Source organism: Rhodovulum iodosum, from assembly GCF_041020385.1.
GTDB lineage: Bacteria > Pseudomonadota > Alphaproteobacteria > Rhodobacterales > Rhodobacteraceae > Rhodovulum > Rhodovulum iodosum.
In genome coordinates, this window is the sequence record NZ_JBEHHI010000005.1 from 1 (window position 1) to 49,508 (window position 49,508).

Sequence of the window (49,508 nt, forward strand, 5' to 3'; positions counted from 1 at the left end):
CGCGTAGCGCCCCGCCAGGCGGCCCGGGTCGCCCAGCATCCGCCAGGCCCATTCCAGCGCGAGGCGCTGCACCCAGACCGGCGCCCGCCGCTGGCTGCCGGCGATGAAGTCGAGCCCGGCCCCGATCGAGACGAACCCGCATCCCGGCAGGCGCGCGGCCCCGCGGGCGGCCAGGCGTTCCTGTTTCGGCGCCCCGAGCGCCAGAAAGCACAGCCGCGCGCCGGCCGCCGCGGCGGTGTCCAGCACCGCACCGGCTTCGGCCCCATCGGGGTCGAATCCGAAGGGCGGCGCGATCCGGGCCACGATGCCGAGCCCCGGATGATCGGCGGCCAGCCGTGCCGCGGCGCTGTCCAGCGTTTCCTGCGTCGCGCCGATCAGGGCCACCGGCACGCCCAGCCGCCCCGCCAGCCCGGCCAGCGGCTGCACCAGTTCGGAGCCGGGCACCAGCTCGACCCGCCGCCCGGCCAGCCGCGACAGCCAGACGATCGGGTTGCCGTCGGCCACCACATGGCTGTGCGCCAGATAGGCGGCGCGAAAGGCGGGGTCGCGGCGCAGCTTGACCGCATGGTCGAGATTGAGCGTGGCGAGCGTAAACCCCCGGCCCGCGCGCAGCCGCGCCTCGAGATCGGTCATCAGGGCGGCGCGGGTGGGGGCGGTGATCCGCACTGTCGCCGCAGAGTCATCCGCCGCCGCTGCGCCGAAGGAGATCGCGTCGGTCAAAGCATCGCTCCGCTCGCTTGTGTCGGCTCTTGGATGGTGCTGTGGCGCTGATGTCGCCCAGGTCCGGGGTGGCCCGGACGGGCCGCCGGGATAGTCGCGCCGCATCCATGGTTTTGTCAACGCCCTGGCGGGAGAGGCCGAAAATCCGTGCGATGCCGGGCAGGGGCGTATAGAAATCACCCAAGGCCCCCGGCCGCTCGCGACCGCCTTTCCACCCCGAGGAATCCCCCCCGTTTCCATGACGCCCGATCCGGCCTTGTTCAGCGTGATCCTGCCCGCCAACAACGAGGCGGGCCATATCCGGGCCTGTCTGTCGGCGCTGCTGGCCCAGGACGCGGCGGCGGGCCCGGTTCAGGCGATCGTGGCCGCCAATGCCTGCACCGACGGAACCGAAGACATCGTGCAGGCCATGGTGCCCGATTTCGCCGCCCGCGGCTGGGACCTGACCTGTCTCTCGATCGCCGCGCCGGGCAAGACCAATGCGCTGAACCGGGCCGAGGCGGCGGCGGCGGGCGCCTTGCGCGCCTATCTCGACGCCGACGTGGTCTGCGATACCGGCCTGTTCGGCCAGCTGCGCGCGGCGCTGGCCGCCGACCGGCCGCTCTATGCCACCGGAACGCTTGCCATCGCGCCGGCCGCCAGCCGCTTTACCCGCGCCTATGCGCGGTTCTGGGCGGGGCTGCCCTTCGTGCAGGGCGGCGCGGTGGGGGCGGGGCTGTTCGCGGTCAACGCCGCGGGCCGGGCGCGCTGGGGCGCCTTTCCCGATATCATTTCCGACGACACGTTCGTGCGGCTCCACTTCGCCCCGGCCGAGCGGATCGAGGTGCCCGCCCGCTATCACTGGCCGATGGTGGAAGGGTTCTCGCGGCTGGTGCGGGTGCGCCGGCGCCAGGATGCCGGGGTGGACGAGCTGCGCGCCCGCATGCCCGGGCTGATGGAAAACGAGGCCAAGGCGCCGCTGACGGCGGGGCGCCTGTTGCGCCTGGCAGGCCGCCACCCGGCCGGGTTCGCCGCCTATATGGCGGTGCATCTGGCGGTGCGCACGCGGCCGCAGGAACCGGGTTGGAGCCGCGGCCGATGACCGGGAAAAAGGCACGAGTCATGCACAAAACCGCCCCCGTGGCCTATCTGACCGGCGAGTATCCCAAGGTCTCGCACACCTTCATCCAGCGCGAGATCGCCGCGCTGCGCGCCACCGGCCAGGAGGTAATCACCTGCACCATTCGCCGGGCCCCCGAAAGGGACGTGGTCGGCGAGGACCAGAAGGCCGAGCAACGCGCCACCTGGTGCGTGCTGGAGGCCGCCAAGAACCCGCTCCGCCTGCTCTGGGCGCATCTGTCGGCGCTGCTGCGTGCGCCGCGGCGCTGGTTCTCGGCGCTGCGCCTGGCGTGGACGAGCTGTCCGCCGGGGGGCAGGGCGGCGCTCTGGCAGGTGTTCTATTTCCTCGAGGCGGCGGTGCTGGCGCAGTATCTGCGCCGCAAGGGCGCGGCCCATCTGCACAACCATTTCGCCAATTCCAGCTGCTCGGTGGCGATGCTGGCCTCGGAGATGTCGGGCATCCCGTTCAGCTTTACCCTGCACGGGCCCGCGATCTTCTTCGAGCCGATGTATTGGCGCATCGACGAGAAGATCGCGCGCGCCGCCTTCGTGTCCTGCATCAGCCATTTCTGCCGCTCGCAGGCGATGTTCTTTTCCGACCGGGCGCATTGGGACCGGCTGCGCATCGTCCATTGCGGGGTCGACCCGGCCCGCTACGGCCAGCGCCCGCGCGCCGGCTTCGGCCAGCGGGTGCTGTTCATCGGCCGGCTGGACGCGGTCAAGGGCGTGCCGCTGCTGCTGGAGGCGTTCGCGCGGCTGCGGCCGGCCCATCCCGGGGCCACGCTGTGCATCATCGGCGACGGGCCGCACCGCGCCGCGCTGGAGCAGCAGGCCCGCGCCCTGGGGCTGGACCCCGCGTCGGTGTTTCTGGGCTACCGCCCGCAGGCCGAGGTCGCGGCGCTTCTGGAAGAGGCCGACATGCTGGTCCTGCCGAGCTTTGCCGAGGGCGTGCCGGTGGTGCTGATGGAGGCGATGGCCAGCCGCATCCCGGTCATCGCCAGCCAGGTCGCCGGGGTCGGCGAACTGGTCGAGGATGGCCGCAGCGGTTTCATAATTCCGCCCGGAGACGTCGATAGCCTGGCCGAACGGCTCGACAGGCTTTTGTCCGACCCCGAGCTGTGCCGGCGCATGGGCGCGGCGGGGCGCGGCCAGGTCGAGGCCGCGTTCGACATCGACCGCGAGGCGGCCTGGCTGGCGCGGCTTTTCGCCGGCCAGCAGGCCGGTGCGCTGCCCGCCGGGCTGCGCCCGGAGGCACAAGGCGGGACCGAAAGCGCCGCCTGAGGCGGCAACGGGACCAGGAAGGGGGACCGCGATGAGCGAAGGCGAGACCGGGAAGCTGGCGCTTCTGACATGCTCCATGGCCCGCGATGTGGAGCTCTTCGCGCTTCTTGCCGACAGCGTCGATGCCTGCGTGGATGCGCAGATCCGCCACCGGGTGGTCGTGCCCGGCGCCGATATCGCCACGTTCCGCCGCTTCGGCTCTGCCCGGCGCGAGATCATTGCCCAGGAAGACGTGCTGCCGATGCGCGTGGTCAAGCTGCCGGCGGCGTTGAAATACCTCGCGCCGCTGGCCGGCACCTTCCGCCGGCCGATCTACCTGGACCGGCGGCTGAAACTGGTCCGCGGCTGGATCCTGCAGCAGCTTCTCAAGATCGAGATGGCGCGCACCGCCCGGGAGGCGGCGCTGCTGCATGTGGACAGCGATGTCTTCTTTTTCCGCCCGCTGCAGGCTGCGGACGCCTTTACACGGGGCCGGCCCCCGTTCTTTCGCATCGACGGCGTGCCGGCCAACCCCGCGCACCAGACCTGGATCGACGCCGCCGCGCGGCTGCTGGGGCTGCCCCCCGGCACCCCCCATGCCCGGCACTACGTGGAAAACTGCGTCCCCTGGAGCAGCGCCGTCGCCCGTGCCCTGACCGACCGCATCGAGGCGGTGCATGGCCAGCCCTGGCACCGCGCCGTGCTGGGCGAACCGGCCCTGTCGGAATATTATCTCTACGGCCTCTTCGTCGACCGGCTGCAGGGCGAGGCCGGGCTCGCGCCCACCGATGTCTCGTTTTGCAGCTCGTTCTGGCCGGGGCAGGAGGATGCGCCGTTTTCGCTCGACGACCAACTCGCCACGCTGCGCGAAGGCCAGGTCGCGCTGGCCGTGCAATCGACCCATCCGCTCAGCCCCGACGACCGCCGGCGCATCTACCGCACCGCCCGGACCCGTTTCGAGGACGGCAACTAGCCCCGCCGCCCGCATCACAGGAAAGACCGTCAGACCGCCCAGATGCCCAACACCTTCGCCTATATCGCCCTGTTCGCCTGGCCGCTGGTCGTGGCCGTGCTGTTCATGCGGCTGCCGCTGCCCAAGGCGCTGGTCTGGTCGCTCCTCGGCGGCTACCTGCTGTTGCCCGAGGACACCGTCGTCAACCTGCCGCTGCTGCCGACCTGGAACAAGGCGCTGGCCGCCAGCCTGCCGGCGGCGATCATGTGCCTGATCGTGACGCGCCGGGAGCGGGCGGTGCAGCGCGCGACGGGCGCGCGCAAGGAGGTGGCGCCGCCGCGGCGCTGGGGGCGGATTTCCGCGACGCTTCTCGTGGTGATGCTGTGCGCGCCGGTGCTGACCATGCTGACCAATACCGAGCCGCTGATCGTCGGGCCGCGCTATCTGCGCGGGCTCACCCTTTACGATGCCGGCGCGATGGTGATGAACACCGCGATCCTGCTGCTGCCGTTCTTCCTGGCGCGGCGGTATCTCGACAGCCGCGAGGCGCAGATCGCGCTGTTGCAGGCGCTGGTGTTCGGCGCGCTTGCCTATTCGCTGCTGATGCTGGTCGAGATCCGGATCAGCCCGCAATTGCACCGCATGCTCTACGGCTTTCACCAGCACCAGTTCATCCAGCATATCCGGGGCGGGGACTATCGCCCGATGGTGTTCTTGCAGCACGGGCTGCGGGTGGGGATCTTCATCGCCATGTGCTGCCTGGCCGCGCTCGCGCTTTTCCGCACGGCGCGCGCGGCTCCCGTTTCCGCCGGTGCGGGGCCGGATCGGCGGGCGCATCCGGGCGGGGCGGTGCGATGGTTGCTCGCCGCGCTCTGGCTTTTCGTCATCCTGCTGATCTCGAAGAATTTCGGCGCGACGCTGATCATGCTGGCGCTGCTGCCGGTCGCGCTGCTGACGGGGCCGCGCAGCCAGGTCGTGGTGGCCGCGCTGCTGGCCGGGACGGTGCTGGTCTACCCGGCGCTGCGCGGCGGCGGCGTGATCCCCGTCCAGGCCGTGGAACAGGCGATCGCCACCGTCGATGCCGAGCGCGCGGGATCGTTCGGGTTCCGCCTGCGGCAAGAGCAAAGCCTGCTGGAACATGCCAACCGAAAACCGGTTTTCGGCTGGGGCATCTGGGGGCGGTCGCGTCTCTACGACCCGCGGAGCGGGACCGATATCAGCACCACCGATGGCTCGTGGATCCTGGTCATGGGGGGGCACGGATGGGTCGGCTACCTGGCGCGCTTCGGGCTTCTGGCGCTGCCGGTGCTGATGCTGGCCCGGCGCCGCGAACAGGCCAGGTTAGACCCTGTTTCGGCCGGGCTGGCCCTGATTCTGGCGGCCAATCTCGTCGATCTCGTCCCCAATTCCTCGATGTCGCCGCTGCTCTGGCTGGTGGCGGGCGCGCTGCTCGGCCGGTGCGAGCGGGTGCGGGCGTCGGACCCGGCCGCGGGCCCTGAGACGGCCCCGCGCGGGCCGCCGGCATATGCCCGCCGCCGCAGCGGGCGGGACCGGCAGGCGGCAGGGTCGAGACAGCGAACATGACGGTCACCGTTTACGCCACCCCCACCCCGAAACCGGCCTGGGCGCCGGTCACGCATCTGGCGCGGCTCATGGCCCGCCTGCTGGACGCGGAGCTGCGCGATCTGCCGCCGATGCGGCGGGGCTGGCGCAAGCAGCTGCGCCTGGCGCTGCGGCCGATGCCGCGCGGCGGCGAGGACATCGCCATCGTGCTGGCGCGCGGCGCCCTGGAGCTGGACCTTCTCGCAGATCTCGGTGCCCTCGGCCGGCCGCACCGGCACCGGGCGGTCTGGATCATCGACAGTTTCGACACCCAGTTCCTGCCCCCCGCCCCGGTGCTGCGCGGCTTCGACACGATCGGGTTTTCCCAGGGCTACGACCGGGCCCATTACGAACGGCTGTTCGGCACCCGCGCGCTGCAGCTGGGCTGGGGGAGCGATGCGCTGGATCTCGGCGCCGCGGCCTGCGGCGCCCCGGCGATGGCCGCGCGGCCCTTCGACGTGCTGCGCGTCGGGCGCCAGCCCCCGGCCTGGGAGGACGACACGCGCAGCGAAGCGGCCTGTGCCGCGGCCGGGCTGCGCTTTCACGGCCGCCCGCCCTTCGCCGAGCGGCCCGAAGCGGCGCTGCCGCACCTGATGGGCTGGTATGCCCGCACGAAATTCGTGATCGCCCATTCCAACCTGGCCGCACCGGCGCCCTACACCCACCCTTCCAAGGAATACATCACCGCCCGCTGGACCGACGCCCTGGCGGCCGGCGCCTCGGTGGCCGGATGCCAGCCGCGCAGCGACCTGGACCTGGTCGACTGGCCCGGCGCCACGCTCGATTTCGACCGGATCGACCTGGCCGAGAATGTCGCGCAGCTGCGCGCGGCGGTGGCAGAGCGGGGCCCGTCGGCGGCGCTGAACAACCATGTTCAGGCCCTGCGCCGGCTGGACTGGCGCTGGCGCATCAAGGCGCTGGCCGACCGCATGGGCCTGCACGCCCCCGCGCTGGAGGCCGACCTGGCGCGGCTGCGCCAGGCGATCGCGGCGGGGCAGGGGGCGCTGCAGGACGGGCCCGGTCAGACCCGGGTGTCATAGCCCCAGCGCGCCAGCCGCCGGCCATAGGCCAGCCGGATCGCCGCCGTCTGCGCGCGCCCCAGCCGCAAGCGCGCGGGATCGTTCCATTGCGCGAAATACTTTGCATTGCTCGACCGGATCTCCCGGTCCAGCAGATCCTCGGGCGGCAGGCCGGCAAAGGCGCAGATCCGCCGCAGCCCGTCTTCGGGGGCGGCGCAGAAATCCTCGTAGCGGATCGTCATGCTCTGTTTCAAATGGCGGGAATCGGCGGCGAAGACCTCGTGGCAGATCAGCCAGTTCGTCACGAACTGGAAGGCCGGCCGGTTGGCCGACCATTTCGAAATCGCCATCGCCTGGGCGAAGGGATGTCGTGTGATCAAGACGAAGGCCGCGTCGGGGAAATAGTATTGCAGCAGGCGCGTGGCCGTGATGTAGGGCGGGGATTTTTCCAGCAGGACGGGTTTTTCCAGGTTCCAGTGCGGCGCCCAGGCCTGCCACAGCTGCCGCGCCGCCTCGGGGGTGGCCAGGGGCGATGCCTCGGTACGGTGAAACCCTTTCCTGAACGCCAGCGCGCCGACGCCGCCGATCCTCGGGATCACGTCTTGCAGGTATTGCCCCTCGTCCATCGGGGCGCCGGTGTCCTGCAGCCCCGAAACCTGGCTGTGCCGCGCCAGCAGTTTCGACAAGAGCGTGGTCCCGCTTCGGTGCAGGCCGACCACGAAGAGCATCCTGCGCCCCTGGGGTCCGGGGCCGGTCTCGGGGCCGGTCATGGCCGCCCCCCACGCGCCTGCAAAAGGGCCGTGACCCGGTCATGGGCGGCGCGCGCCTCGTCGAGCCGGGGAATGTCCGGGGCGTCTTGCGCGGCCGCCTCGCGGCGCAGGATCCGGCCGGACCTGATATTCTCCGACCCGTCGCCGACCCCCCATTTGCCGGTGGTCGAGGTGAGGCGGTACTGTTCGCTCAGCGGCTGGCGGAGGCCCAGAAAGGCGGTTAGCCGCCCGAGATCCTCTTGTGGATGGGCGACGAGGCTGTCGTAGCGCACCGTCAGGCAGGGCAGGCCGGCCGGCAGCGCGCCGATGAACGCGCAGATCTCGCCCAGGCGGTTGATGTAGTAATCCGCGGCATGGGCCAGTTTCGCCTCGTCGGGCGGGGCGCCGTCATAGAACAGCCGGGCCAGAGAGACGATGTTGCCCTCGGGCCGGCGCAGCATGAAGACGAATTTCGGGTCGCACCAGGGCACCACCCGCTCGGGATGCGGCATGTGCGAACGGTGCAGCACCTTGTCGAGCATGTAGATGTCGCGCCGGGGCAGCCGCCCGCCAAAGCGGAAGATCCAGTAGCCGAGTTCGGAAATGCTGCGCGGGTCGGTGTAGTGGACGTGGGATTCGCCATAGCCCGCGATGCCGTCATTGGCGATCAGCACATGGCTCAGCATCGACGACCCCGACCGCATGCAGCCGATGACGAAGATCGTCCGCGGCCGCCGGCCGGCCCCGGGCAGGACGGGCCGCAGCGCCCGAAAGGCGATTTCATGATGTATGCGCACGTCTCTCCTGCCGCCTTGGGGTCAGTTCCGGGGGCCGGCGCCGGGCCGGGTCAATGGGGGCGCAGCCGGTTGCGCAGTTTGCGCAGCCGCGCCGCGAAGGGAAGCCTGTCCTGCCATTTCCGCTCTCCGATATCGGTCCGTGACGACCGCTGCACGATCAGCTGCTCGCGCGCGGCCAGGGTGCGCAGCTCCGGCGCCTGCCGGCGAAACCAGCTATAGGCGCCGTCCACATGCATCGGGCCGCCGTCGGGGTCGCCGGGCGGGCGGGCCAGCATGGCCTCGAGATAGGGCACCAGCCGGGCGATCGCGCTCTGGCGCAGCATCATCGCATGGGTCGTGCCCAGCCCGGTTTCGGCCGGAACAGGGACGAAATCGTCGCCCGGCGCGCCGACCCCGGCGATCGGCTTGCGCGCCTCGTAGCCGAAATAGACGATGTCCCACCCGGCGCGGTCTATCGCCTCTGCCCGGTCCGCGCCCATCGCCACGAAGGCGTCGGTGAAATCGGCGTCGTCCTCGAGGATGACGATCCGCGCCAGCCCGCGCTGCAGCGCGTCGCGCAAAATGCCCAGGTGGCTGAGAAAACAGCCCCGCGCGCCGATCGAGGGAAAGCCGTCCGGGGCCTCGGGCCGCACCGCGGGAAACAGCACCACGGGGGGGGCGTCGAGCGACAGGCCCACCCGCGCCAGCTCGGCCGCCATCTCGTCCCGGCGATCCCCGCGCTCGGGCAGGTTGATCACATAGACGGCGTCGGTCCGCGACAGCAGGGCGTGGTGGGGCATGGGAGGGGCTGAAATCCGTGGCGTCGGGGGCACCTTAGCACAGCGCCGCGGTGCCGCAATCGGGCAGGCGCGGGGCGCGCGGCGGGGGCGCTCCGGCTGCCGGAATATCGTCCCAGAATGGACTGCCGAAGGCCCAACAGCTGTGCTAAGCCCGACCCAACAGATTGCCTCGGTCAACCGGATTCATGGACAAAGCTGCAGGGCTGCCAGCGGCCGAAATTTCGGTCATCATCGTCAATTGCGGCACCGCCGCCCCGTTCCGGGCCCATGCGGCGCGGCCGGCCGCACCGGCCGAAGTGGGCGAAGCGGCCGAAGCGGGCGACCGCCGGACGGAGGTGCCGTGACCGAGTCATCCCGAAATACGCTCGACCTGGTTGTGTCGATCATCAATTACCGCACCGCGCGGCTGACGCTGGACTGCGTGGCCTCGGTGCTGGCCGACATCGCCCGCACCCCGGGGCTTGCGGCCCATGTGGTCGTGGTCGACAACGCCTCGGGCGACGGGTCGGATGCGGTCATCGCCGATTGGATCGCGGGGCAGGGGCCCGATCTGCCGGTCACGCTGGTGCGCTCGCCCACCAATTCGGGGTTTTCGGGCGGGCACAACCAGGGCATCGCGGCGCGGGCGGCGCGCTTCTACCTGGTGCTGAATTCCGACGCGGTGCTGCGCCCGGGCTTCTTCGCCGCGATCCTGGCCGCGGCGGACGCGGCACCCGCGGCCGGGCTTTTCGCGCCCCGGCTGGAAGACGAGGACGGCACCGGGCAGATCAGCTGCTTCCGCTTTCCCTGCCCGATGAGCGAGTTGATCCGCGGCGCCTGCACCGGCCCGGTGACCAGGCTGCTGGCGCGCTACGACGTGCCGCTCGACATGCCCCCCGCCGCCGACCGGATCGGCTGGGCCAGCTTTGCCTGCATCCTGTTGCGCGCCGAGATGGTGGCCGCGATCGGCCCGATGGACGAGGGGTACTTCCTTTATTTCGAGGATGCCGAATACTGCCTGCGGGCGCGGCGCGCGGGCTGGTCGATCCGCTATGTGCCCGAGGCGCGCGCGGTGCATTTCCGCGGCGGCAGCGCCCCGGTCAAGAGCCTGGCCAAGGCGCGCCGGCGCCTGCCGCCCTATTTCTACGCTTCGCGCAGCCGCTTCCTGCGCCAGGCCCACGGGCCGGCGGGGCCGGTCGCGGCCAACCTTGCCTGGCACTTCGGCCGCGCCCTGGCGCAGCTGCGGGTGCTGGCCGGCAAGCCGCGGCCGCGCGCCGTGGAGGCCGAGGCGCGCGACATCTGGATCAACGTCCGCCACCCGCTGGGCGACCGGCGCGCACCGGAAGGGAGCTGAGGCGATGGCGTTGCCCGATTACCTGATCATCGGCGCGATGAAATGCGGCACCAGCACGCTGGCGGCCCAGCTGGAGGCGCAGCCGGGGATGTTCATGACCACCCCGAAAGAGCCGAATTTCTTTTCCGACGACGCGGTCTTTGCCCGCGGCCCGGGCTGGTACGAGGCGCTGTTCGACGCCGCCGCGCCCGGCGACCTGAAAGGCGAGGCCAGCACCCATTACACCAAGCTGCCCACCCATCCCGACACGCTGGCGCGGCTCGCCGCCATGCTCGAGGCGCCAAAGCTGATCTACCTGATCCGCGACCCGGTGGCGCGTGCCGTGTCGCATTACATCCACGGCTGGAGCATGGGCGAGATCGCCGACGAGATCGGCCCGGCGCTGACGCACCATCCCGAGCTGGTTTCCTATGGCTGCTACGGCATGCAGATCGCGCCCTGGATCGCACGGTTCGGGCGTGACAGGGTCTTTGTCGGCACGCTGAACGAGATGCAGCGTAACCCCCAGCGCTTCCTGGATCGGGTCGGCGCCTTCCTGGACCGCCCCGGGCTGGTCTGGCAGGCCGATCTGGGCCGCGTGAACGCCTCGGCCGAGCGCATCCGGCGCTTGCCGCTGCACGGGCTTCTCGTCGACAATCCGCTAGCCACCGCGCTGCGCCGGACAATGGTGCCCCAGGCCCTGCGCGACCGGGTCAAGGCGGCCCGGCAGATGCAGACCCGCCCCGAGATCCCGGCCCGGGATCTGGCCCGGGCGAAGGCCGTCTTCGCCGAGGACCGCGACCGGCTGATGGCGCTGTTTCCCGGCCGGCCCGACCTGGCCGACTGCTACACGTGCCTCCAGCCATGAGCGCGCGGCCCGCCATCGCAGCCGTCGTGATCGGCCGCAACGAAGGCGCCCGGCTGCTGCGCGGCCTGGAGGCGCTCTGCGGGCAGGTGGGGCGCATCGTCTATGTCGATTCCGGCTCCACCGACGGCTCGGTCGCCGCGGCGCGGGCGGCCGGCGCCGAGGTGGTCGAGCTCGACCTGGCCGCCCCCTTTACCGCGGCGCGGGCGCGCAATGCGGGGCTGGCACGCCTGGGCGCCGGCGACCCGCCCGATTTCGTGCAGTTCATCGACGGCGATTGCGAGCTGCAGCCGGGCTGGATCGACACCGCGCTTTCCTTTCTGCAGGCCCATCCGCAGGCGGCCGTGGCCTGCGGGCGGCGGCGCGAACGCTTTCCCGACGCGTCGGTCTACAACCGCCTGTGCGACCGGGAATGGGACACGCCCGTGGGCCAGACCAAGGCCTGCGGCGGCGATGCGCTGATGCGCCGGACGGCGCTCGACGCGGTCGGGGGGTTCGATCCGCGGCTGATCGCCGGCGAAGAGCCGGAGCTGTGCGTGCGGCTGCGCGCGCAGGGCTGGCAGATCTGGCGGCTGGACGCGGAAATGACCCTGCACGACGCGGCGATGACCCGGCTGGGGCAGTTCTGGAACCGCGCCCGCCGCGCCGGCCACGCCTGGGCCGAGGGCGCGGCGCTGCACGGGCGGCCGCCCGAACGCCACGGCGTGGCCGGGATGCGCCGGGCGCTGGCCTGGGGGGCGGCGCTGCCGGCCGGTATCCTGGCGCTGGCGTTGCTGGCCGGCCCCGGGGCGCTGGCGCTGCTGGCGCTCTATCCCGCCCAGGTCGTCCGGCTGGCGCTGCGCGCGGGCGGCCGCCGCGCCGACTGGCAATGGGCCGCGCTGGTCACGCTGTCTAAATTTGCAGAGGCCCAGGGGATCGCCGAGTATCACTGGCGCCGCGGGCTCGGGCGCCCCGCCCGCCTGATCGAATACAAATGAGGCTGCCGCAGATGTTTGCAAAATACCGGATCGCGGGCCTGATGCCGGGCCGGAACTCGCTGGGCCGGCGGGTGTTCCGGGCCGGCGGCTGGAGCATGGTGCAGATCCTCTCGACCCATACCTTCCGCCTGGTCAGCAACCTGATCATGACCCGGCTGCTGCTGCCCGAGGCCTTCGGCCTGATGGCCATGGTCGGCACGGTGCTGACCGCCTTCAGCCTGTTTTCGGAAATCGGCATCGACCGGTCGATCATGCGCGAACGCGACGGCGACGATCCGCATTTCCTGCGCGTGGCCTGGGTGGTCAAGATGGGGCGCTTCGCGGTGATCGCCATCGCCGTGCTGCTGGCGGCCGGGGCGCTGGCGCTGCTGGCCCCCGGCCTGGCGCCGCCCGGCACCGTCTATGCCGACCCGCGGCTGCCCGGTCTGATCGCGCTGTCGGCGCTGTCGGCGCTGTCGCCGCTGATGCTGGGCGGGGTCTCGACCTGCCGCGACCTGACGCTGCGGCGGCTGGAAAACCGGCGCTACGCGCTGGTGATGATCGCCTCGCAGGCCCTGTCGCTGTTGTGCATGCTCGGCTTTGCCCAGCTCAGCCCGACGGTCTGGGCGCTGATGGCCGGGATGCTGTCGAAAAGCCTGTTCGTGCTCATCGCCTCGCACATCTTCTATCCCGGCCCCCGGATGCGCTTTGAATGGGACGCCGAGATCGCCCGGCGGCTGTGGACCTTCGGCAAGTTCCTGATGGGATCGTCGGTCTTTTCCTTCCTGTCGAACCACGCCGACAAGCTGATCCTGGGCAGCCTTCTGGGGGCGGGGACCTTCGGGCTTTATGTCATCGCCCAGATCTGGGTCATGGCGGGGCGCCAGCTGATCAACCGGCTCAGCAACCATGTCGGCTTTCCCGCCGTCAGCGAGATCATGCGCGACCGCCCGCAGGACCTGCCGCGTCTTTACCGCAAGTTCCAGACCGTGATCGACCTCTTCTGCCTCGGCGCTTTCCTGGCCTTCTTCTTCCTCGGGCGGCAGATGATGAACTTTCTCTATACCGAGCAATACGCGGTCGCCGGGCAGTATGTGCAGCTGATGTCCATCGCCTTTCTGGTGATGCGCTTCCAGACCCTGAACGGTCTGGTGATGAATACCGGCAATACCCGGGCGATCATGCTGATCGCGATGGTCCGCGGGGTCGCGATCTGCCTGACGGTGCCCCTGGGCTTTCATCTGCTGGGGATCGAGGGCGCGATCCTGGCGGCCAGCCTCAACCAGCTGCTGACCGCGCCCTACACGCTGGCCCTGCTGCGCCCCGTCCTGGGCGCGCGCCAGATCCTGTTCGATACCGCCTGGTTCGTCGCGGCGGTGGCCGCCGCGGCGCTTGTTTACCTGGCGGTCTGATCCGGCGCGGAGGTTCCCCTGCGCGATCTTGCAGCGCAGCCCCGGGCGGCGCGAAATCAGGCCCTATCCCGGCCGGATCACCCTGTCGCCCGGCGGGCGGGGCGCCGCTCAGGACAGGCCGGTGATGCCCGTCGCCGTGGTCCCGGTGGCCAGCACCCGCACCACCCGGATCGGAAAGGGAATGCCGGCGGCGACATGGATGTCGCCGGTCTGGCCGGTCACGGTCACCACCCGCACGCTGCCCGCGCCGGCCACGTTCAGCGCCCGCGTCACCCGGGCCAGATCGGCGGTGTCGCTGGGGGTGATCGGCTCGAGATGCAGGGCGGGGCTCTGCAGGCCGGGCTGGAAGTCGAGGAAGGCGTCGTGGGGCATCGGGCTGTCTCCGCAGGATGGGCCGGGCCGCGCGCGGGGCCCGGGCATGCGCACAAGGCTAGGCACCGGCCGGTGAACGGGGCGCAAAGCCACCGCACGCCCCCGCCCGGCACGCTTGGCTTGGGGTGGGGCGTTGAGTAGAGAAGGGGCGCGCGGGTGCCGCCCGCGGCCGGAAAACGGGCGAGGACAGGTGAATGAGCAGGATTGAGCGCGCCTTGCGCCGCGCGGTGCGCCGGATGCGATACGACCCGGCGATGAAGTTCCAGGTCGTGGGCGAACGCTGCTCGGGCACCAATTTCGCGCATCACCTGATCCGCGCCAATGTCACCAACAACCCCTGCCAGGCCTATGGCTGGAAGCATGGCTTTCCGCTGTTCATCGCCGCCCCGCGCGACGTGGTTTTCGTGGTGATGTTCCGCGAGGCGCTGCCCTGGCTGAAAAGCATGTACCAAAAACCCTGGCACAGTACCGAGGCGCTGCGCGCGCTGGCGTTTTCCGACTTCATCCGGGCCGAATGGGACGCGACCATCGACAAGCCCGGCTGGTTCGCGCTGGAAGAGGACGACAAGCGCGCCGGGCTGCCCCTGCAATACGACCGCAACCCGCTGGACGGGTCGCGCTTTGCCAACATCCTGGAAATGAGGGGCATGAAGATGCGCGCCATGCTGGGGCTGAAGACGCGCGGCGCCAAGGTCGTCTTTCGCACCCATGCCGAGCTGACCCAGAACCCCGAGGCGCTGATCGAAGAGCTGGCCGGCACGTTCGGGCTGAGCAGGAAACCCGGCTTCACCGTGCCCGAGGGTCATTTCGGCTGGGTCTGGAACGAGCGCAAGGCATGGCTGGGCCCCGGCCCGATCGAGATTTCCGACGCGGACATGGCCTTTATCGACAGCCAGATCGACCCCGCGCTGGAACGCGCAGCCGGGCTGGACTGGCCGCCGCAGGCGGGCTGAGCGCGCCGGTCAACTGTCGGGAAAACAGACCGGGACGAGCCCCGGCAGATCGGCCAGGACCTGCGCCTCGAGCGCGTCGAGAAAGGCGTAGCGGCGGCGGTAGAGCGAGCGTTTCTTGGCCTTCAGCGTGTCCATGTCGCGCCGCTCGGGGGTGGCCGAGAGGCGGTAGAACTCCGGCCCGTCGGGCACCCCGCCCCGGTCCTGCCAGATCGCGTCGTAATCCTGCGGAAACTGGGTCTTGCCGAAATAGGGATGGCGGTGGTGGCGCATCGCCTCGCTGACGCCCAGCAGGGTATCGGCCTGCATGTAGCGGCACAGGATGCGCACCAGCTCCAGCGTGAAGTCGCGCGGCCGCAGCCCGTGGGCGGCCTTGGTCAGGTCGCGGTAGAGGTCGGTCACGCCCTCGCGGTTGCGCCCCTGCACGCCGCCGATCAGCACCCGCCGCCGCCCGTCCGCGGCGCGCTCGGGCGCGAAGGCGATCGAGAAGGCGCGGAAACTGCCGACGAACAGGTTGACCGACAGCACCCCCTCGCGCATCAGCCAGCGCGGCTGGTCCAGAACGATCCGCAGGCCGGGATAGAGCGCGTCCAGGTCGGCCAGGACCAGGCGCTGGTCGATCGAAAAGGGAAACGGCAGGCCCAGCTGGTCGATCTCGGCGTAATGGGCGGTCATGCGGTCCAGCCGCTCGGCCACGCCCCAGCCGGCGCAGAGATAGGGCCAGATCAGCACGCCCAGCGTTTCGGGCCGTTCGGCCAGCACCCGGCCCAGGGCCCCGTCGGGCGGGGCCTCGAGCATCCGGACGACCCGGCCGCGATGGGCCAGCCCGGCCGCGACCAGCCGCGCCCGGTTGCGGGCATCGCCCGGCCGCCGGCGCGGCAGGGACCGGTCCGCCGTGCGCCACAGGATGCGCGTGGTCGTGATCAGATCCATGTCGGCCCCGCTCGATCTGTGCCCGGCGCGGCGGGCCGCCCCGCGCGGCCGGTAAAAGGTTTTCGTCACCCCGGCCCCCGGGATCGCCGTTCAGTAATAACCGTAATCGCTGCCGTAGGAGTCGCCCGCGAAATTGCACTTGTTCAGCACCACGCCGAGAACGGCCGTGATATCGGCGACCTGGCGCTCGATCGCGTCGAGCTGGCTGATCGGCGTCCGCTCGGCCTCGGCCACGATCAGCGCGCAATCGACCTGGCGCAGAAAGCCGATCGCGTCGTCGGAGCCCAGAAGCGGCGGCATGTCGAACAGCAGGGTATCGGGCGCATAGGCCTGCTCCAGTTCCGCCAGCAGGTCGGCCGTGCGCCTGCTCTGCAACAGCTCGGAGGACTTGCGCGCAGCCTCGTGGTTCAGGCCGAAGATCAGGTTGTCCCCATGGCACAGCCCGTGATCGGCGAAGGGCACCCGCCCCTCGATCACCGCCGCCATGTTGTGGCGGGGCATATGGCCGAGCGTCTTGGCCAGGGTCGGTCGGCGCAGGTCGAAATCGAGCGCGATGGTATGCGTATCGCTCTGCCGGCCGAGCGCGAAGGCGAGATTGGCCACCATCGTCGTCTTGCCCGCGCCGGGGCTGGGCGAGACCACCGCGATGCGCCGCCAGCCCGGCTCGCGGATCTGCTGCAGCACCCGGGTGCGCAACAGGTCGAACGGGGCTGCCGCGCTGTCGCCGCCGAAGGGCACGACACGGTTGCGCGCCAGCAGCGCCTGGTGGATTTCCAGCGGCTCCATCGCGATCCAGTTGCCTCGCGGCCCCCGGCCGGAACGGGACATCGGGGCGGTCTCGCCGCCGGGCGTCCCCGAAGACGTCGCCGCGCGGCGGCTGGCGCGGGCCTTTTCCAACGCGATCTGGAGCCGTTCCATTTGTCTTTCCTCCTTGTGCGACGGGGGGTCAGCCCCGCACCCCCAGCTTGTTCATCACCCGCTCGGCGATCAGGTCGAGCGGCAGGTAATAGGTATGCACCGCGTAGATCGCGGCCGGAATCGCGGCCAGGATGGCCAGCACCGTGACGACCATCAGCGCCCGGCGGCGGCCGCGCTGGCCGCGGGTGCGCATGTAGGGGATCGTCGCCAGCGGCGTGATGCCCAGCCGGTTGACCAGATCGGCCGGCCGCCGCGCGGTGCTGTTCAAAAGTTCCATGAGCACGATCAGCGCGATACCCGCCCCCAGGCCCAGCCCGACGCCCATGCCCGCCAGCTTGACGCGGTTGGGCCGCGTCGGCTCGGACGGTACGGCGGGCTGTTCGATCACCGTCACCCGCTGACCGCGGGACAGGTTTTCGATCCGCTCGCCGGTCGAGGCGGTGGCCAGCCGGCCCACGGCGGTGTTGTACTGGTCGCGGATATTGGCGTAGTCGCGCTCCAGCGCCTCCAGGGTGATGGCGTTGGCCGGGGTCCGCGCGATCGACTCCGCCAGCTCGGCCAGCTCGGCCTCGAGGTCGGTCTTGCGCGCCTGCAGCGTTTCGATCCGGGCGTCGATCTCGGCCATCTGGAGATCGAACATCGAGCGGGCCGGGTCGGTGCCGGTTTCCGGCGCGGCCCCGGACTGTGCCTCGAGCAGCCGCCGCCGCGCCTGTTCCATCCGGCCGCGCAACAGCTTGATGCGCGGGTTTTCCTCGGAATAGACCAGCAGCGCGTCGGCCAGCTCGCGCTCCAGCCTGGCCAGTTCCTGTTCCTCGGGGCTGAGCTGGCCGGTGCCGTCCAGCCCCTCGATGCGCCCGGTCGCCTCGAAGATCTGGCGCAGCCGGCCGCGCTGGTCGCGCAGCGTGGCCACGTCGCGGTCGATCTGCGCCACCTGTTCGCGCAGGGCCACCTGCTGGCTGCGGCGGTATTCCATGCTCTCGGGCAGGGCATCGGCATTCTCGGTCTTGAACCGGAGGATCTGCGCGCTCTGGGCGTCCAGTTCCTCGTTCAGCCGCGCCACCTCCTGCTGGAAGAATTGCTGGGTCTGCGCCGCCCGCCGGGTGCGGAACTCGGCGTTTTCCTGCAGGATCAGGGTCAGGTACTCGTTCAGCACCCCAGCCGCGGTCTGTGCCCGGGGCGCCTCGAAGCTGATCGTCATCAGCGTCGCCGCGTCGCGCCGCGACGAGCGCCGGATGCTGGTGCGCGCCCGCATCGCCGCGACGATCTCGTCGGGGTTCATCTTGTCCTGGTCTTCGAGCACGTCCAGCTGACGCGCGATCCCCAGCAGGTTGGCCCGGGTCAGCAACCGCGTCTCGAAGATCTGCAGCTGTTCCTGGGGCTCCATCTGCACGGTGGATGTCGCCAGCCGGTCGGGGATCTGTGCCGATTCCACCAGAAGGCGCGTCTGGCTGACATAGGCCGGCGGCAAGGTCAGCGCCACCGCGATCGCCACCCCCGAAATCAGCCCCGCAACCACCAGAAACAGCGGCAGGCGGCGCAGGAAAATCGAGAGATAGTACCGGAAATCCGACATCAGACGGCGTCCTCCACATCACTTCCGGTGCCGAAATAGACACCGTCCGAAATAACCCCGCGCACCGTCTCGACGGTGACCGCGGGTGTTTCACCACTCCAGGCATAGAGCATGGAGAAATCGCAAAGCTGGTTGATCAGGCGGGGCACGCCCCCGGTCTGTTCTTGGATCAGTTCGACCGCCTCGGGCGTGAATTCCGCCCCCGACCCGCCTGCGGCGCGCAACCTGTGGGCGATATACTCCTTCACCGTCTCCAGATCCATCGGCCCGATATGAAAGCTCGCCGCCACCCGCTGGGCGAGCTGGCGCATCTCGGGCCGGCGGATGGTGTCGCGCAGCTCGGGCTGGCCGACCAGGACCAGCTGGATCAGCTCGTCCTTGTTGGCGTTGATGTTGGTCAGCATGCGGATCTCTTCGAGCCCCTCGACCGAAAGGTTCTGCGCCTCGTCGATGATCAGCGCCACGCGCCGCCCGGCGGCATATTCGGCGACCAGGAAATCCTGCAGGGTCTGGAACATCCGCACATAGCTCTTCTGGCTGTCGGGGAACTCGATGCCGAAGGCGTTGAGCACCCATTGCAACAGCTCGCCCCGGCCGCCCTGCGCGTTCGAGATCAGCCCCACGGTCAGCTCGTCCTCCATGCGGGCCAGAAGCGCCTGCACCAGCGTCGTCTTGCCCGAGCCGATCTCGCCGGTGACCATCGTGATCGGCGACCGCGACAGGATACCGAACTCCAGCACCGAAAAGGCGCGCAGGTGCTGGCGGGACCAGAACAGGAATTCGGGATCGGGCAAGAGCGTGAAGGGACGCTCCTTCAGCCCGAAGAACTCCGCATACATGGATTCCGTCGCCATAATTCCGCCGTTCTTGTCCTGTCGGTCAGGCCGCGGCGCCTAAACGCGTCCACCTTCGTCCCCTTTCAATACGGGCAGCCCGCAAGCGGATAAAGAGGGCGCCGCCGCCCCGGGCCAAAAACGTCGCGATTCGCTGAACATGTTGAAAATCGGCAGGCCAATCCCTGCGAACCGCCCGGATTATGCATCGCCGCGGGGCGCGGGCGGGGCCGGGATGCGATTCTCTGCCTGCGGCCAGCCGCCGCGCCGTCCGGCGGGCTTCTACAATCTGCACGCTTTCCGGGAGATTGGTATCGATTCGCGGACAAAGCGGCGCGGGCCGTTCGGGCCGCGTTTCGGGCGTCGTTCGGAAAAGTGTCTGGAAACAGTCTGTTAATGGCCAAATTATGGCACTTTAACAAAAGATTTCGTTTACTTTTGGGCAGACAAGGCGCACGAATGAGGCATGTGCCATGAAGATTTCCTTACCCAGTCTTCCTGCGATTTCCGGGAACGTGTCTGCTCCGGGGCATCGGCTTTTTTCAGCCCCACCATCCAACACCAAACCGCATTTGACCCCGAAAGCTGCTGTCATGACCCTTTATCTTCGTGACCTTCCCCTCGCCGAGCCGGCCGAAACGGCCCGCGTCGAGGTCACGGCGCCTGCCGGCGGCGCGATTTACGCCGATCGCCTCAAGCGTGTCTTCGACATCGTTTTCGTGGTCGGCGTCCTGGTGCTGGCCGCGCCGATCCTGGTGCCGCTCTTTCTGCTGATCCTCGGCATCGTCGCGCTCGACGGGCATTCGCCGATCTATCGCCAGCGCCGGGTGGGCCGCGACGGGCGCGTCTACGACATGCTCAAGGTGCGCACCATGGTGCCCGATGCCGACGCCCGCCTGCAGGCGCATCTCGAGGCCGACCCGGCCGCGCGCGCCGAATGGGGCAGCCTGCAAAAGCTGCGCAGCGACCCGCGCATCACCCGCTTCGGCCAGTTCCTGCGCAAATCCTCGCTCGACGAGATGCCGCAGCTGTGGAACGTGATGAAGGGCGAGATGAGCCTCGTCGGCCCGCGCCCGATGATGGAGAACCAGAAGGCGCTCTATCCCGGCCGCGCCTATTACAGGATGCGCCCGGGCATCACCGGGCTCTGGCAGGTCTCCGACCGCAACCATTCCACCTTTGCCGACCGCGCCGTGTTCGATGCCGAATACCATGCGCGGCTCAGCTTCTGGACCGATCTGCGCATCCTCGCCCGCACCGTGAGCGTGGTCCTGCGCGGCACCGGCTGCTGATCGGGAAAAACAGTTTTTCCCGATCCGGACGCTGGCGGGCAACGACAGCACACATGAGAGGGAAGACAGCCCCCGGCGCGGCTGGTATCGTACACCGTGAACCGAGCTGAACCGGGACAAACGCCTTGAAACGTCTGATTTCCGCCGCCTTGCTGTGCCTGGCCGTCGCCGGCTGCGACAGTGCCGAGGAACGTGCCGAAAACCATTATCAAACCGCCGTCGCCCTGCTTGCCGAGGGCGATGTCGACCGCGCCCTGGTCGAGCTGCGCAACGTCTTCCAGTTGAACGGCCAGCACCGCGACGCGCGGCTGCTCTACGCGGAAACGGTGCGCGAGCAGGGCAACCAGCGCGGCGCCTATCGCCAGTACAAGCGCGTGGCCGAACAGTATCCCAACGATCTCGAGGCCAACCGGGCGCTTGCCGACCTGGCGCTGGAGGGCGGCAACCCCGAAGAGGCGCGCCGCTATGCCGACAAGGCGCTCTCCCTGGCCCCCGGCGACCCGCTGCTGGGCGCCATCGACACCGCGCTCGATTTCAACGATGCGGTCGAGGCCGACGATGCGGTCGCGCGCGCCGACGCGGTGGCCCGCGCCCGGGCGCTGCTGGAAACCGACCCGACGCTCTACGCCGCGCGGCGCGTGGCGATCGCCCAGCTTCTGTCCGAATCCGACTGGCCGGCGGCGCTGACGGCCATCGACAAGGGGCTGGAGATCAACCCGCAGGAGCGCGCCCTGCACGGGCTTCGCATCGGTGTACTCGACCAGCTGGGCGACCAGTCGGCGATCGAGGCGCAGCTGGTGCGCATGACCGAGATCTTCCCCGACGACGCGACGATGGGCGCCACGCTGGTGCGCTGGTACGTCTCCGAAGACCGGCTGGACGCGGCCGAGGCCTGGCTGCGCGGACGCATCCGCGAGGGGTCGGACAACCCCGAGCCGCGGTTGACGCTGATCCGCTTCCTGGCCGAGCTGCGCGGCGCCGGGGCGGCGCTGGCCGAGCTGGAAGAGATCCTGGCCGCCGACCCGGCGCCGGCGGACGTGGCCAACAACCGCAACCAGTTCAGCGCCCTGCGCGCGGGCTTTCTGTTCGCCACCGGCGCGCGCGAGCGTGCGATGCGCGAGCTGGAAGAGACCCTCGCCGGCGCCGAACCCTCGGAAGAGACCGACGGCATCAAGGTCTCGCTCGCCCGGATGCGGGCGGCCACGGGCAACCAGGTGGGTGCACGATCGCTGGTCGAAGAGGTGCTGGAACGCGACCCCGGCCATGTGAGCGCGCTCAAGCTCAAGGCCGGCTGGCTGATCGACGACGACAAGACGGGTGACGCCATCGTCGCGCTGCGCGCGGCGCTCGGCGCTGCGCCGCGGGATGCCGATATCATGACGCTCCTGGCGCGCGCCTACGAGCGCGAGGGCAATCGCGAGCTGATGGCCGAGATGCTGTCGCTGGCGGTCGAGGCCTCGAACCGCGCGCCGGAGGAAACGCTGCGCTATGCCAAGTTCCTGATGCAGGACGACAACTGGCGCAGCGCCGAGGACGTGCTGATCGAGTCGCTGCGCCTCGCGCCCACCAATGTGGCGATCCTGACCGCCCTCGGCCAGACCCATCTGGGCATGGAGGACTGGCCGCGGGCCGAGCAGGACATCGCCCGGCTGCGCGAGCTGGACACGGCGCAAAGCCGCGCCGCGGCCGACGAGCTGCAGGCCCAGATCTTCGCCAGCCAGCGCAAGTCGGACGATTTGATGAGCTTCCTCGAGGAACGCGCCGACTCCGACACCGCGGGGCAGGGGGCCGAAGCGGCGGTGATCCGCGCCCATATCCTGAACGGCCAGATCGACGAGGCGCTGGAGCGCGCGACCGCGCTGCTGGAGAACAACCCCGAGGATCTCGCCGCGCGCTTCATCCATGCCTCGGTGCTGTTCCTGGCCGGCCAGGGCGAAGCGGCGGAAACCGAGCTGCGCAGCCTCGTCGACGAGGAACCGCGGCTCGAACCCGCCTGGACCACGCTCTATGCCCTGCTGATGCAGCGCGGCGAGACCGAGGCCGCGGGGGCCGTGCTGGCCGAGGCCGAGGCCGCGCTGCCCGAAAGCCGCAACCTCAAATGGGTGCGCGCCGGCCATCTGGAACGGCAGGGCGATGCCGAAGGCGCGATCGCGATCTACGAGGCGCTTTACGCCGAAAACAGCGATGTCCCGGTGGTCGCCAACAACCTGGCCAGCCTGCTGAGCACGGTGCGCGACGACCCCGAGAGCCTGCAACGCGCCTTTACCGTCGCCCGGCGGCTGCGCGGCAGCGAGGTGCCCGCCTTCCAGGACACCTATGGCTGGATCGCCTTCCGCCAGGGCGAGATCGACGAGGCGCTGACCCATCTCGAACCGGCCGCCGCGGCGCTCGCCGACCCGCTGGTGCAATACCACCTGGGCCGGGTCTATGCCGCCCAGGGCCGCACCGAAGACGCCCGCGCCCAGTACGACAAGGCGCGCGAGCGGCTTGCGGCCAGCAGCCGCGACTATGGCGATCTGCGCGCGCGCATCGCCGCGGCGGTGCAAGAGCTGGAGAGCGGCGACGGCGGCGAGAACTGACCGGATCGCGGGGGATCGGCACGGCCGCGCCCCCGCGACCGCGGCATTCGGGATACTTGTGGATAATTTTATACAAGCATCATTTTTTCAGCCCCTTATTTCGCTTAGGATCATGCGCAATCCGAGGCTTCATGGTGAAGGTACCCCCATGCACAGACGATTGATCGGCCTGATTTTTGCCCTTCTGGCCGCCCTGTCCGCCACAGCCGCCGCCGCCCAGTCGCGCTACGCGATCCGCAGCGGCGATGTTCTCCAGGTCGAGGTTCTGGAGGATTCCAGCCTCAACCGAAGCGTTCTGGTGCTGCCCGACGGCACCATCAGCTTTCCCTTCGTCGGCACGATGCAGGCCGCCGGGCGCAGCGTCGACGAGGTGCGCACGGCGCTGACCTCGGGGCTGGCCTCGAATTTCGCCGCGCCCCCCAATGTCTATGTCTCGGTCGGCCAGCTGTCCCAGCGGCGGTCCAGCAGCCCCGCGGCCGCCGCGGCGATCGACATTTTCACGATGGGCGAGATCGCCAAGCCCGGCCGGTTCGAGTTGCCGCGCGGCACCACGCTGTTGCAGGCGCTGGCCTCGGCCGGCGGCTTTACCAAGTTCGCCGCGTCCAAGCGGGTGGAACTGCACCGCACCGACCCGGCCTCGGGCACCGAGCAGATCTATACGTTCAGCTACCGCGGGGGCGGCATTCCCGGCTCGACCGTGCTGCAGGACGGCGATGTGATCGTGGTGCCCGAACGCCGCCTGTTCGAGTAGACCGCCGATGCAGGGGGCAGGAAGCATGACGCGGGCCGGTGCTCTGGCCGGCATGATCCTCCTGATGGCCGGCACCGCGCCGGCCCAGGAGACGGGCGGGCTGCGCATGGTCTTCGGGGTGGAATCCTCCCTGCGCAGCGACGACAATTTCGAGCTTGACCCGGATGCCGACGGGCACACGACGCTGTGGGACACGCGGCTGAGCTTTGGCCTTGTCTCGGAAACCCGCACCGCGCGGCTGGCGCTCGACCTGGGCACCACCGCAAGGCTGGCCGAGTTTCCCGACAGCTCGGAAAGCGGGTTCGAGGCGCCAAGCGCGCGGCTGTCCTATACGCGCGAGAGCGCGCGCAGCCGGATCTCCGTCGACGCGAACTGGGAAAAGGCCGATATCCGCTTCCTGTCGCCCTTCTCCGACCCGGTGCTGATCCTCGACGAGGAGACCGGAGAGCCGTTCCTCGTCTCCGACCCGGGCAACCGCGAGCGCGCCGATCTGGGCCTGCGCCTCGAGACCGGCCTCGACACGCCGCTGGGGCTGGTGCTGACCGCCCGGCACAACGCGCTGCGCTATTCCGACACGGTCGACCCCGATTACTACGACCGCGAGAGCAACAGCCTCTCGGCCCGGCTGCGGCTGCGGTTCTCGCCGGTGACCACCGGCTATGTCACCGCCAGCCAGCGCCTGTTCTCGGCCGAGGACACTCCCGACACCGACCGCGAAACGCGGCGGCTCGGGATCGGGCTCGATCACGCGATCGACGCCGCGACGGTTTTCGAGGCCGAGATCGACACCGTGCGGATCGAAACCGAGAAAACCACCGGCGGGGTGCGCCGCACCGACGTGGACGAGGGGCTGGACGCCAGCCTGAGCCTGTCGCGCGAGCTGTCCAACGGCCGGGCGCGGCTGTCCTACACGCATGACACCACCACGACCGGCAGCCGCGACACGCTGCGTCTGGGCCGGTCTCTCGAACTGCCGCGCGGCGGGCTGTCGGTCAGCGTCGGCGCCACGGAAGGCGAGGCCGGCGAGACCGCGCTGGTCGGCGAGGTCGGCTATACCCACGAATTGCCCCGCGGCGGGCTGCGGCTTGGCCTGTCGCGCGCGGTCTCGACCAGCGACGACGACGAGGACGTGCTGCGCACCCGGCTGAATGCCGGCTGGGAGCACGAGATCGGCGCGCTGTCCTCGCTGTCGCTCGACATGGGCTATGCCCAAATCGAGGATGGCGGCACCGGCGATACGACCGAACGCGAACGGGCCAATCTGCGGCTGGCCTACAACCGTCTGCTGGCCCAGGACTGGCGGCTGTCGGCGGGCGTCGAGCACCGGCTCGACCGCGAGGAAGGCAACCCCGACGCGCACTCGAACGCGGTCTTCGTCACGATCAGGCGCAACTTCTCGATCCGGCCCTGAGCCGCTCGCGCATATGACCGACCCAGCGCCCCCCCTGCCGCGCCGGCGCCCCGCCGGCGCGATTCTGGCGATCTTCGCGCTTTGCCTGTTGCCCGAGCTGGTGCTTCTGGGGGCCGATGCGGGGCTGTGGGGCACCGCCCACTGGCGCAACATGGTCTATCAATACGGCGCCTTCTGGCCGGGGCTTCTGGGCAACTGGCGGCCGAACTACCCGGGCCAGGCGGCGGCGATGTTTCTCAGCTACGGCTTTCTCCATGCCGGGCTGTGGCATTTCGTGCTGAACATGGCGACGCTGTTTTCGCTGGGCACGCCGCTGGCCGCGCGGCTGGGGCAGGCCCGGTTCCTGGTGCTCTGGGCGCTCTCTACCCTGGGCGGCGCGGCGGGCTATGCGCTGTTGTCCGATACGCCGCAGCCGATGGTGGGCGCCTCGGGGGCGCTGTTCGGGCTGGCGGGCGCCCTGATCGGCAGCGATCTCGCCGACCGGCTGGCCGATGACGGGATCGAGACCGGGCGCGCGCTGGCGGCGCTGGCGCTGACGCTGCTGGGGCTGATCGCGCTCAACGCGGCGATGTACTGGGCGATGGGCGGGCGGCTGGCGTGGCAGACCCATCTGGGCGGGTTCATGGCCGGCTGGGGGGCGATCCTGCTGCTCGACCGCGACCCGCGCATCAGCCCTCGGGGGCCGGATTAGAGCCTTCGATCGCGCTGCCCGACCCGAGCTGCACGTTGAGATCGACAAAGGCCAGCGCCTGCCGGTAGAGCGTCAGCGCCAGCCTGTCATTGGCGTCCGAGACATCGTTCTCGGCATCGATCAGGTCGCTCAGCGTCGCCTCGCCCCGGTCGAAGACCGCGCGGGTCAGCGTCACCGCCTCGCCGTAAAGCCGCGCCGCGCGGGCCGCGGCGCTCAGCGCCTCGGTGCCGGCGCGGTAATCGACCAGCGCCGTCTCGACATCCCTGAGCGCGCCCAGAACCGTCGACGACCACTCCAGATGCGCCTGCCGCGCCCGGGCATGGCCGGCCAGCACCGCCGCGCTGGCCGCCCCGGTGGGCAGCGCCGGAAAGCGCAGCGCGGGGCCCAGCACATAGGCCGCCGCGCCCTGGCCGCCCTCCAGCGCGTTCAGCGTGATCTCGCCGGTCAGCGACAACGAGGGGTAAAGCGCGGCCCGCGCCACGTCGATCTCGGCGACGGCGGCGTAATAGCGCCGCTCGGCGATGCGGATATCGGGGCGGTTGCGCATCAGGTCGGCGGGGATGCCCATCTCGGGCGCGAGGCCGGCCCGCGGCTGGGGCCCGGGGGCGAGGCCGATCTCCAGCGCGCCGGGCCGGCTGCCGGCCAGCACCGCGATCTGGGCCTTGGCCGACGCGATATCGGCCCGCACCTGGGGTATCTCGGCCTGGATCTCGGCCACCCGCGCCTCGGCCCGCGCGATGTCGAGCCGGGTGGCGGAACTGGCCGAGGCAAGGTCGCGGGTCAGCCCCAGCGTGCGCCGGCGGCCGGCCAGCTCGGTCGAGCGCAACGCCAGCAGCCGCTGGCGGTAGCGCAGGTCGAGATAGGCCCGGGCGATGTCCGACAGCACCAGCAGCCGCGCCGCGTCGGTCTCGGCATCGGCCACCTCGATGCGCGCGTCGGCGGCGCGGCGCTCGGCGGCGCGGCCGCCATAGGGGTCGAGCAGCCAGTTCAGGCCCAGGTCCAGCTCGCCCACGCCGTCGGGGCCGCGATCGTCGGTGCCCTCGGCGTTGAGCGCGGCCGAAGAGGTCAGCGTCGCGTTCCCGGGCACCGCGGCGCGGCTGGCGCGGGCCTCTTGCAGCCGGGCGCGGGCCGATTTGATCGACAGGTTGCCGGCCAGCGCGCGCGCCACCAGCGCGTCGAGCACCGGGTCCTCGAGCCGCTGCCACCAGGCGGCGTTGCTGAGCAGCACCGGCCGGGCTTGCGGCGCGTCCTTGTAGGCGGCACGAAAGGGAAAGCGCGGCGCGTCATAGGGGGTGGGGGCCATGCAGCCGCTCAGCACCAGCGCCCCGCCGAGGGCGAGTGCCCCGCGCACGCCGCGCACCGGCGCGGCGCGCCGGCGGATCTGTGGCCGCCCTGTCATGGCCTGCCTTGCCTCATCTCGCGCCCCGCCTTCGCGGCGGTGGCTTTACGCGGCCCCGCGCGGGGCCTGCCTGTGGCGCTCAGCATGCCGGGACCCCCCGCACCGGGCAAGCCCCGCACCGCGAAACCGGGCCGATCCGGGCGTGTTTGTGCCCTGAAGGGCTCAGTCAGTCCTCGCGGAAAGCACGCTCGAACTGGGCGGAGAGCGGCTTGAGCAGATAGCGCAGCACCGTGCGCTCGCCGGTCTCCAGGAAGGCCTCGACCGGCATCCCGGGCACCAGCGCCACCTCGGGGCCGAGGCGCGCCAGCTCTTCGGGGGTCACGTCCAGCACCACCCGGTAAAACGCCTGGCCGGTGGCCGGGTCGGTGACGGTGCCCGGCGAGACGCGCCGCACATGGCCCTTCAGCCGCGGCGTGGCCTTGGGGTCGAGCGCGGCCATCACCAGTTGCGCCGGCTGGCCCGGATGCACCCGGTCGACCGCGCGCGGGTCGAGCCGGACCTCGAAATCCAGACCCTGTTCCAGCGGAATCACCTGCAGGATCGTCTCGCCCGGCGGCACCACGCCGCCCACGGTGCTGACCGCCATCTCATGCACCACGCCGGCGACCGGGGCGCGGATAACGACCTGGTCGAGCCGGGTCTCGGTGATCACGATCTGCGGGATCAGCTCTTCTATCTCGGCGGTCACCTCGCGCAGCTCGGTCACCACCTGTTCCTTGAACTCGCGCTGCCGCTGCAGCGCCTCGATCTCGGCATCGCGGATGGTGTTGACCAGCCGTGCCCGGTCGGCCTCCAGCGCCGAGATCTGGCCCAGAAGCTCGGCCCGGCTGCGCTGCAGCTCCAGCCGCTGGCTGTCGCGCGCCAGCCCCTTTTCGGCCAGCGCGGCGATGTTGCCGAGGTCTTCCTCGATATAGCCGAGCTGGGCGCGTTTCGAATCGAGCTGCCCGGCGATGCCGCCGGTCTGGGCGTTGAGCTGGGCCCGCCGCTCCTGAAGCTGGGCGGCGCGCCCGGCCAGAAGCTCGGCCCTTGCGGCGAAGATCTGGCGCTGCCCCTCTTCCTGCTCGACGGTGCCGGGCGGCGTAAAGGGCAGGGGCGGGTAATCGAAGCGCGGCGCGGCGAGGCCCAGATGCTCGGCCCTGAGGCGCGCCTGGCGGGCCAGCGCCTCGGCCAGCCGCGCCCGGGCGATCTCGAGATTGACCTCCAGGAGGGTGGGATCGAGCCGCAACAGAACCTGCCCGGCCGCCACCCGGTCGCCGGATTTCACCGCGATCGCCTCGACCCGGCCGCCGTCGAGGCTCTGCACCAGCTTGGGCTGGCCGCGCACCACCGCCTGGCCCGGGGCGATCACCGCCCCGGCGATGGGCGTGAAGGCGGCCCAGGCGACCAGGAGTACCAGAAAGACCAGCCCGGCCACCCCGCCGATCAGCGAGAGCGGGCGCAGCCCGGTATGCAGGGCGGGGGCGGCGTGGTCGGTCATGGCCTAGCCCTTGCCCCCCTGGCTGTTGACGGTGCGATAGATCGCGGCCGCCTTGGTCTGATCGGCGGGCTTGGTCGGCTTGGACGGGCTGGAGGGCGGGGTGGGGTTGGGCGGTTTGGACGGGTTGGCCGCCCGCCCGGCCCCCTGGGCCAGCTTGGCCGACACCCCGGCCGGCACCGGCCCGGCGGTGCCGCGCGGGGCCGGGGCGGGGGTGGCGCCGCGCGGGGGCGCAGGCGGCACGGCGCGGGCGGGGGCCGGTGCGGCGGGGCGCTGCGCGGCCGGATGGGTGCCGGGCTGCAGCACCGCCGACAGCACCTCGTCCTTCGGCCCGAACTTCACCACCGTGCCCTGCTGCAGCATCAGCACCTTGTTGACCGCGGCGATGGCCGAGGGGCGATGCGCCATCACGATCACCGTCGAGCCCCGCGCCCTGAGCGTCTTGATCGTGGCGGTCAGCGCGTCGTCGCCGGCCACGTCGAGGTTGGAATTGGGCTCGTCGAGCACGATGATCCGGGGCTCGTGATAGATCGCGCGGGCCAGCCCCAGCCGCTGGACCTGCCCCCCCGAGAGCGGCGAGTCGGGCCCGCCGATGCGGGTGGCATAACCATCGGGCAGGGCCAGGATCATGTCGTGCACGCCGGTCAGCCTGGCCGCGGCGATCACGTCGACATCGCGCGCGTTGGGGTCGAAGCGGGCGATGTTCTCGCGGATCGTGCCGGGCAGCATGTGCACCTGCTGGGGCAGATAGCCGATCTCGCGGCCCAGGGCGGCCGGGGCCCATTGCTGGGGCGTGGCCCCGTCAAAGCGCAGCTCGCCCGCGTCGGGCCGCCAGGCGCCCACCAGCAGCCGCGCCAGCGTCGATTTTCCGGACGCGGAATTGCCGATCACCCCCAGCCCGTCGCCGGGCTCGAGCTCGAAACTGACCTGGGTCAGGATGCGCGGCCGGTCGGTGCCGGGCTGGCCCGGGGCGAATTTGGTCAGCCGGCTGGCGGTGATGCGGCCGGTGGGCGCGGGCAGGTCGATCGTCTCTGGCTCGCCCGGATCGGCGTCGAACGCCTCGATCAGCCGGCGATGGGAATCGGCCGCGCGGCCGATGGCGCGCCATTGCCCGATCACCTGGTCGACCGGCGCCAGCGCCCGGCCGGCGATGATCGAGGAGGCGATGATCATGCCCGCGGTGATCTCCTGGCGCAGCACCAGGAAGGCGCCGAGCGTCAGGATCGCCGATTGCAGCAGCATCCGGAAGGCGCGCGAGCCCGACGAAAAGGCCTGGGCCGGGTCGCTGCCGGCCTGGTGCGCGGCCAGCGTCGTCTTGTGCCGGTCCAGCCAGGTCGCCGTCACCGGGCCTTCCATGCCCATCGCGCGGATCGCCTCGGCGCCGCGGCGGCTTTGATCGGCGAACTCGCGCTCGGCCGCCTCCAGCGCGGCGGCGCGCCCGATCGGCGCGCTGGTGACCGCCCGGTTGATCAGCGCGACCCCGGTGATCACCGCGGCGCCGGCGACGGTCAGCCAGCCGAACCAGGGATGCACGAGAAACAGGATCGCCAGGTAGATCGGCACCCAGGGCGCGTCGAAGAGCCCGGTCACCGCCGGCCCCGACAGGAACGCCCGGACCGTGTCGAGATCGCGCAACAGCCGCCCGCCGGGCCCCTGCGCGGCGCCGGCCGCGATGCCGCGCCCGAAGGCCCGCGGACCCAGGTCGAGCGCAAGCCGCACCGCCACCCGCGCCAGCAGGCGCCCGCGCAGGAACTCGTAGATGCCGAGGAAGGCGTAGCAGACCACGACGATGGCAAAGAGCCCCTGCAGCGTCGGGATCGAGCCCGAGGCCAGCACCCGGTCGTAGACCTGCAGCATGTAGATCGACCCGGTCAGCATCAGCACGTTGACCGCGGCGCTGAACAGCCCCGCCACGCCCAGGGACGGGCGCAGCCGCCGGAGCGCCGCCCGATAGGGATTGGATGAGGGCGCCTCGCCCGCAGCCCCTGTGGTCCTGTGCATCTGCCCGTGCCTCTGGCGCAGCCCGTTCGCGTTATGTCGTCTTATGGGGCGCGCAGGAAATACATACCCCGCAACCTGCACACGGTCCAGCCGCGCCGCGCGGGGCCGGGGGCGGGGGCGGGGGCTGTGTCCTGCACGCCTCGCCCCCGCGCCATAGCATGGCAGATGTTAACGCCGCCTCGCACCGCGGCCGGGCCCGCCGGCGCAGTTGACTTTCATCGGGCATCTGCTAGCGGACGGAAGCTTTTGCCAGAACCGACCGGCGATGATTTCCAGGAAGCACAAGACGATCTTCGTCCACATCCCGAAGGCCGCCGGCCAGAGCGTGGAGCATGTCTTCCTGCAGGAGTGCGGGCTCGACTGGGACAGCCGCGCGCCGCTTTTGCTGCGCCGCAACGACGACCGCAGCCAGGGCCCGACGCGGCTGGCCCATCTCTATGCCCGCGAATACGTCGCCTGCGGGCATGTCACCCAGGCCGAGTTCGACAGCTATTTCAAGTTCGCGATCGTGCGGAACCCCTATGACCGGCTGCTGTCGGAATACCGCTACCGCAACCCCCGGCGCACGCCGCTGTGGTGGTTCCTGCTCAAGCCCTGGCGCGACGACTGGAAAGACCCTGTCCGCCACCGCGTGCCGCAGGTGCGGTTTCTGCATGACGGGCAGGGGCGGCTGCTGGTCGACCGGGTGATCCGATTCGAACGTCTGGCCGAGGAAATGCCCGAGGTGTTCGAGCGCGCACTCGGCCAGCGGCGCGCGCTGCCCGCGCGCAACGTCTCGGACAAGCGGCCGGACCTGGCCCGCAAGGGCCTCTCCCGGCTGCATCGCTGGATCATCCGCTGGCGCTATGCCGAGGATTTCCGGGTGCTGGGCTACGACCCGGGGGCCTGAACCGGCCCCGAGACCCCGCCCCGGCGCAGGTCTGTCCCGCGCATCAAAGGCGCTGTCGCGCGCGCATAGTGGCAGAATTGCTGACAACCGGGACCCTGTGAGACATAATGCCATCAGGCCATGTCTGCCGTTAGGTCAGGCACGGCCGACGCGGGACCGGACCGCGCCTTGCGCGCAGATGTCCCGCGCTCCTGAGGGGGTAAGGGGAAAAATGATTTGAACAGAGGGAATAGGACAATGAAGACCCATATCGCAAAAGGTCTGTGCGCGGGCGCCGTGCTATCGGCCGCGATGATATCGGGGTCCGCCTGGGCCACGACGACAGTAAGCCTCTCCGAGTCGATTCCGGTGGACGCCGAAATGGCCAGCACGGCCACGAACCCCTTCAATATCGTGGTGAATTTCACCGGCGGGCTGAGCGCGACGCAGCAGACGGTTTTCTCCAGCGCCGAAAATTTCTGGGAAAGCATCATCACCGGCAATCGCTACGACCTGGCCCTCCCCGATCTCGTGATCAGCGCGGCGGGCGTGGCCATCGACGGGGTCGGCGGCATCCTTGGCCAGGCCGGGCCGCAAACGTTGGTGCGCACCAACGGCGCCCCGCAGGATTACGCCTATGCCGATACCGGGATCATGCAATTCGATTCCGCCGACCTCGGCGCCCTGGAGGCGGCCGGCACGCTGTTCGACGTGATCGTGCACGAGATGGCGCATGTGATCGGCTTCGGCACGCTCTGGGATGCGCCGTCGCTCTCGCCGGCGCTGGCCGGCACGCAAAGCGTCTATACCGACGAGTCGGGGCAATACACGGGCAGCTACGCGCTGGACACCTACAAGGCCGAGTTCAGCCCGGCGGCAAGCTTCGTGCCCGTCGATATCGTGTCCGGGCCCGGCACGCGGAACGCGCACTGGGACGAGACGCTCTTCGGCGACGGGTCGGGGCTGGACCTGATGACCGGGTTCATCGGCGGCCCCACGCTCCTGGCCGATTCGCCGCTGGTGGCCACCACGCTGTCCGACACCACGATCGCCTCGTTCGCCGATATCGGCTACACGACGATCGTGACCGACCCGATGGCACCGGTTCCGGTGCCGCCGGCCCTGGCGCTCGGTCTGTCCGCCTTTGCCGCGCTCGGCGCCGTGTCGCGCCGACGCCGCCGCGCGCCGGCTTGATCGCCTTTCGGCGGCGCAGCGTCCTGCTCTGGGGCGCTGCGTCCTCCGTGGCCCTGCTAGGAGCGACCGCGCCGATGGCTGCATGTCTCGCGCTTCCACCGCCGGGGGAGGCGCAGAGCGTTCTGTCGTTCGATGTCGCCGATGCGCGGGCGCCGCGGCATCCGCCGCTGCTGGAAATCGACTCGGACGGCGGCATCGCCGTGCGCATGGGCGATGGCATCAAGCGGGGCAGGATGTCCCGCGCGGACCTCTTGCACCTGATCGAAGAGATCGTGACCGAGCAGGGGTTGCCCTCCATCGACGGTGGCGCCATCCGGCGCGCGCTCGAGGCACCGGCCGGCACCGACGGGCCGGCGCAGATCCATGCCGTCGCCGATGCGCCGACCAGCTTTCTGTCACTGTCTCTGCCCGGCTGCGCCCTGTCCGTGGCCGTCGAGGGCAGCGCCTTTGCCAGCGCGGCCCGGCCCGACATCGACGCGCTGCAACGGTTTCGGCGGATAGAGCTGCGCCTGCTGGAAATCGTCACGTCGCTTCAGCAGAGTTGAAACGGGCCGCGCCTCATTAGTCGCATAAGTTATGTTATGTTAATTATTTAGGCAAAATCCAGCAGCACCGCGCCGAGATAGCCATAATTGGCGCCCGGCGCGACGGCGAGATCCAGCACCAGCTTGCCATCGGCCGGCACGGCGATCTGCGCGAACTCGGCCTGGTTGCTGAGAGCGCCGGAGCCGGCGTTGACCTGCACGGTCTCGCCGCCGTTCAGCGTCACGTCGCCGACGCGGGCTGTGGTGTTGCCGAAGGCGTGCTGGGCCGCGACCTTTACCGTCACCAGATCGCCCGGATACAGCCCGGTGAAGGTGAGCGTCAGCACGTCCGTACCTGACACGCCGATCAGCGATTGCATCATGTCGATGTCATGAAACCGGCTGTCCGCGAGGCGGTCGCGGAAATCCGCGTCATCGAGCGTCACGTTGGCCGAGGTCGAGAACGGCCCGGCCTCGACCTCGATGAACGGGTCCAGCAGGCCCGCGGTGTCGAGCGCGCCGACGAACACCGGATCGTTGGCGCCGGTGGAATAGCTCGTCAGCTCGTTATAGGCGGCGCCGGGCAGGTATTCGTAAGGCTGGCCGTTCTTCAGCGAATAGATCAGCGTCCGGCCCGCCCGCGCGCCGTCACTGAGCCCCAGCGCGCGCCCGGCCACGCGCATCAGGATGTAATGCGCCAGGCACTTGCCCAGCCCGTGAATGCCGTCGCCGCCGATGTAGTCATTCCAGCGGTCGGCAAACGCGTAGGGGTTCGCGTAGGGCGCCCCGTCCACCATGAACCCGGGCGCATAGGCGCTGATCGCCGGGTGGATGATGTTCTCGTTGTAGGGCAGCGAGCCGTTGGCCTCGGTGGCGTCGTCACCTTCGACCACGAGGGGCGCCTCGACGTAGAACCGCTTGGTCAGCGGCAGCGGAACCACCTTGTCGCCGTCGGCCACGATGGCATCCATCAGCGCCGTGTAATCGGTCTGGAAAACGGCCTTTCCGCCGGGATAGGGCCGATTATTGCTGACGTTGTTGCCGCCCGAATGGACGATATAGAGGTTGGAACCGGCGCTCGCGGCGAGGTCGGTCTTGGCCGTGGACAGCCGCGCGATCGTGTTGGAAATCTCGTCGCCCGAGGCCGAATAAGTGACGAGAGTGCCGGTAAACCCGATGGCGGCCGCAAAGGGCTGCAAGGCGGCGTTGATCGCGGGCGACCCGAAAGAGCCGTCCATGATCGAGGCGCCGAGAACCACAACGTTCTCGGCCTCGAGCAATCCCGAAAGCGGCGCGATCCCCGCCGGTGCCGCGATATCGCCGCTGCCGGACAGAACCGAAACCGTGTCGAGGCCGAATCCAATCTGCATAGCCGGGCTCCTGTCGCGTCATCGCGCAACAGGCTGAAACAGAAATGGCTGCCAACCGGTAAGCCTAGCGTACGCTGCCCTGCCCCAGCGCGGGGGCGACGGCGGGCCGGCCCGGTCGCAGCCGCAGACCCAGGAACAAAAACCCGCCGTAGCGGGTCTCCTGCAGCGCCTTCTGCGCCAGGATCGGACCGAACAGCCCTGCGCAAAAAACCGGCAAAAGCGCCGCAACAGGGTCGATATCGGGCCAGATCGCCTTGAGCGCGCTAACCGTTCCGGCGGTAAAGAAGACATGGAACAGGTAGATCGCATAGGACTGCCGGCCCAGCCGGGCCAGCAGCGCCTGCCGCGGGCGCAGGAAATACAGCCCCAGGCAGGACATCATCCCGATCCCCAGGGCCAGGCCGCGCCGCAGCTCTCCCCCGGTCTCGACGACGCCGAGCGCCAGCGCCGCGCCCAGCAGCACCGCTGCGGCGACCGCCGCGGCCCCCAGCATGCGCGCCCCTGCCCCGCGCCCGCCGTCACCGCGCGCAAGCAGATGGCCGGCCATGAAAAAGGCCATCAGGAACAGCGCGTTGTTGATCGAAAACCAGTTACCCGGCACCAGCGGCAGGCCCCACCACCAGACCGCGCCGCCACCCAGCAGCACCCAGGCCGCCGCCCGCACCCGGCCGCCACCCAGCCATACCCCCAGGGTGAAAACCGTCATGATCAGAAAGGTGGCCTGCAGAAACCAGAAATGCGCGTAAGGCTGAAAGAAGATCCGCAGGAACGGCCCCTGCTCGATGCCCGCCGCTGCGCGGATCAGCCAGAACAGCGAACCGACGCAAACCATCGGGACCAACAGCCGCCGCGCCTTGGACAGGATGCGTTTGCGCATATCCGCGACCGCCGGCGCGGCCGGCACGAACACGAACCCTGACAGGAAACTGAAAAGCGGCATCCTGACGTTGGAGAAACTGTCGTTGATCGTGTGCAGCCAATGCTCCGCCGGAACCTCCAGCCCCTTCGCGGGCCCGCTGCCGACTACGTGATAAAAGACCAGCGCAATACAGGCGATGGCGCGGATCGTGTCGATATCGTCACGCCGGCGCTCCGTCGGGGGGGGCTTTAACCCGCTCAAGCTGTATTCCTCGCCCTGCTAACACCTTTAAGGCGACACTTTACACCGCTTGCTGCATCGCGGCAACGCAGAGCGATTCAGAGCGCCCAGAAATCTCCGGGTTTGCCGCAATGGGCCAGCAGCGCCTGTGCATCCGGGCGCAGCTCTTCGGCCAGTTCGGCCTCGATCTCGGGCGGCAGCCGCATCTCCGCGGCCGGCCGGCTGAGCAGGCGATCCTTGACCGCCCGGGTCACCCCCTTGGGCAGCACCTGCTTGGCCAGACGCACCGGGCCGGCGCTGTTCAGCCGGGTATAAAGCCCCGCGGGCACGCGTTTGCCCGCGCTCGGATTGACATGCAAACCTGCGTCGACGCTGTACGGTTCCACCCCAAGAAAGGCACAAAGCCGGCCGAAAAACGCGTCGCTATCGCGCGAGAGATCCTCCATGAAGCCGATGAAGATCTGCGCGTCGGGATAAAGCGCGCGGTAGCGCGAGAGGTTTTTCCAGTAAAGGCTCTGGTCGACGAAGCGCGCGGGCATCTCGCGCACCGCCGCCTCCAGCGTGGGTGGCACCGCATCGCCCATGTCCACCCGGTTCTGCACCCAGGCCGACACGATGCGCCGCAGCGGGTGGCGCACCATGAAGATCAGCCTGGCCTCGGGCAAATCGCGCGCCATCCGTTCGGCCGAATGCGGGTACATCGCCCCGGCGGCATAGTCGTTCGAGCCCTCGCCGCAGATCGCCTCGCCCTGCCGCGGCGCGAAAAACCGGGCATACCACTCCGGCCCCTTGGCGTAATTCGCGTCATCGCTGAAATAGTTGGGCTCGCAGCGCGGCGCCATGTAGACCTCCGGATGCTCCTCGAGATACTTGCAAACCGTCGAGGTGGCGCATTTCATCGCGCCGAGCACCACGAAATCGGGCTTCGCGGGATCCGCGCCCGCGCTCATGATCCACCGCCCACCGGCCGCGCCGCGGCCCGGTTCAGGCGGAATAGGGCAGGAAACTGGGCGCAGGGCAACGACGGCCTCCTCCGCGATACAGCCAACGGGTCGCGCCGAACAATCGCGGCGCCCCCGCCGGAATGCAAGACGTCACCGCCCCCGGCCGGTCAGGCGCGCCAGCGCGTTCCGTGCGACCCAGCCGGTTTCGTTGCCCGGATCGCGCAGGAAGGTCGACACGAGATCGAGCCATTCCAGGCCGATATAGAGCCTTTCATGGGCGGCGGCGGACTGTTCCGACAGCGCCCGGTAGAGATCGGGCGACTGCATCAGGTGCGCGACGCGATCGGCGAGCGCATCGGGGGACGCGGCGCGAAACACCAGGCAATCGGCGCCGTCGCGCAGGCGCCCGGCAAAGGCCGGATGATCCGAGATCACCAGCGGCGAGCGCGAGGCCAGCGCCTCGTAGATCGTGTTCGGCAGACCCTCGGCGTAATCGTGGCGCGAGGGCACGACGACCAGGTCGGCCGCCCGCATCCGCGCGCGTACCTCGGCATGGGGCAGCATGCCCAGAAAGCGCACCCGGTCGTCGATGCCCAGCCGCGCGGCCCGGGCCTGCCAGGGGGCCAGGTCGCGCCCCCCCGCCAGGTCGAAACCCAGCCAGAGCCCGCGCGCCTTCAGCAGGGCCACGGCCTCCAGGCAGTCGCCGACGCCCTTGGCATCCGATATCGCCCCGGCGAAGAAGGCCCGCCAGGGCCCGTCGGGCGCGGATTTGGGATCGGGCTCGGTGGGCAGGCGCGACCAGTCCCAGGGCACGATCCGCCCGGCCGGGTAGAGCAGCGCACGCCCCACCGACCGCGAGGCGTTGAGGCTGTGATTGGCCACGCAGACCGTCCCTGCCCCGCCCAGCTGGGCGCGCAGCCGCAGGTTTCGCCAGGCCTGCCGCAGGCCGTCATTGGCAAAGATATCGGCAAAGACCGGCAGCACCGGCAGGCCGCGGCGCCGCGCCCAGCCCAGCACGAACCGGTTCGGCGAGCGGCAGATCAGCACCTCGGGGGCGATCTCGTCGAGCAGCGGCAGGATCTTCGCCGGGTCGTGGCCCGCCCCGGGCGGAATGCCGATCGATGTCAGCCCCGGCGCCAGCTCTTCGCGGTGCGGCCGGTCGCACATCGCCACGACAACCACCGGCATCTCGTGCGACAGGCGGGCGACGAACTCGACCGACCGGCGCTGGTCGCGGTAGGTCTCTTCGCCGCCGTCGCGCAGCCGCCGGAAGGCAGCGCCGTAATCGCCATTCTGGAAAATCAGCAACCTGCGGCCGCGGATCGCCGGCGCCACTGCGGGGGACTGGTCGGTCATGGCCTCATCGCCTTCCCGGTCTGCCGGCTTTGGCGCAATGGCGGCAACGGCCTCCGGTCCTGTCCAGTCCTCCGGGCCGGCCGTCACGCCGCACCGCCGCCCCGCCCGGCCAGCCAGGCCGCAAGATCGGCCCTGAACGCCTCCGTGACGCCCTCTCCGGTCAGGGTGATGCGCCCCGGTGCGGCCTGCATCCGGATACCGCCGGGGCCCTCGACGGGCCTGCCGTCCGCGGACGGGGCCGCCCTGCCCTGCCCCGGCGCCTTGGCCGCCGCCCCCCTGCCCTGCCCCGTCAGCGCCCGCTCCAGAAGCGCCAGCTCGGCGGCGGCATCGGCCGGCGCGCCCTTGCGCAGGCGTTCGCGCAGCCGCGGCGCCAACTCGGCATCCGCCTCGAGCGCGCGCGACAGCGCAAGCCCCAGCCGTTCGGGGATCGCCGCGGCAAAGCGCAGCCGGTCGTCGAGCGCGTCGTGGATTTTCAGAAAGCTGCCGATCTTGGACCGTTTCGCCCGGCTGGCCGCGGCGAAGAGCCCAGAGAGCGCCGCCTGGACATCGGGGTAGACCCCCTGCCCCGCCGCGCGGGCGACGATCCGGGCGCGCTCGTAATAGCTCAGCCCGACCCGGATCTCGTTTTCCTCGACCATGGCACGGTAGGCCTCGGCGGCGGTCTCGGGGCGGCGCAGCAGCGCCTTGACCGTGCCGAAGCGCGCGGCATCCTCCGCGGCCAGGCGGCGCAGCGCCGTCAGCCGCCGCCAGCCCGAGATCAGCCCGAACCGCCCCGCGCCCAGGTCGACCACCTCGATCGGGGTCTGCTGGCCGCGGTCGCGGAGGCTGTCGATCAGCACCTCCAGCTCGGCATCGTCGGCCAGGATCCGGTCGCGCACCAGATAGCCCGCGTCGACCGCCTCGAGCGGCAGCGCCTGCACCATGCGCCCCTCGTCGCGGGCGCGGCGCACATCCTCGGCCAGGTCGCGCAGCGCCGCCTCGCTGGCGCTTTCGCCGGCGACGCGGGCGATGGGCGCAGCGCCCCGCCCGGCCCCCGGCAGGATCGGCCGCGCCGCCGCGTCGGCGGCGGGCTCGGGCGAGGGCGCGGTGGCAAGGTTGCGCGCCGGGGTCAGTCTCTTACGCTTGGCCATGGGCCCCTCCCCCTCCGGTCTTGTCCCGCCCTGTTTCGCACGCGAAACGCGCGGCATTTAAGGCATTGAAAATAAAACTTTTTTTCTCCGCATCTCCGGAAAACGCCGCCGCGACGCTCATGCCGCGCTCTCCGCGGCCCGTTTCGCGGCCTGCTCGTCGCGGCGCCAGATGCCGATCAGCAGTTCCTTGAAGGCGGCATAGGTCTGGTCGAAGGTCGCCCGCCCGCGGGCATAGGTGTCGCGGTTGAAATCGCGGTAATCGGCCTCGTAGATGCCGTTCACGCTTTCGCCGGCCTGGCCGATCAGCGCGGTGAAATCCTGCCGGTGGGGCGACAGCCGCTGGCCCATATAGGCCTGGATCAGCGCGGCCATCTCGGCCTGCTGGGCGCCGTCGTAGCGGGTGATCAGCGCGCGCACCGCGTCCCATTCGAAGACCAGCTCTTCGCGCCCCAGCGCGCGGGCGGCGATGTTCTCGCTCTCCTCGATCGAGGAAAAGGTCGAATGCAGCATGTCGAAAAAGCGCCCGGTGGAATCGAACTCCAGGAAACTGGCGCCCAGCGGCACCAGCAGGATATCGGCCGCCGCCAGCCCGTTGATCGTGAGGTATCCCAGCGCCGGGGGCGTATCGAGAAAGATCAGGTCATAGCCGTCCAGCACCCCGTCGGCCTCCAGCGCGTCGCCGAGCGCGTCCCACAGCTTCCAGCCGCGCGACTGCATGCGCCAGACGGGGATCTGGAACTCGGCCCAGTAGAGGTTCAGCTGCGCCCCGATCAGGTCGATATTGGGCCAGTGGGTGGGGCGGATCACGTCCCCCGCGGCGATCCCCAGCGCCTCGGAGAGGGGCTCGTCGAGGGGCAGGGGGGCCTCGCCCCGGTCGAGCCGGCGCTGGTTCTCGCCCCGCAGGTGGGTGGCGTAGTGGCGCGCGAGCAGTGGGAAAACCGTGGACCATTCATCCTCGATCCTGCCGCCGAAGATCGACGTCATCGAGCCCTGGCTGTCGAGATCGACCATCAGCACCTTGTAGCCGTCGAGCGCGGCCGACATCGCCAGGTGCGCGCAGGTCGAGGTCTTGCCGACGCCGCCCTTGAAATTGGCCACCGCGACGATCTTGGCGGGCAGCCCCTCGGGGCGGTAGGGCAGGTAGTTCTTGGCCTTGGACCCTTCGGCGGCGAAATGCGCGCGCAGGCGCAGCACCTCCTCGAAGGTGAACCATTTCGCGCCGCCCTCGGTCTCGGTGCGGCCCTGGGGCAGGTCGGGGTTCTGCCGCAGCACCCGGCGGAAATGCGCGGGCGCGACCGGGATCAGGTACTTGGTGATCTCCCATGTCGAAAAGAGGCGCAGCTTGCGCGCGCCACCCTCCGACAGCCCCCGCCCGGCGAGGTCGTCGCGCCCCGCGCGGCAGGCCTGGGCGATGGTGGCAAACCCCTCGGTGCCCTCGGGCTCGGAGAGCGCGGCCAGCGCCCTGTCCGGGGAAAGATTGAAATAGGGGGGCGGGCTGTCACTGCTCATGGCGCCTCGCATGTTACATGTTTTCTTCAGGGTACCCCAAAAGGCGTAACATGCAAGATTTTTCGATACATCCCTCAGCTTTTCTCAGCAATTCCGGGGGGTGTCGCCCTTGTCCGGGCGGGGGGTCGAGGCGTTGTTGAAAAAACCTGCCCGTTATTTTTTATGTTATTTGATAGTTACAGAGCGGCCTGATTTTGAAAACCCCTGAAAAATGCGCCTGAAAACAGGATGTTCTGGGCACGTGCCGAAAAGGGGGCGACTCTCATCCCACGATGAGGCGACTCCGATCCCACGTCGGACCGACTCCGATCCCCCGAAGCGGGGGCTGGACCGGGCGCACCGGCTCGCCTAGCGTGGGTGTCAATGAAACGACGAAGCCGGGCGGCAGTCCCGGCCGGGCAGAGACATCCGGCAAAAAGACCGGGACGAGCGGACAGGACAGGCAGATGGCAAAGCCACGGGAGTGTTTCCGGTGAGCGGGGCAGGGGGCGCGCGCCCGGCCGCGATCCGCGATTTCTTCGTCTGCGACATCCTCGCGGCGATGCCCAAGCACGACATCGCCTCGATGGAACACCCGATCTTCTCGCTCTCGACCCGGCCCGACCGGCGGGTGCTGGACTATGCCCATAACGGCGTCGAGGTCACCGTCACCCCCTCGGTCAAGGGCCGGGCGACGATCTTCGACGCCGATATCCTGATCTTCTGCATCTCCCAGCTGGTGGCCGCGCTCAATGCCGGGCGGCCCACCTCGCGCCGGCTGACGCTGACCGCCCACGACCTCTTGACCGCGACCGGGCGCGAGACCTCGGGCGACGGCTACCGCCGGCTGCGCGACGCCTTCGAGCGGCTGGCGGGGACCCGGATCACCACCAACATCGTGACCGGCGATACCGAGACGACCAGCGGCTTCGGCCTGATCGAGGCCTGGGAGATCGTCCGCCGCACCCGCGCGGGGCGCATGGTCAGCGTCTCGGTGACGCTTTCGGACTGGCTCTACCAGGCGGTGCTGTCGCGGTCGGTGCTCACGCTCTCTCGAGACTATTTCAGCCTCAGAAAGCCGCTTGAGCGCCGGCTCTACGAACTGGCGCGCAAGCATTGCGGGCGCCAGCCCGAATGGCGCGTCTCGGTCGAGACCTTGTGCAAGAAATCCGGCTCGGCCAGTCCCCGGCGCGTGTTCCGCGCCATGCTGCGCGAGATCATCCGCGCCGACACCCTGCCCGATTACCGGCTGGAGGAAGAGCCGGGCGACATCATCCGCGTCACCCCCCGCGCCGCGGTGCTGGATGCGCCCGAGGCGCCGCCGCTGGCCCCCGAGACGCTGGACGAGGCCCGCGCGCTGGCCCCGGGCGCCGATATCTACGCGCTCGAGGCCGAATGGCGCGGCTACTGGGCGCGCTCGGGCCGGCCGCACCTGCGCTCGGCCGACCGGGCGTTTCTGGGCTGGCTCAGGGCGCGGGGCCGGGGCAAGGGCAGGGGCCGCGCTCAGACATAGCCCAGGGCGCGCATGTCGAGATCCACCAGCGCGTCGAGCCGCCGGTTCGAGTCCGCGAAGTGATCGCCCACCACCGCCGCGACATGGGCCTTGATGCGGGCCCGCTCGGCGCTGCCCGACCGGCGGACCGGGCCGCTTTGCCCGAGTAGCCGCAAAAGCCGCGTTCGGATGCGGAACGGCAGCGGAAAGTCGGCGTAGTCCGCGGGGCGCGGGCTGGGCGGCGGCAGATAGCGGTTCAGCACGCGTTCCAGACGCATCACCGTGTCGGGGCTGCTGGCATTGACCTTTTGCGCCGGCGCGGCCGCGGGCGGGTCGATGCCCAGGAAGCCGCAGAGCCGGGCGATATAGGCATCGGGATCGCGCTGCAGCAGTTCCATCGGCATCACCAGCAGGTTTTCCCGCGCAAACCGGGTGGCATAGGCCTCGAGCGTGAGATCGTATTCGAAATGGTCCAGCCGCACCCGCGGGCGAAAGGCCGGCCGCGGCGCCTCGGGGGGCAGGAAGGCGTCGATGCCCAGGGTGCCGCCGCGGCGGACATACTGGTAATAAAGCGACACCAGCAGCGCCTTTTGTTCGCGCGTGCCGATCATGATGCGCGCGTCGGGAAAGGTCTCGGCCAGCCGCCCCACGACGCGGTCGAGGTAATAGACCCCGTTGTTCGGGTGGCCCGACAGCGCCTCGTGCGAGATCACCGGCACCCGCGCCCCGCAATCGCCGGCGGCACGGTCGAAGGCCGCGCGCACCGCGGCGCCGGAAAACCGCTGCGGATGGGCCAGCACGAACCATTCCACGGCCTGCCCGGCCTGGCGGCCCCAGGGCAGGCAGTAGCGGTCCGCGTCGGTGAAGACCGCGGCCTGCAGGAAGCTGGTTCCGGTCTTGTGATAGCCGATATGGATGAGGGGCGCCGCCCGGCTGGCCATGTCCATTCCGTCTTTCGATTTGCGAAGGGCCGGTCCTGGCCATGCCGCAACTGTCTCCAGCGCCGTCTTATGCGATTCTCCTGGGCTTTTGCATGGTCTTGTCGCGCCGTCTTTGCGGCGCGGCGCGGTCGGGGGCGGGGTTCGCGGCGGTGCGGGAATGTGCCATAGAGGGGCCGAGATTTGACCACGCTTTACAGGCAGGATCTGCCCGGCCCCGCCCGCTCCGGATCGGGATGCCATTGCAAACACGGCCTTTATGGCCGTGCCGATGGAACGGACGGACCAGGATCGTGGCAGAGGCAGATGAGGGGCCCGGCGCATGGCCGATCGTACGCTTGAGAGGCCGCTTGTCATCCATGTGGGACTGCACAAGACAGGCACGACATGGCTGCAGGGGCAACTGTCCGGGCCAAGGTATCAACGCGATCTCGCGTTCTGCGGCGATATCGGTTTCATCTACCGGCAGTTCCTTGTGCCCGATGAGCAGGAATTCTCGCCCGACCGGACGCGGGCCGCGTTCTGCGACTGGTGGGCGCCGAAGATCGAGGGGCGCCAGGCGATACTGGTGTCCGGCGAAAACCTGGGCGGCCGGCCGTTTCATGCCAGGCACATGCGCGAGGTCACGGCCGCGCGGATCGCCAAGACCTTTCCCGAAGCCCATATTCTGATCACCCTGCGGGAACAGGCGGCGATCATCTATTCCATGTACGGCCAATACCTGCGTTTCGGCTATACGAGCAGCCTTTCGGAGTTCCTGCAGCGCCCGCCGCCCGATTCATCCTTTCAGCCGGTGCTGAACCGGGCGTTTTACGACTATGCGCGGTTGCTGAACTTGTACGAGGAGGTCTTCCCGCGCGAGCGGGTCATGGTGGCGCCATCGGAATGGTTTTTCGCCGATCCCGATGCCTTTACAGAGCGGTTGAACGCCCGATTGGGCACGTCTCTGCCGCCGCTTCGAAAGCAGGCGCGAGACAGCGTCGCCAACCCTGCCTGGTCCGACCTGGCCTACGGGGCCTTGCGCCATCTCAACCGGTTCAACAGCCAGGATTCGCGCTGGCAGCGTCCGGGCGGGCGGTTGGGTGCCAATGCGATGGCCGCGCGCATCGACCGGCTGACCCCGGCTGTCCTGAAACGCCGGATGCGTGCGGCGCGGATGGACATGATCCGCCGAGAGATCGGCGACGAATATGCGGCCTCGAACCGGGAGCTTGCGCAACGAATCGGAGTCGATCTGGGCCGGTTCGGATATGTGGTATGACCGATGCGCAAGATCGGGTCACAGCATGGGTGCAGCCGCCGCGATGGCATTCCCGAAACGGGCTGCCGGCTGCCGGCATCGTGCTGTCGAAGACGCGCGATGATACCCGCCACCGTTTCTGCAGGCCCGGCAATCGGGCCCGGATGCGCGTCAGTGTGCCCGGCGCAGAAACCGCTTTGGCGGAAACGCTTAATTTTAAGTGAGCGGCCTGTTTGGCGCGCCGCGGATCGGCTATTGTGTCGCATGCATAGCCACGCGATCCATCTTTCGTCTGTTGAGTATTTACAAGGTCCGTTTCCCGAATGTCCCTGACCAGCGATACGTCTCCGCGCCGTTTTGCCAGCCAGACCAACCTGATGGGTCCGTTCTGGCTGCTTGTCGCCGTTCTGGCCGCCGCCGTCTTTTTCCAGGAGGGGCTGAACGCCCTGTTCGAGGCCTGGCAGATGCCCGAATACAGCCACGGGCCGCTGATCCCGGTGCTGTCGGCGCTTTTGTTCCTGCGCCAGCTGAAATACGTCCCGGTTCAGCCCGGCCCGGTCTCCGACCGCTGGCCGGGCGTGGCGCTGCTGGTCTTTGCCATGGCCTTCGGCCTTCTGGGCAAGCTGGCCGAGATCGACGACGTGGTGGCCTATGCGCTGATCCTGTGGGTCGGCGCGATCCTGCTGATTTCCTTCGGCTGGAAAACCGGGCGCGCCTTCTGGCCGCCGGTGCTGCACCTGGTCTACATGCTGCCGCTGCCGGGGGTGCTGTATTACAAGCTGTCGACCTTCCTGCAGATGATCTCGTCCGAGCTCGGCGTGTGGTTTCTGTATCTCATCGGCGTTTCGGTCTATCTCGAAGGCAACATCATCGACCTCGGCGTCTACAAGCTGCATGTGGCCGAGGCCTGTTCGGGGCTGCGCTATCTGTTCCCGATCCTGTCGTTTTCCTACATCTTCGCGGTGCTCTATCGCGGGCCGATGTGGCACAAGGCGGTGCTTCTGATCTCGGCGGCGCCGATCACCGTGTTCATGAACGCGGTGCGCATCGCCATCGCCGGCTACATCGTCGACACCTGGGGGATCGAGCATGTCGAGGGGTTCAGCCACTTCTTCGAGGGCTGGGTGATCTTCATGTCCTGCGTGCTGATCCTGTTCTTCCTGGCCTGGCTGATGCTGTTCTTGCATCCCGACCGGCCCGGCCTCGCCGAGGCGCTGGATCTCGACACCCACGGGCTGGCCGCCCAGGCCGCCCGGCTGCGCCTGGTGCGCCCCTCTGCGGCGCTGATCCTGGGCGCGCTGCTGCTGAGCGCGGGCGCGCTGACCTGGCAGGTCCGCCCCGAGATCGCCACCCAGGCCGTCGCGCGCGAGCCCTTCACCCTGTTCCCGCGCCGGATGGGCGAGTGGGTGTCCTCGGCGCCCAAGACCCTCGGCCCCGGCATCGAGAAATCGCTGGCCGCCGACGATTACCACTCGGTTTCCTTCGCCCATCCCGGCCACAAGGCCCCGGTCGAGCTGTTCGTGGCCTGGTACGAGGACCAGACCAAGGGCGGCACCCATTCCCCCGAGATCTGCCTGCCCGGCTCGGGCTGGGAGATCGCCTGGCTGGAACGGGTCGACATCGCCCCCGAGGTCGGCCTCGACGCGCCCTACAACCTCAACCGGGCGGTGATCCAGAAGGGCGAGGTCCGGATGCTGGTCTATTACTGGTTCGAACAGCACGGCCGCCACGTCGCCTGGGACTTCGCCGCCAAGTTCTACCTGCTGGTCGACGGCATCACCATGGGGCGCACCGACGGTGCGCTGGTGCGGCTGATCACCCCCATCGCCGAGGACGAGACCGAGGCCGCCGCCGAAGACCGCCTGAAAGAGGTGTTTCTCGAAACCGTCGAGGTTCTGCCGCGCTTCGTGCCCGACGCCTGACGCGCCTCCTGACGCGCGCCTGATCCGGGTGCGATCATCGCCGTTCTGAAAACGATACCGGATCGGCGACAATCCGCGCCGCCGGGCTGCGCTTGCGGAAAATTCGCGCGGGCAGCCCCGAAAGCGCCTTACTTTTCCCGAAAACCTGCCATCCCGTAAGGAAACAATCCCGATGAGATACGCATCAACCGCGCAGGGGCGGCTCTGGGGAAGGCTTCACTCGGTCATCCTGGGCCATGTCCTGCGCCTAATCACGGGGCTATGCCTGATGAGCACGCTGAGCACTGCGGACGCGGCAACCACCGCGACCGGCCTGAGCAATCCGACCCTGGCCTTCAATCTCGGAACGCCGACGGATTATGGCCCCGGCATGCAGTTTCTCAACCTCATGGACCTCATGCGCCAGTGGCGCGGGCACGAGCCCGGGTCGTTCGGGGATATGAAGCAGAGCGATCTGCGCGAGGGCGGCTATCTCGACGAAAGCGGCTGGGTCACCGAGATCCCCGAGGGGATCGAGAAGGTCGGCACGCTCTGGCAATGGTCCGGCCAGCCGGAATTCGCCGAGGCCCGCAAGGGCGTCTACGTGCTGACCTACGAGGGCGAGGGGCGGCTCGAGCTCAACGGCGACGCCCGCATCCTCAGCGAGGAGCAGGGCCGGATCGTCTTCGAGAGCGAGGAAGGCCGCAGCTTCGCCCTGAACATCTTCGAGACCGACCCCGAGGGCACCGGCGACTACCTCCGCGATATCGCGATCGTCGCCGAGGAAAATCTCGACCTCTACGAGGCCGGCGCGCGATTCAACCCCGACTGGCTGGATCTCATCGAGGACGCGCGCCAGATCCGCTTCATGGACTGGGGCGACACCAACAATTCCCACGCCGTCTCCTGGGAGGATCGCAGCCGGCCCGGCGGGGCCTGGGGCGACCAGGGCGTGCCGGTGGAATACATGGTGCAACTGGCCAACGAGATCGGCACCGATCCGTGGTTTACCATGCCGCACATGGCGGACGATGACTATATCCGCCAGTTCGCCACCTATGTGCGCGACAATCTCGACCCCGAGCTGACGGTGCGCGTCGAATATTCCAACGAGGTCTGGAACTGGGCCTTCGACCAGACGAGCTGGCTGAAGCGCCAGGCGCTGGAAGAGTGGGGCACCCCCGACATCTATGCCTATCACGCGATGAAGGCGACCCAGACCGCACTGATCTGGGAAGAGGTGTTCGGCGATGCGGCCGAGGACCGGCTGGTCAACGTGCTGGGCACCCATACCGGGATTCCGAACATCACCAAGCGCCTGCTCGAGGCCCGGGTCTGGCAGGAAAACGATCCCGACGGCTTCGTCGATCCGACCACCGTTTTCGAGGAGGTGGCCGTCACCACCTATTTCGGAGCGTCGATCGTCAAGAACCAGACGCACCGGGCCGAGTTGCTGGCGGCGATCCAGGACCCGGATGTCGATGCGATGGACTATCTGGCCGAGAAGCTGATGGACCCCGATTACGGCGGCTCGATCCCGGCGCGGCAGCTGAAACTCGAGCGCCATGCCGAATTCGCCGCCGAGCGGGGGCTGAACATCGTCGCCTATGAGGGCGGCCAGCACGTGCATCACTCCTTCGCCATTCGCACGCTCACCGAAGAAGAGACCGAGTTGCTCACCGATTTCATGAGCGACTTCGTCCGCAGCGAGCAAATGGCCGATCTCTACGAGGCCTCCTGGGAGTCCTGGTCGCAGGTGAGCGACGGGCCCTACATGCAGTTCGGCGAGGTCTCCGGCCAGGACAGGTGGGGGTCGTGGGGTCTGTCCCAGTCGCTGGATGACGACAACCCGCGCTTGCAGCGGCTGAACGAGCTGAACGAGACCTCCGAGCCCTGGTGGGACGGGGCCGAGGGCGGCACCCATTACCAGCAGGGCGTGACCGTCCAGGGCAGCGACGAGGCCGAGCTGATGGTCGGCACCCTGCAGGAGGATTACCTGATCGGCGCCGGCGGCGACGACACCTTCGTGGCCGGCGCCGGCGATGACGGCATCAACGGCGGCGACGGGGTCGACACGCTCATCCTGTCGGGCCGCGCCGAAGACTACGCCCTGGCCGAAGAGAAGGGCGGCTATCGCCTCGTCGGCCCCGATGGGTCGGACCGGCTGGTCGATGTCGAGCGTCTGCGCTTCGACGACGATGTGGAATTGAGCCTCGCGGAGATGCTCGACCTCTCTCCCCCGATCCCCGGCGATACGACGGAGGAAGCGGACAGTGGCGGGGAGACCCTGCCCCCGGAGACCGAACAGACCGCCCCGGAACCCGAGGACACCGAGACGCCCGCGGACCCCGTTCCCGGCGGCGCCGACGACGCCGAGGATCAGGACAGGACCGAGGCCGATGAGACCGCTCAGCCCGGCCCGCTCACGCATGTCGCGCTGAGCGGCGATCATCTGGTCTTCGAAACCAGCGCGGTGGTCGAACTCGGGCACCCCGAAGACGCCACGCGCGGCGTGCGCTTCGAGGCGGTCAACCCGTGGAGTCCGCTCGGCGACGCGCTGTCGCTGCGCGACGGCGAGAACGATTGGGCCTATGTCGCGCATGAACGCGGCGTGAGCATCGCGTTCGACGGGGTCGATGTGCGCGGCAATTACTGGTCGATGCAGGACAACCGCGCCGGGCCCGACGGCCCGCAACTGTCGGACGATGCGTTCAAGACCGCGCTGAGCTTCGGCTCGGTGGTGACCTCGGCCGACCGCCTTGAGATCGTCGGCACGGAGCTGAACGACAGCTTCTCGGGCAGGCAGCAGGACGACACCTTCCATGGCGAGGGGGGCCGCGACGTCATGAATGGCGGCGCCGGCGACGACGCCCTGTTCGGCGGCGCCGGCAACGACCTGATGAGCGGCGGCGCCGGCGACGACACCCTGGAAGGCGGTGCCGGCAACGACACGCTTACCGGCGGCGCCGGCCAGAACCTCTTCGTCTTCGCGGCCGGCTGCGGCCGGGACACGGTGACCGATTTCAGCGCCGAAGACACGCTGGACCTGGGCGATTTCCTGGGCCCGTCCCAAAGCGTTTCCGATGCGGTCCAGGAGGTGTCGGGCGATCTGGTGCTGTCCAACGGCGAGGACCAGATCACCCTTTCCGGGCTCGGCATCAACGATATCGGCTGGATCTATCCCGCCGCATGACACCGACCCGGGCACGGCGGTTCAGCCGTTCAGCCCTTCAGCCCTTCAGCCGCGCCCGCGGGCGCGTAGCGCC

At 69.5% G+C, this 49,508-nt stretch carries 43 protein-coding genes; 24 read left to right on the forward strand and 19 right to left on the reverse strand.

The window, feature by feature from the left end; genetic code table 11:
• The coding region (locus Ga0609869_RS18015; protein WP_498073160.1) for a WecB/TagA/CpsF family glycosyltransferase at nucleotides 1–720 on the reverse strand (720 nt) is incomplete at its 3' end.
• A 238-nt stretch (nucleotides 721–958) separates the two neighbouring features.
• On the opposite strand from Ga0609869_RS18015, the gene Ga0609869_RS18020 reads away from it, so the two are divergent.
• Genes Ga0609869_RS18020 through Ga0609869_RS18040 form a run of 5 tightly spaced genes read left to right on the forward strand, consistent with a single transcriptional unit; the run spans nucleotide 959 to nucleotide 6,672 of the window.
• Nucleotides 959–1,801: a glycosyltransferase family 2 protein gene (locus Ga0609869_RS18020; RefSeq protein ID WP_125403210.1), complete on the forward strand. Its 843-nt coding sequence runs from the start codon at nucleotides 959–961 to the stop codon at nucleotides 1,799–1,801.
• A gap of 20 nt (nucleotides 1,802–1,821) precedes the next feature.
• Nucleotides 1,822–3,099: a glycosyltransferase family 4 protein gene (locus Ga0609869_RS18025; RefSeq protein ID WP_125403209.1), complete on the forward strand. Its 1,278-nt coding sequence runs from the start codon at nucleotides 1,822–1,824 to the stop codon at nucleotides 3,097–3,099.
• A gap of 31 nt (nucleotides 3,100–3,130) precedes the next feature.
• Nucleotides 3,131–4,051 carry a DUF6492 family protein gene (locus Ga0609869_RS18030; RefSeq protein WP_125403208.1) on the forward strand — a complete coding sequence of 307 codons (921 nt, stop codon included), beginning with the start codon at nucleotides 3,131–3,133 and terminating at the stop codon, nucleotides 4,049–4,051.
• 42 nt (nucleotides 4,052–4,093) lie between these two features.
• Nucleotides 4,094–5,614, forward strand: a complete 1,521-nt coding sequence (locus tag Ga0609869_RS18035) for an O-antigen ligase family protein (RefSeq protein WP_125403207.1) — start codon at nucleotides 4,094–4,096, stop codon at nucleotides 5,612–5,614.
• The gene (locus Ga0609869_RS18040) at nucleotides 5,611–6,672 is read left to right on the forward strand and encodes a hypothetical protein (protein ID WP_125403206.1); all 1,062 of its coding nucleotides are present in this window, start codon (nucleotides 5,611–5,613) and stop codon (nucleotides 6,670–6,672) included. Before Ga0609869_RS18035 ends, Ga0609869_RS18040 begins: the two co-directional genes overlap by 4 nt.
• Here the strand turns inward: Ga0609869_RS18040 and Ga0609869_RS18045 are convergent.
• The 3 genes from Ga0609869_RS18045 to Ga0609869_RS18055 are packed head-to-tail and all read right to left on the reverse strand — an operon-like array spanning nucleotide 6,654 to nucleotide 8,976.
• Nucleotides 6,654–7,421, reverse strand: a complete 768-nt coding sequence (locus Ga0609869_RS18045; RefSeq protein ID WP_125403205.1) for a sulfotransferase family protein — start codon at nucleotides 7,419–7,421, stop codon at nucleotides 6,654–6,656. The genes Ga0609869_RS18040 and Ga0609869_RS18045 overlap by 19 nt on opposite strands.
• Nucleotides 7,418–8,197, reverse strand: a complete 780-nt coding sequence (locus Ga0609869_RS18050) for a sulfotransferase family protein (protein ID WP_125403204.1) — start codon at nucleotides 8,195–8,197, stop codon at nucleotides 7,418–7,420. Before Ga0609869_RS18050 ends, Ga0609869_RS18045 begins: the two co-directional genes overlap by 4 nt.
• A gap of 50 nt (nucleotides 8,198–8,247) precedes the next feature.
• Complete coding sequence (locus Ga0609869_RS18055; RefSeq protein ID WP_125403203.1) at nucleotides 8,248–8,976, reverse strand: glycosyltransferase family 25 protein; 729 nt, start codon at nucleotides 8,974–8,976, stop codon at nucleotides 8,248–8,250.
• A gap of 185 nt (nucleotides 8,977–9,161) precedes the next feature.
• Between Ga0609869_RS18055 and Ga0609869_RS18060 the strand changes: the two genes are divergently transcribed.
• Genes Ga0609869_RS18060 through Ga0609869_RS18080 form a run of 5 tightly spaced genes read left to right on the forward strand, consistent with a single transcriptional unit; the run spans nucleotide 9,162 to nucleotide 13,521 of the window.
• The gene (locus Ga0609869_RS18060; RefSeq protein WP_245972081.1) at nucleotides 9,162–9,320 is read left to right on the forward strand and encodes a hypothetical protein; all 159 of its coding nucleotides are present in this window, start codon (nucleotides 9,162–9,164) and stop codon (nucleotides 9,318–9,320) included.
• Nucleotides 9,317–10,309 (forward strand): glycosyltransferase family 2 protein, encoded by a 993-nt coding sequence (locus tag Ga0609869_RS18065; protein ID WP_245972079.1) that lies wholly within the window; start codon nucleotides 9,317–9,319, stop codon nucleotides 10,307–10,309. Before Ga0609869_RS18060 ends, Ga0609869_RS18065 begins: the two co-directional genes overlap by 4 nt.
• Before the next feature lie 4 nt (nucleotides 10,310–10,313).
• Nucleotides 10,314–11,156: a sulfotransferase domain-containing protein gene (locus Ga0609869_RS18070; protein ID WP_125403201.1), complete on the forward strand. Its 843-nt coding sequence runs from the start codon at nucleotides 10,314–10,316 to the stop codon at nucleotides 11,154–11,156.
• Complete coding sequence (locus Ga0609869_RS18075) at nucleotides 11,153–12,130, forward strand: glycosyltransferase family 2 protein (RefSeq protein WP_125403200.1); 978 nt, start codon at nucleotides 11,153–11,155, stop codon at nucleotides 12,128–12,130. Before Ga0609869_RS18070 ends, Ga0609869_RS18075 begins: the two co-directional genes overlap by 4 nt.
• Before the next feature lie 11 nt (nucleotides 12,131–12,141).
• On the forward strand, nucleotides 12,142–13,521 hold the full coding sequence (locus Ga0609869_RS18080; RefSeq protein WP_125403199.1) for an oligosaccharide flippase family protein: 1,380 nt from the start codon (nucleotides 12,142–12,144) through the stop codon (nucleotides 13,519–13,521).
• A 108-nt stretch (nucleotides 13,522–13,629) separates the two neighbouring features.
• On the opposite strand, the gene Ga0609869_RS18085 is transcribed toward Ga0609869_RS18080, so the two are convergent.
• Complete coding sequence (locus tag Ga0609869_RS18085; protein ID WP_125403198.1) at nucleotides 13,630–13,893, reverse strand: spike base protein, RCAP_Rcc01079 family; 264 nt, start codon at nucleotides 13,891–13,893, stop codon at nucleotides 13,630–13,632.
• Between the two features lie 194 nt (nucleotides 13,894–14,087).
• On the opposite strand from Ga0609869_RS18085, the gene Ga0609869_RS18090 reads away from it, so the two are divergent.
• Nucleotides 14,088–14,846 carry a hypothetical protein gene (locus tag Ga0609869_RS18090; RefSeq protein ID WP_125403197.1) on the forward strand — a complete coding sequence of 253 codons (759 nt, stop codon included), beginning with the start codon at nucleotides 14,088–14,090 and terminating at the stop codon, nucleotides 14,844–14,846.
• A gap of 9 nt (nucleotides 14,847–14,855) precedes the next feature.
• Here Ga0609869_RS18090 and Ga0609869_RS18095 read toward each other — a convergent pair whose 3' ends face one another.
• The 4 genes from Ga0609869_RS18095 to Ga0609869_RS18110 form a co-directional block, all read right to left on the reverse strand.
• On the reverse strand, nucleotides 14,856–15,776 hold the full coding sequence (locus Ga0609869_RS18095) for a VirK/YbjX family protein (RefSeq protein WP_125403196.1): 921 nt from the start codon (nucleotides 15,774–15,776) through the stop codon (nucleotides 14,856–14,858).
• A 90-nt stretch (nucleotides 15,777–15,866) separates the two neighbouring features.
• Nucleotides 15,867–16,694 carry a CpsD/CapB family tyrosine-protein kinase gene (locus Ga0609869_RS18100; protein WP_125403195.1) on the reverse strand — a complete coding sequence of 276 codons (828 nt, stop codon included), beginning with the start codon at nucleotides 16,692–16,694 and terminating at the stop codon, nucleotides 15,867–15,869.
• A gap of 28 nt (nucleotides 16,695–16,722) precedes the next feature.
• Nucleotides 16,723–18,267, reverse strand: a complete 1,545-nt coding sequence (locus Ga0609869_RS18105; protein ID WP_125403194.1) for a GumC family protein — start codon at nucleotides 18,265–18,267, stop codon at nucleotides 16,723–16,725.
• Nucleotides 18,267–19,106 (reverse strand): ExeA family protein, encoded by an 840-nt coding sequence (locus tag Ga0609869_RS18110; RefSeq protein WP_245972078.1) that lies wholly within the window; start codon nucleotides 19,104–19,106, stop codon nucleotides 18,267–18,269. Before Ga0609869_RS18110 ends, Ga0609869_RS18105 begins: the two co-directional genes overlap by 1 nt.
• Before the next feature lie 587 nt (nucleotides 19,107–19,693).
• Here Ga0609869_RS18110 and Ga0609869_RS18115 point away from each other — a divergent pair.
• The 5 genes from Ga0609869_RS18115 to Ga0609869_RS18135 all read left to right on the forward strand — a co-directional run bounded on the left by Ga0609869_RS18115 (nucleotide 19,694) and on the right by Ga0609869_RS18135 (nucleotide 25,824).
• On the forward strand, nucleotides 19,694–20,392 hold the full coding sequence (locus Ga0609869_RS18115) for a sugar transferase (protein ID WP_125403192.1): 699 nt from the start codon (nucleotides 19,694–19,696) through the stop codon (nucleotides 20,390–20,392).
• 125 nt (nucleotides 20,393–20,517) lie between these two features.
• A complete protein-coding gene (locus tag Ga0609869_RS18120; RefSeq protein ID WP_125403191.1) occupies nucleotides 20,518–22,971 on the forward strand; it encodes a tetratricopeptide repeat protein in 2,454 nt (817 codons plus the stop codon).
• Between the two features lie 148 nt (nucleotides 22,972–23,119).
• Nucleotides 23,120–23,722 carry a polysaccharide biosynthesis/export family protein gene (locus Ga0609869_RS18125; protein WP_125403190.1) on the forward strand — a complete coding sequence of 201 codons (603 nt, stop codon included), beginning with the start codon at nucleotides 23,120–23,122 and terminating at the stop codon, nucleotides 23,720–23,722.
• Nucleotides 23,723–23,747: 25 nt separating this feature from the next.
• Nucleotides 23,748–25,133, forward strand: a complete 1,386-nt coding sequence (locus Ga0609869_RS18130) for a hypothetical protein (protein WP_125403189.1) — start codon at nucleotides 23,748–23,750, stop codon at nucleotides 25,131–25,133.
• 13 nt (nucleotides 25,134–25,146) lie between these two features.
• Nucleotides 25,147–25,824, forward strand: coding sequence for a rhomboid family intramembrane serine protease (locus tag Ga0609869_RS18135; protein WP_125403188.1), 678 nt, complete (start codon nucleotides 25,147–25,149; stop codon nucleotides 25,822–25,824).
• On the opposite strand, the gene Ga0609869_RS18140 is transcribed toward Ga0609869_RS18135, so the two are convergent.
• The 3 genes from Ga0609869_RS18140 to Ga0609869_RS18150 form a co-directional block, all read right to left on the reverse strand.
• Nucleotides 25,802–27,223, reverse strand: a complete 1,422-nt coding sequence (locus tag Ga0609869_RS18140) for an efflux transporter outer membrane subunit (protein ID WP_125403187.1) — start codon at nucleotides 27,221–27,223, stop codon at nucleotides 25,802–25,804. The two genes, Ga0609869_RS18135 and Ga0609869_RS18140, sit on opposite strands and share 23 nt — an antisense overlap.
• A 166-nt stretch (nucleotides 27,224–27,389) precedes the next feature.
• Entirely contained in the window at nucleotides 27,390–28,700 is a 1,311-nt protein-coding gene (locus tag Ga0609869_RS18145) for an HlyD family type I secretion periplasmic adaptor subunit (RefSeq protein ID WP_125403186.1), read from the reverse strand.
• A 3-nt stretch (nucleotides 28,701–28,703) separates the two neighbouring features.
• The gene (locus tag Ga0609869_RS18150; protein WP_369022882.1) at nucleotides 28,704–30,698 is read right to left on the reverse strand and encodes a type I secretion system permease/ATPase; all 1,995 of its coding nucleotides are present in this window, start codon (nucleotides 30,696–30,698) and stop codon (nucleotides 28,704–28,706) included.
• Between the two features lie 265 nt (nucleotides 30,699–30,963).
• Here Ga0609869_RS18150 and Ga0609869_RS18155 point away from each other — a divergent pair, with 265 nt between their 5' ends.
• The 3 genes from Ga0609869_RS18155 to Ga0609869_RS18165 all read left to right on the forward strand — a co-directional run bounded on the left by Ga0609869_RS18155 (nucleotide 30,964) and on the right by Ga0609869_RS18165 (nucleotide 33,305).
• Entirely contained in the window at nucleotides 30,964–31,587 is a 624-nt protein-coding gene (locus Ga0609869_RS18155) for a sulfotransferase family 2 domain-containing protein (RefSeq protein ID WP_125403224.1), read from the forward strand.
• Between the two features lie 237 nt (nucleotides 31,588–31,824).
• Nucleotides 31,825–32,760, forward strand: a complete 936-nt coding sequence (locus Ga0609869_RS18160; protein ID WP_125403223.1) for a peptidase — start codon at nucleotides 31,825–31,827, stop codon at nucleotides 32,758–32,760.
• Between the two features lie 74 nt (nucleotides 32,761–32,834).
• Nucleotides 32,835–33,305 (forward strand): hypothetical protein, encoded by a 471-nt coding sequence (locus Ga0609869_RS18165; protein ID WP_125403222.1) that lies wholly within the window; start codon nucleotides 32,835–32,837, stop codon nucleotides 33,303–33,305.
• A gap of 47 nt (nucleotides 33,306–33,352) precedes the next feature.
• Here the strand turns inward: Ga0609869_RS18165 and Ga0609869_RS18170 are convergent, their stop codons facing one another.
• The 6 genes from Ga0609869_RS18170 to Ga0609869_RS18195 form a co-directional block, all read right to left on the reverse strand.
• A complete protein-coding gene (locus tag Ga0609869_RS18170; RefSeq protein ID WP_125403221.1) occupies nucleotides 33,353–34,654 on the reverse strand; it encodes an SGNH/GDSL hydrolase family protein in 1,302 nt (433 codons plus the stop codon).
• A gap of 64 nt (nucleotides 34,655–34,718) precedes the next feature.
• Entirely contained in the window at nucleotides 34,719–35,774 is a 1,056-nt protein-coding gene (locus Ga0609869_RS18175; protein ID WP_125403220.1) for an acyltransferase family protein, read from the reverse strand.
• 77 nt (nucleotides 35,775–35,851) lie between these two features.
• A complete protein-coding gene (locus Ga0609869_RS18180; protein WP_125403219.1) occupies nucleotides 35,852–36,703 on the reverse strand; it encodes a sulfotransferase in 852 nt (283 codons plus the stop codon).
• Nucleotides 36,704–36,847: 144 nt separating this feature from the next.
• Nucleotides 36,848–38,053 carry a glycosyltransferase family 4 protein gene (locus Ga0609869_RS18185; protein WP_125403218.1) on the reverse strand — a complete coding sequence of 402 codons (1,206 nt, stop codon included), beginning with the start codon at nucleotides 38,051–38,053 and terminating at the stop codon, nucleotides 36,848–36,850.
• 83 nt (nucleotides 38,054–38,136) lie between these two features.
• Nucleotides 38,137–39,183, reverse strand: coding sequence for a ParB/RepB/Spo0J family partition protein (locus tag Ga0609869_RS18190; RefSeq protein ID WP_125403217.1), 1,047 nt, complete (start codon nucleotides 39,181–39,183; stop codon nucleotides 38,137–38,139).
• Between the two features lie 117 nt (nucleotides 39,184–39,300).
• Nucleotides 39,301–40,692: an AAA family ATPase gene (locus tag Ga0609869_RS18195; RefSeq protein ID WP_170168737.1), complete on the reverse strand. Its 1,392-nt coding sequence runs from the start codon at nucleotides 40,690–40,692 to the stop codon at nucleotides 39,301–39,303.
• Between the two features lie 541 nt (nucleotides 40,693–41,233).
• On the opposite strand from Ga0609869_RS18195, the gene Ga0609869_RS18200 reads away from it, so the two are divergent.
• Entirely contained in the window at nucleotides 41,234–42,184 is a 951-nt protein-coding gene (locus tag Ga0609869_RS18200) for a replication initiator protein A (RefSeq protein ID WP_125403227.1), read from the forward strand.
• Here Ga0609869_RS18200 and Ga0609869_RS18205 read toward each other — a convergent pair.
• On the reverse strand, nucleotides 42,175–43,110 hold the full coding sequence (locus tag Ga0609869_RS18205; RefSeq protein ID WP_170168736.1) for a sulfotransferase domain-containing protein: 936 nt from the start codon (nucleotides 43,108–43,110) through the stop codon (nucleotides 42,175–42,177). The two genes, Ga0609869_RS18200 and Ga0609869_RS18205, sit on opposite strands and share 10 nt — an antisense overlap.
• A gap of 313 nt (nucleotides 43,111–43,423) precedes the next feature.
• On the opposite strand from Ga0609869_RS18205, the gene Ga0609869_RS18210 reads away from it, so the two are divergent.
• The 4 genes from Ga0609869_RS18210 to Ga0609869_RS18225 all read left to right on the forward strand — a co-directional run bounded on the left by Ga0609869_RS18210 (nucleotide 43,424) and on the right by Ga0609869_RS18225 (nucleotide 49,435).
• On the forward strand, nucleotides 43,424–44,362 hold the full coding sequence (locus tag Ga0609869_RS18210) for a sulfotransferase family protein (RefSeq protein WP_125403214.1): 939 nt from the start codon (nucleotides 43,424–43,426) through the stop codon (nucleotides 44,360–44,362).
• The gene (locus Ga0609869_RS18215) at nucleotides 44,359–44,565 is read left to right on the forward strand and encodes a hypothetical protein (protein ID WP_125403213.1); all 207 of its coding nucleotides are present in this window, start codon (nucleotides 44,359–44,361) and stop codon (nucleotides 44,563–44,565) included. The genes Ga0609869_RS18210 and Ga0609869_RS18215 overlap by 4 nt, the downstream gene beginning before the upstream one ends.
• Nucleotides 44,566–44,664: 99 nt before the next feature.
• On the forward strand, nucleotides 44,665–46,263 hold the full coding sequence (gene xrtD, locus Ga0609869_RS18220) for a VPLPA-CTERM-specific exosortase XrtD (RefSeq protein ID WP_125403212.1): 1,599 nt from the start codon (nucleotides 44,665–44,667) through the stop codon (nucleotides 46,261–46,263).
• Between the two features lie 268 nt (nucleotides 46,264–46,531).
• Entirely contained in the window at nucleotides 46,532–49,435 is a 2,904-nt protein-coding gene (locus Ga0609869_RS18225; RefSeq protein ID WP_125403211.1) for a calcium-binding protein, read from the forward strand.
• Nucleotides 49,436–49,508 lie beyond the last annotated feature (73 nt).

What these genes read in the sequence shown, in the direction of transcription:
- Ga0609869_RS18155 (WP_125403224.1), top strand. Translation starts at nt 30,964, where the DNA reads ATGATTTCCAGGAAGCACAAGACGATCTTCGTCCACATCCCGAAGGCC.
- Ga0609869_RS18090 (WP_125403197.1), top strand. Translation starts at nt 14,088, where the DNA reads ATGAGCAGGATTGAGCGCGCCTTGCGCCGCGCGGTGCGCCGGATGCGA.
- Ga0609869_RS18110 (WP_245972078.1), bottom strand. Translation starts at nt 19,106, where the DNA reads ATGTATGCGGAGTTCTTCGGGCTGAAGGAGCGTCCCTTCACGCTCTTG.
- Ga0609869_RS18055 (WP_125403203.1), bottom strand. Translation starts at nt 8,976, where the DNA reads ATGCCCCACCACGCCCTGCTGTCGCGGACCGACGCCGTCTATGTGATC.
- Ga0609869_RS18040 (WP_125403206.1), top strand. Translation starts at nt 5,611, where the DNA reads ATGACGGTCACCGTTTACGCCACCCCCACCCCGAAACCGGCCTGGGCG.
- Ga0609869_RS18085 (WP_125403198.1), bottom strand. Translation starts at nt 13,893, where the DNA reads ATGCCCCACGACGCCTTCCTCGACTTCCAGCCCGGCCTGCAGAGCCCC.
- Ga0609869_RS18135 (WP_125403188.1), top strand. Translation starts at nt 25,147, where the DNA reads ATGACCGACCCAGCGCCCCCCCTGCCGCGCCGGCGCCCCGCCGGCGCG.
- Ga0609869_RS18195 (WP_170168737.1), bottom strand. Translation starts at nt 40,692, where the DNA reads ATGAGCAGTGACAGCCCGCCCCCCTATTTCAATCTTTCCCCGGACAGG.
- Ga0609869_RS18160 (WP_125403223.1), top strand. Translation starts at nt 31,825, where the DNA reads ATGAAGACCCATATCGCAAAAGGTCTGTGCGCGGGCGCCGTGCTATCG.
- Ga0609869_RS18140 (WP_125403187.1), bottom strand. Translation starts at nt 27,223, where the DNA reads ATGACAGGGCGGCCACAGATCCGCCGGCGCGCCGCGCCGGTGCGCGGC.
- Ga0609869_RS18070 (WP_125403201.1), top strand. Translation starts at nt 10,314, where the DNA reads ATGGCGTTGCCCGATTACCTGATCATCGGCGCGATGAAATGCGGCACC.
- Ga0609869_RS18180 (WP_125403219.1), bottom strand. Translation starts at nt 36,703, where the DNA reads ATGAGCGCGGGCGCGGATCCCGCGAAGCCCGATTTCGTGGTGCTCGGC.
- Ga0609869_RS18185 (WP_125403218.1), bottom strand. Translation starts at nt 38,053, where the DNA reads ATGACCGACCAGTCCCCCGCAGTGGCGCCGGCGATCCGCGGCCGCAGG.
- Ga0609869_RS18205 (WP_170168736.1), bottom strand. Translation starts at nt 43,110, where the DNA reads ATGGACATGGCCAGCCGGGCGGCGCCCCTCATCCATATCGGCTATCAC.
- Ga0609869_RS18045 (WP_125403205.1), bottom strand. Translation starts at nt 7,421, where the DNA reads ATGACCGGCCCCGAGACCGGCCCCGGACCCCAGGGGCGCAGGATGCTC.
- Ga0609869_RS18095 (WP_125403196.1), bottom strand. Translation starts at nt 15,776, where the DNA reads ATGGATCTGATCACGACCACGCGCATCCTGTGGCGCACGGCGGACCGG.
- Ga0609869_RS18025 (WP_125403209.1), top strand. Translation starts at nt 1,822, where the DNA reads ATGCACAAAACCGCCCCCGTGGCCTATCTGACCGGCGAGTATCCCAAG.
- Ga0609869_RS18030 (WP_125403208.1), top strand. Translation starts at nt 3,131, where the DNA reads ATGAGCGAAGGCGAGACCGGGAAGCTGGCGCTTCTGACATGCTCCATG.
- Ga0609869_RS18165 (WP_125403222.1), top strand. Translation starts at nt 32,835, where the DNA reads ATGGCTGCATGTCTCGCGCTTCCACCGCCGGGGGAGGCGCAGAGCGTT.
- xrtD (WP_125403212.1), top strand. Translation starts at nt 44,665, where the DNA reads ATGTCCCTGACCAGCGATACGTCTCCGCGCCGTTTTGCCAGCCAGACC.
- Ga0609869_RS18060 (WP_245972081.1), top strand. Translation starts at nt 9,162, where the DNA reads ATGGACAAAGCTGCAGGGCTGCCAGCGGCCGAAATTTCGGTCATCATC.
- Ga0609869_RS18145 (WP_125403186.1), bottom strand. Translation starts at nt 28,700, where the DNA reads ATGACCGACCACGCCGCCCCCGCCCTGCATACCGGGCTGCGCCCGCTC.
- Ga0609869_RS18190 (WP_125403217.1), bottom strand. Translation starts at nt 39,183, where the DNA reads ATGGCCAAGCGTAAGAGACTGACCCCGGCGCGCAACCTTGCCACCGCG.
- Ga0609869_RS18035 (WP_125403207.1), top strand. Translation starts at nt 4,094, where the DNA reads ATGCCCAACACCTTCGCCTATATCGCCCTGTTCGCCTGGCCGCTGGTC.
- Ga0609869_RS18215 (WP_125403213.1), top strand. Translation starts at nt 44,359, where the DNA reads ATGACCGATGCGCAAGATCGGGTCACAGCATGGGTGCAGCCGCCGCGA.
- Ga0609869_RS18105 (WP_125403194.1), bottom strand. Translation starts at nt 18,267, where the DNA reads ATGTCGGATTTCCGGTACTATCTCTCGATTTTCCTGCGCCGCCTGCCG.
- Ga0609869_RS18100 (WP_125403195.1), bottom strand. Translation starts at nt 16,694, where the DNA reads ATGGAACGGCTCCAGATCGCGTTGGAAAAGGCCCGCGCCAGCCGCCGC.
- Ga0609869_RS18080 (WP_125403199.1), top strand. Translation starts at nt 12,142, where the DNA reads ATGTTTGCAAAATACCGGATCGCGGGCCTGATGCCGGGCCGGAACTCG.
- Ga0609869_RS18130 (WP_125403189.1), top strand. Translation starts at nt 23,748, where the DNA reads ATGACGCGGGCCGGTGCTCTGGCCGGCATGATCCTCCTGATGGCCGGC.
- Ga0609869_RS18020 (WP_125403210.1), top strand. Translation starts at nt 959, where the DNA reads ATGACGCCCGATCCGGCCTTGTTCAGCGTGATCCTGCCCGCCAACAAC.
- Ga0609869_RS18170 (WP_125403221.1), bottom strand. Translation starts at nt 34,654, where the DNA reads ATGCAGATTGGATTCGGCCTCGACACGGTTTCGGTTCTGTCCGGCAGC.
- Ga0609869_RS18125 (WP_125403190.1), top strand. Translation starts at nt 23,120, where the DNA reads ATGCACAGACGATTGATCGGCCTGATTTTTGCCCTTCTGGCCGCCCTG.
- Ga0609869_RS18075 (WP_125403200.1), top strand. Translation starts at nt 11,153, where the DNA reads ATGAGCGCGCGGCCCGCCATCGCAGCCGTCGTGATCGGCCGCAACGAA.
- Ga0609869_RS18210 (WP_125403214.1), top strand. Translation starts at nt 43,424, where the DNA reads ATGGCCGATCGTACGCTTGAGAGGCCGCTTGTCATCCATGTGGGACTG.
- Ga0609869_RS18150 (WP_369022882.1), bottom strand. Translation starts at nt 30,698, where the DNA reads ATGCACAGGACCACAGGGGCTGCGGGCGAGGCGCCCTCATCCAATCCC.
- Ga0609869_RS18225 (WP_125403211.1), top strand. Translation starts at nt 46,532, where the DNA reads ATGAGCACGCTGAGCACTGCGGACGCGGCAACCACCGCGACCGGCCTG.
- Ga0609869_RS18200 (WP_125403227.1), top strand. Translation starts at nt 41,234, where the DNA reads ATGCCCAAGCACGACATCGCCTCGATGGAACACCCGATCTTCTCGCTC.
- Ga0609869_RS18115 (WP_125403192.1), top strand. Translation starts at nt 19,694, where the DNA reads ATGACCCTTTATCTTCGTGACCTTCCCCTCGCCGAGCCGGCCGAAACG.